The organism is Hydrogenophaga sp. ZJX-1 (assembly GCF_048590325.1).
Taxonomy (GTDB): Bacteria; Pseudomonadota; Gammaproteobacteria; order Burkholderiales; family Burkholderiaceae_C; genus Hydrogenophaga.
The window spans coordinates 567651-622731 of the sequence record NZ_JBMBRA010000003.1; the positions used below are offsets into that span (position 1 = coordinate 567651).

At 67.9% G+C, this 55081-nt stretch carries 53 protein-coding genes, 1 other RNA gene and 1 riboswitch (1 of these 55 running past the window's edge); of the genes, 23 read left to right on the top strand and 31 right to left on the bottom strand.

The window, feature by feature from the left end:
• The first annotated feature begins 33 nt into the window (after positions 1–33).
• From ACN5W5_RS11520 to ACN5W5_RS11550, 7 genes are all read left to right on the top strand, one after another.
• Positions 34–1068: an ABC transporter ATP-binding protein gene (locus tag ACN5W5_RS11520; protein ID WP_420048646.1), complete on the top strand. Its 1035-nt coding sequence runs from the start codon at positions 34–36 to the stop codon at positions 1066–1068.
• Positions 1069–1136: 68 nt separating this feature from the next.
• Positions 1137–2429, top strand: coding sequence for an ABC transporter substrate-binding protein (locus tag ACN5W5_RS11525; protein ID WP_420048647.1), 1293 nt, complete (start codon positions 1137–1139; stop codon positions 2427–2429).
• Positions 2430–2577: 148 nt separating this feature from the next.
• Positions 2578–3501 carry an ABC transporter permease gene (locus tag ACN5W5_RS11530; RefSeq protein ID WP_420048648.1) on the top strand — a complete coding sequence of 308 codons (924 nt, stop codon included), beginning with the start codon at positions 2578–2580 and terminating at the stop codon, positions 3499–3501.
• A gap of 2 nt (positions 3502–3503) precedes the next feature.
• Positions 3504–4394, top strand: coding sequence for an ABC transporter permease (locus tag ACN5W5_RS11535; protein WP_420048649.1), 891 nt, complete (start codon positions 3504–3506; stop codon positions 4392–4394).
• Complete coding sequence (locus tag ACN5W5_RS11540; protein ID WP_420048650.1) at positions 4391–5116, top strand: GntR family transcriptional regulator; 726 nt, start codon at positions 4391–4393, stop codon at positions 5114–5116. The genes ACN5W5_RS11535 and ACN5W5_RS11540 overlap by 4 nt, the downstream gene beginning before the upstream one ends.
• 2 nt (positions 5117–5118) lie before the next feature.
• Positions 5119–5865: an aspartate/glutamate racemase family protein gene (locus ACN5W5_RS11545; RefSeq protein ID WP_420048651.1), complete on the top strand. Its 747-nt coding sequence runs from the start codon at positions 5119–5121 to the stop codon at positions 5863–5865.
• Between the two features lie 53 nt (positions 5866–5918).
• A complete protein-coding gene (locus ACN5W5_RS11550) occupies positions 5919–7616 on the top strand; it encodes an MBL fold metallo-hydrolase (protein ID WP_420048652.1) in 1698 nt (565 codons plus the stop codon).
• 41 nt (positions 7617–7657) lie between these two features.
• Here the strand turns inward: ACN5W5_RS11550 and ACN5W5_RS11555 are convergent, their stop codons facing one another.
• Positions 7658–8512, bottom strand: a complete 855-nt coding sequence (locus tag ACN5W5_RS11555) for a Crp/Fnr family transcriptional regulator (protein ID WP_420048653.1) — start codon at positions 8510–8512, stop codon at positions 7658–7660.
• A 160-nt stretch (positions 8513–8672) separates the two neighbouring features.
• Here ACN5W5_RS11555 and ACN5W5_RS11560 point away from each other — a divergent pair, with 160 nt between their 5' ends.
• Positions 8673–9371 (top strand): Crp/Fnr family transcriptional regulator, encoded by a 699-nt coding sequence (locus ACN5W5_RS11560; protein ID WP_420048654.1) that lies wholly within the window; start codon positions 8673–8675, stop codon positions 9369–9371.
• Here ACN5W5_RS11560 and rnpB read toward each other — a convergent pair.
• From rnpB to ACN5W5_RS11575, 3 genes are all read right to left on the bottom strand, one after another.
• Positions 9366–9712, bottom strand: an RNA gene (rnpB, locus tag ACN5W5_RS11565) — RNase P RNA component class A. The two genes, ACN5W5_RS11560 and rnpB, sit on opposite strands and share 6 nt — an antisense overlap.
• Before the next feature lie 32 nt (positions 9713–9744).
• On the bottom strand, positions 9745–11109 hold the full coding sequence (locus ACN5W5_RS11570; protein ID WP_420048655.1) for an MATE family efflux transporter: 1365 nt from the start codon (positions 11107–11109) through the stop codon (positions 9745–9747).
• A 44-nt stretch (positions 11110–11153) separates the two neighbouring features.
• Complete coding sequence (locus tag ACN5W5_RS11575; RefSeq protein ID WP_420048656.1) at positions 11154–11759, bottom strand: DUF2239 family protein; 606 nt, start codon at positions 11757–11759, stop codon at positions 11154–11156.
• Between the two features lie 141 nt (positions 11760–11900).
• On the opposite strand from ACN5W5_RS11575, the gene ACN5W5_RS11580 reads away from it, so the two are divergent.
• Positions 11901–13736 carry an NAD(P)/FAD-dependent oxidoreductase gene (locus ACN5W5_RS11580; protein ID WP_420048657.1) on the top strand — a complete coding sequence of 612 codons (1836 nt, stop codon included), beginning with the start codon at positions 11901–11903 and terminating at the stop codon, positions 13734–13736.
• A gap of 104 nt (positions 13737–13840) precedes the next feature.
• Positions 13841–14485, top strand: coding sequence for a glycine zipper 2TM domain-containing protein (locus ACN5W5_RS11585; protein WP_420048658.1), 645 nt, complete (start codon positions 13841–13843; stop codon positions 14483–14485).
• 89 nt (positions 14486–14574) lie between these two features.
• On the opposite strand, the gene erpA is transcribed toward ACN5W5_RS11585, so the two are convergent.
• The 5 genes from erpA to rplM form a co-directional block, all read right to left on the bottom strand.
• Positions 14575–14940 (bottom strand): iron-sulfur cluster insertion protein ErpA, encoded by a 366-nt coding sequence (gene erpA, locus ACN5W5_RS11590; protein ID WP_086121452.1) that lies wholly within the window; start codon positions 14938–14940, stop codon positions 14575–14577.
• 113 nt (positions 14941–15053) lie between these two features.
• The gene (locus ACN5W5_RS11595) at positions 15054–15452 is read right to left on the bottom strand and encodes a bactofilin family protein (RefSeq protein ID WP_226464895.1); all 399 of its coding nucleotides are present in this window, start codon (positions 15450–15452) and stop codon (positions 15054–15056) included.
• Positions 15453–15476: 24 nt separating this feature from the next.
• The gene (locus ACN5W5_RS11600; RefSeq protein ID WP_420048659.1) at positions 15477–16118 is read right to left on the bottom strand and encodes a DUF6776 family protein; all 642 of its coding nucleotides are present in this window, start codon (positions 16116–16118) and stop codon (positions 15477–15479) included.
• A 175-nt stretch (positions 16119–16293) separates the two neighbouring features.
• Positions 16294–16686, bottom strand: a complete 393-nt coding sequence (gene rpsI, locus ACN5W5_RS11605; RefSeq protein WP_177132263.1) for a 30S ribosomal protein S9 — start codon at positions 16684–16686, stop codon at positions 16294–16296.
• A gap of 12 nt (positions 16687–16698) precedes the next feature.
• Positions 16699–17130: a 50S ribosomal protein L13 gene (gene rplM / locus ACN5W5_RS11610; RefSeq protein ID WP_177132266.1), complete on the bottom strand. Its 432-nt coding sequence runs from the start codon at positions 17128–17130 to the stop codon at positions 16699–16701.
• 229 nt (positions 17131–17359) lie between these two features.
• Here rplM and ACN5W5_RS11615 point away from each other — a divergent pair, with 229 nt between their 5' ends.
• Positions 17360–18274 (top strand): 23S rRNA (adenine(2030)-N(6))-methyltransferase RlmJ, encoded by a 915-nt coding sequence (locus ACN5W5_RS11615; RefSeq protein ID WP_290970227.1) that lies wholly within the window; start codon positions 17360–17362, stop codon positions 18272–18274.
• A 38-nt stretch (positions 18275–18312) separates the two neighbouring features.
• Here the strand turns inward: ACN5W5_RS11615 and ACN5W5_RS11620 are convergent, their stop codons facing one another.
• Complete coding sequence (locus ACN5W5_RS11620) at positions 18313–18792, bottom strand: CAP domain-containing protein (protein WP_420048660.1); 480 nt, start codon at positions 18790–18792, stop codon at positions 18313–18315.
• Between the two features lie 305 nt (positions 18793–19097).
• Between ACN5W5_RS11620 and paaA the strand changes: the two genes are divergently transcribed.
• Genes paaA through ACN5W5_RS11645 form a run of 5 tightly spaced genes read left to right on the top strand, consistent with a single transcriptional unit; the run spans position 19098 to position 23001 of the window.
• The gene (paaA, locus tag ACN5W5_RS11625; protein ID WP_420048661.1) at positions 19098–20120 is read left to right on the top strand and encodes a 1,2-phenylacetyl-CoA epoxidase subunit PaaA; all 1023 of its coding nucleotides are present in this window, start codon (positions 19098–19100) and stop codon (positions 20118–20120) included.
• Positions 20117–20425, top strand: a complete 309-nt coding sequence (gene paaB, locus ACN5W5_RS11630; RefSeq protein ID WP_177132272.1) for a 1,2-phenylacetyl-CoA epoxidase subunit PaaB — start codon at positions 20117–20119, stop codon at positions 20423–20425. The genes paaA and paaB overlap by 4 nt, the downstream gene beginning before the upstream one ends.
• A complete protein-coding gene (gene paaC, locus ACN5W5_RS11635; RefSeq protein WP_420048662.1) occupies positions 20425–21357 on the top strand; it encodes a 1,2-phenylacetyl-CoA epoxidase subunit PaaC in 933 nt (310 codons plus the stop codon). The genes paaB and paaC overlap by 1 nt, the downstream gene beginning before the upstream one ends.
• Positions 21358–21362: 5 nt before the next feature.
• The gene (gene paaD, locus ACN5W5_RS11640; protein WP_420048663.1) at positions 21363–21887 is read left to right on the top strand and encodes a 1,2-phenylacetyl-CoA epoxidase subunit PaaD; all 525 of its coding nucleotides are present in this window, start codon (positions 21363–21365) and stop codon (positions 21885–21887) included.
• Between the two features lie 4 nt (positions 21888–21891).
• The gene (locus tag ACN5W5_RS11645; protein ID WP_420048664.1) at positions 21892–23001 is read left to right on the top strand and encodes a 2Fe-2S iron-sulfur cluster-binding protein; all 1110 of its coding nucleotides are present in this window, start codon (positions 21892–21894) and stop codon (positions 22999–23001) included.
• Between the two features lie 18 nt (positions 23002–23019).
• Here ACN5W5_RS11645 and ACN5W5_RS11650 read toward each other — a convergent pair whose 3' ends face one another.
• Positions 23020–24582 (bottom strand): hypothetical protein, encoded by a 1563-nt coding sequence (locus tag ACN5W5_RS11650; protein WP_420048665.1) that lies wholly within the window; start codon positions 24580–24582, stop codon positions 23020–23022.
• A complete protein-coding gene (locus ACN5W5_RS11655) occupies positions 24579–25883 on the bottom strand; it encodes an SPFH domain-containing protein (RefSeq protein ID WP_420048666.1) in 1305 nt (434 codons plus the stop codon). Before ACN5W5_RS11655 ends, ACN5W5_RS11650 begins: the two co-directional genes overlap by 4 nt.
• Positions 25884–26067: 184 nt before the next feature.
• Between ACN5W5_RS11655 and ACN5W5_RS11660 the strand changes: the two genes are divergently transcribed.
• Both ACN5W5_RS11660 and ACN5W5_RS11665 read left to right on the top strand, forming a co-directional pair.
• Positions 26068–26814, top strand: coding sequence for a response regulator transcription factor (locus ACN5W5_RS11660; protein ID WP_420048667.1), 747 nt, complete (start codon positions 26068–26070; stop codon positions 26812–26814).
• Positions 26811–28982: a sensor histidine kinase gene (locus ACN5W5_RS11665; RefSeq protein WP_420048668.1), complete on the top strand. Its 2172-nt coding sequence runs from the start codon at positions 26811–26813 to the stop codon at positions 28980–28982. The genes ACN5W5_RS11660 and ACN5W5_RS11665 overlap by 4 nt, the downstream gene beginning before the upstream one ends.
• 63 nt (positions 28983–29045) lie before the next feature.
• Here the strand turns inward: ACN5W5_RS11665 and ACN5W5_RS11670 are convergent, their stop codons facing one another.
• The 7 genes from ACN5W5_RS11670 to ahcY all read right to left on the bottom strand — a co-directional run bounded on the left by ACN5W5_RS11670 (position 29046) and on the right by ahcY (position 35811).
• Positions 29046–29642 (bottom strand): OmpW/AlkL family protein, encoded by a 597-nt coding sequence (locus ACN5W5_RS11670; protein ID WP_177132286.1) that lies wholly within the window; start codon positions 29640–29642, stop codon positions 29046–29048.
• A gap of 140 nt (positions 29643–29782) precedes the next feature.
• Positions 29783–30568 carry an alpha/beta hydrolase gene (locus ACN5W5_RS11675; protein WP_420048669.1) on the bottom strand — a complete coding sequence of 262 codons (786 nt, stop codon included), beginning with the start codon at positions 30566–30568 and terminating at the stop codon, positions 29783–29785.
• 123 nt (positions 30569–30691) lie between these two features.
• A complete protein-coding gene (locus tag ACN5W5_RS11680) occupies positions 30692–31969 on the bottom strand; it encodes an O-acetylhomoserine aminocarboxypropyltransferase/cysteine synthase family protein (RefSeq protein ID WP_420048670.1) in 1278 nt (425 codons plus the stop codon).
• Between the two features lie 37 nt (positions 31970–32006).
• Entirely contained in the window at positions 32007–32552 is a 546-nt protein-coding gene (locus tag ACN5W5_RS11685; protein ID WP_420048671.1) for a septal ring lytic transglycosylase RlpA family protein, read from the bottom strand.
• A 37-nt stretch (positions 32553–32589) separates the two neighbouring features.
• Entirely contained in the window at positions 32590–33420 is an 831-nt protein-coding gene (gene metF, locus ACN5W5_RS11690) for a methylenetetrahydrofolate reductase [NAD(P)H] (RefSeq protein ID WP_420048672.1), read from the bottom strand.
• A 38-nt stretch (positions 33421–33458) separates the two neighbouring features.
• Positions 33459–34226 carry a TlyA family RNA methyltransferase gene (locus ACN5W5_RS11695; protein WP_420048673.1) on the bottom strand — a complete coding sequence of 256 codons (768 nt, stop codon included), beginning with the start codon at positions 34224–34226 and terminating at the stop codon, positions 33459–33461.
• A gap of 148 nt (positions 34227–34374) precedes the next feature.
• Complete coding sequence (gene ahcY, locus ACN5W5_RS11700; RefSeq protein WP_420048674.1) at positions 34375–35811, bottom strand: adenosylhomocysteinase; 1437 nt, start codon at positions 35809–35811, stop codon at positions 34375–34377.
• A 68-nt stretch (positions 35812–35879) separates the two neighbouring features.
• A riboswitch (S-adenosyl-L-homocysteine riboswitch) is annotated at positions 35880–35967 on the bottom strand.
• A gap of 54 nt (positions 35968–36021) precedes the next feature.
• Here ahcY and ACN5W5_RS11705 point away from each other — a divergent pair.
• A complete protein-coding gene (locus tag ACN5W5_RS11705; RefSeq protein WP_420048675.1) occupies positions 36022–36834 on the top strand; it encodes an HAD-IIB family hydrolase in 813 nt (270 codons plus the stop codon).
• Entirely contained in the window at positions 36831–38066 is a 1236-nt protein-coding gene (locus ACN5W5_RS11710) for an MFS transporter (RefSeq protein WP_420048676.1), read from the top strand. Before ACN5W5_RS11705 ends, ACN5W5_RS11710 begins: the two co-directional genes overlap by 4 nt.
• On the opposite strand, the gene ACN5W5_RS11715 is transcribed toward ACN5W5_RS11710, so the two are convergent.
• A complete protein-coding gene (locus ACN5W5_RS11715) occupies positions 38067–39203 on the bottom strand; it encodes a YeeE/YedE family protein (protein ID WP_420048677.1) in 1137 nt (378 codons plus the stop codon).
• Between the two features lie 128 nt (positions 39204–39331).
• On the opposite strand from ACN5W5_RS11715, the gene ACN5W5_RS11720 reads away from it, so the two are divergent.
• Entirely contained in the window at positions 39332–39718 is a 387-nt protein-coding gene (locus tag ACN5W5_RS11720) for a hypothetical protein (RefSeq protein ID WP_420048678.1), read from the top strand.
• Positions 39719–39748: 30 nt separating this feature from the next.
• Here ACN5W5_RS11720 and ACN5W5_RS11725 read toward each other — a convergent pair whose 3' ends face one another.
• Together ACN5W5_RS11725 and ACN5W5_RS11730 are read right to left on the bottom strand one after the other, a co-directional pair.
• A complete protein-coding gene (locus tag ACN5W5_RS11725) occupies positions 39749–40480 on the bottom strand; it encodes a class I SAM-dependent methyltransferase (protein WP_420048679.1) in 732 nt (243 codons plus the stop codon).
• A 25-nt stretch (positions 40481–40505) separates the two neighbouring features.
• A complete protein-coding gene (locus ACN5W5_RS11730) occupies positions 40506–40838 on the bottom strand; it encodes a hypothetical protein (RefSeq protein WP_420048680.1) in 333 nt (110 codons plus the stop codon).
• Positions 40839–40965: 127 nt separating this feature from the next.
• Between ACN5W5_RS11730 and ACN5W5_RS11735 the strand changes: the two genes are divergently transcribed.
• Complete coding sequence (locus ACN5W5_RS11735) at positions 40966–41868, top strand: SMP-30/gluconolactonase/LRE family protein (protein WP_420048681.1); 903 nt, start codon at positions 40966–40968, stop codon at positions 41866–41868.
• Positions 41869–41901: 33 nt separating this feature from the next.
• On the opposite strand, the gene uvrA is transcribed toward ACN5W5_RS11735, so the two are convergent.
• Positions 41902–47796 (bottom strand): excinuclease ABC subunit UvrA, encoded by a 5895-nt coding sequence (gene uvrA, locus ACN5W5_RS11740; RefSeq protein WP_420048682.1) that lies wholly within the window; start codon positions 47794–47796, stop codon positions 41902–41904.
• 130 nt (positions 47797–47926) lie between these two features.
• Between uvrA and ACN5W5_RS11745 the strand changes: the two genes are divergently transcribed.
• A complete protein-coding gene (locus ACN5W5_RS11745) occupies positions 47927–49060 on the top strand; it encodes an ABC transporter substrate-binding protein (protein WP_420048683.1) in 1134 nt (377 codons plus the stop codon).
• 58 nt (positions 49061–49118) lie between these two features.
• On the opposite strand, the gene ACN5W5_RS11750 is transcribed toward ACN5W5_RS11745, so the two are convergent.
• From ACN5W5_RS11750 to ACN5W5_RS11785, 8 genes are all read right to left on the bottom strand, one after another.
• Positions 49119–49556 (bottom strand): universal stress protein, encoded by a 438-nt coding sequence (locus tag ACN5W5_RS11750; RefSeq protein WP_226464872.1) that lies wholly within the window; start codon positions 49554–49556, stop codon positions 49119–49121.
• 135 nt (positions 49557–49691) lie between these two features.
• Positions 49692–50381 (bottom strand): 2-hydroxychromene-2-carboxylate isomerase, encoded by a 690-nt coding sequence (locus tag ACN5W5_RS11755; RefSeq protein WP_420048684.1) that lies wholly within the window; start codon positions 50379–50381, stop codon positions 49692–49694.
• Between the two features lie 14 nt (positions 50382–50395).
• A complete protein-coding gene (locus tag ACN5W5_RS11760) occupies positions 50396–50611 on the bottom strand; it encodes a DUF1289 domain-containing protein (protein WP_420048685.1) in 216 nt (71 codons plus the stop codon).
• A complete protein-coding gene (locus tag ACN5W5_RS11765; protein ID WP_420048686.1) occupies positions 50608–51135 on the bottom strand; it encodes a YbaK/EbsC family protein in 528 nt (175 codons plus the stop codon). Before ACN5W5_RS11765 ends, ACN5W5_RS11760 begins: the two co-directional genes overlap by 4 nt.
• Before the next feature lie 24 nt (positions 51136–51159).
• Positions 51160–51813, bottom strand: a complete 654-nt coding sequence (locus ACN5W5_RS11770; RefSeq protein WP_226464871.1) for a LysE family transporter — start codon at positions 51811–51813, stop codon at positions 51160–51162.
• 5 nt (positions 51814–51818) lie between these two features.
• The gene (locus ACN5W5_RS11775; RefSeq protein WP_420048687.1) at positions 51819–52727 is read right to left on the bottom strand and encodes a hydroxymethylglutaryl-CoA lyase; all 909 of its coding nucleotides are present in this window, start codon (positions 52725–52727) and stop codon (positions 51819–51821) included.
• 66 nt (positions 52728–52793) lie between these two features.
• Positions 52794–53714 carry a 2-hydroxyacid dehydrogenase gene (locus ACN5W5_RS11780; protein WP_420048688.1) on the bottom strand — a complete coding sequence of 307 codons (921 nt, stop codon included), beginning with the start codon at positions 53712–53714 and terminating at the stop codon, positions 52794–52796.
• A 128-nt stretch (positions 53715–53842) separates the two neighbouring features.
• Positions 53843–55081, bottom strand: the 3' portion of a protein-coding gene (locus ACN5W5_RS11785; RefSeq protein WP_420048689.1) for a biotin carboxylase N-terminal domain-containing protein. Its footprint extends 768 nt past the window's final position; the window shows 1239 of its 2007 coding nt (coding positions 769–2007); the start codon falls outside the window, past its right edge; its stop codon occupies positions 53843–53845.

Consider the following 55081-nt stretch of genomic DNA (forward strand, 5'->3'; position numbering starts at 1 on the left):
AGCAGCTGGCACGGTTGATGCACTACGGCTGTCATGGATGACCACACACCCCAGCCCGCCGCCATCGAACTGATTGCCCTCACCAAGCGCTACGCCCAGGGCAGCGTGGCGGTGGACAGCATCGATCTGCGCATCGCACCCAACAGCTACTGTTGCCTGCTCGGTCCCTCGGGCTGCGGCAAGAGCACCACGCTGCGCATGATCGCCGGCCACGAAAGCACCACCAGCGGCGACATCCTGCTGGAGAACCGCAACATCACCGGCCTGCCCGCCGCCGCGCGCGGCACGGCCATGATGTTCCAGAGCTTCGCGCTGTTCCCGCACCTCTCGGCGCTGGACAACGTGGCCTTCAGCCTGAAGATGAAGGGGGTGGAAAAAACCACCCGCCAGCGGCAGGCGCAGGACCTGCTGGAGCGCGTGGCCATGGGCCACCTGGCGCAACGCAAACCGGGCGAGCTTTCGGGCGGACAGCAACAACGCGTCGCACTGGCACGCGCGCTCATTACCCAGCCGCGCGTGTTGCTGCTCGACGAGCCACTCTCCGCGCTCGACCCCTTCCTGCGCATCCAGATGCGCGCCGAGCTGCGCCACTGGCAGCGTGAACTGGGCCTGACCTTCATCCACGTGACCCATTCGCAGGAAGAGGCCATGGCCCTGGCCGACACCATGGTGGTGATGAACCACGGTCGCATCGAACAGGTGGGGCCCCCGCACACCGTCTACAACCGTCCCGCCAGCGAGTTCGTGGCGCGCTTCATGGGTGGCCACAACGTGCTCAACACCACCGACGGCAAGGTGGCCGTGCGCAACGACCACATCCAGCTCGCGCCCGCCCACAGCGGCAGCGGCTGGCCGGCGACGATCAGCGACGTGGAGTACCAGGGCACCTATGTGCTGCTGGGCCTGAAGCTGAACGGCACCGACGACCGCGTCTCCGTGATGCTGCCCGAAGCCGCGTTCGTGCAACAGCCCTACGCCCCCGGCGACAGCGTGAACCTGACCTGGGCTCCCTGGCAGGCCCACACCTTCCCGCCGGTGCTCGACACGCCGGTCGCCACGGCGGCCTGAACCCGCGCGACCCTCTTCTTTTCCTCTCGTTTTCCTCCCCCGCAACCCAACCCACTGGAGCTCGACCCATGTCCGATTCGATCAAAGACACGCCCGCCAACACCGTTGCCGGGCTCTCCCGCCGCAGCCTGCTGCAAGGCACCGCCGGCATGGCCGGCATCCTGGCCAGTGGCATGGCGCCCGCCGTGCACGCGCAGGAAAAAATCACCCTGCGCTACCTGGGCACCGCGGTGAACCAGGACAAAACCATTGCCGAGAAGTTCGAGAAGGACACCGGCATCAAGATCCAGTACGTGGCCGTGACCACCGACGACGTGACCAAGCGCGCCGTCACCGCGCCCAACAGCTTCGACCTGATCGACACCGAATATTTCTCGCTGAAGAAGATCGTACCCACCGGCAACCTCAAGGGCATCGACGTCAAGAAGATCAAGAACGCCGACAAGATCACCCCGCTGTTCACCACCGGCAGCGTGGCCGGCAAGGCCGTGGGCGACCAGGGCACCGCGCCCAAGAAGGTGATCTTCCTCGAAGGCGAAAAGAGCAAGGTGTTCGCCAAGGCGCCGACGCAGTTCATGAGCCTGATCCCCACGGTCTACAACGCCGACACGCTGGGCATCCGCCCCGACCTGATCAAGCGCCCGATCAACTCCTGGGCCGAGCTGCTGAACCCCGAGTTCAAGGGCAAGGCCGCCATCCTGAACATCCCCTCGATCGGCATCATGGACGCCGCCATGGTGGTCGAAGCCATGGGCCTCTACAAGTACCCCGACAAGGGCAACATGACCAAGGCCGAGATCGACCTCACGATCAAGACCCTGATCGAAGCCAAGAAGGCCGGCCAGTTCCGCGCGCTGTGGAAGGACTTCAACGAGTCGGTCAACCTGATGGCCTCTGGCGAGGTGGTGATCCAGTCGATGTGGAGCCCGGCCGTGACCGCCGTGCGCACCAAGGGCATCGCCTGCAACTTCCAGCCGCTGAAAGAGGGCTACCGCGCCTGGGCCGCCGGCTTCGGCTTGCCTGCCACGTTGAGCGGCCGCAAGCTCGACGGCGCCTACGAGTTCATCAACTGGTTCCTCGACGGCTGGGCCGGTGCCTACCTGAACCGCCAGGGCTACTACAGCGCCGTGCTCGACACCGCCAAGGCCAAGATGGAAGCCTACGAGTGGGCCTACTGGATGGAAGGCAAGCCCGCCGCCCAAGACATCAAGAGCCCGAACGGCGACGTGCTGGCCAAGGCCGGCGCGGTGCGCGACGGCGGCAGCTACGAAGCGCGCATGGGCGGCATCGCCTGCTGGAACGCGGTGATGGATGAGAACGAGTACATGGTCAGGAAATGGAATGAATTCGTCGCGGCCTGACGGCCTCCCCCCGCGCCGCGCCTGCGGCGCGTCACCCCCCTGAGGGGGGCAACACGAGCGGCCCGGCAAAGCCGGTTCCGCCGTGTTCTGGGTTAGTGCATTTCGCACCGGCTAGCTATTTGGTTCTTTCTTCCGTTCTTTGGTCCCTATGAGCAGCACATCCACCGCCACCGCCGGTCCTGTCGCCGACAGCCCGAACCGCACGCTGCACGCCTGGTGGCAGGCGGCGCCGTTCACGCTGGTGTTCGTGCTGTTCTTCCTCATTCCGCTGGGGCTGATCGTGATGGTCAGCTTCTGGGATTTCAACGAATACGAGCTGCTGCCCGCGTTCACGCTGCGCAACTACGCCGCCATTTTTGAAGGCTGCTCCACGCTCACCGAGCACGGCGATTTCTGCGTCTCGCTCTCCACCTATCTGTCCACGCTGAAATTCAGCCTGCTGGTGTGGGTGATCACGCTGGTACTGGGTTTTGCGGTGGCGTATTTCCTGGCCTTTCACGTGCGCTCGTCGGGCATGCAGACGGCGCTGTTCGTGTTGTGCACCGTGCCGTTCTGGACCTCCAACGTGATCCGCATGATTTCGTGGGTGCCGCTGCTGGGGCGCAACGGCCTGGTGAACCAGAGCCTGCAAGGCATCGGGCTGATCGAGACGCCCATCGAGTGGCTGCTGTTCTCCGACTTCTCGGTGGTGCTGGCCTTCGTGCACCTCTACACCATGTTCATGATCGTGCCCATCTTCAACAGCATGATGCGCATCGACCGCAGCCTGCTCGAAGCGGCCAATGACGCCGGCGCCAGTGGCTGGCAGACGCTGTGGAACGTGATCGTGCCGCTGTGCAAGACCGGCATCATCATCGGCTCGATCTTCGTCATCACCATCGTCATGGGCGACTTCGTCACCATCGGCGTCATGGGCGGACAACAGATCGCCTCGGTCGGCAAGATCATCCAGGTGCAGACCAGCTACCTGCAGTTCCCGCTCGCAGCCGCCAACGCGGTGATCCTGCTGGCCGTCGTGCTGATGATCATCTGGGGCCTGACGCGCCTGGTCGACATCCGAAAGGAGCTGTGAACATGGCCCACTCCACCGAAACCCGCTCCGCAGGCTTCTGGCCGCTGGCCGCCGTCTTCGCGCTCTTCGTGCTGTTCATGTACGGCCCGATGTTCGTCATCTTCGTGCTCTCGTTCCAGGGGCCGGAGGGTGGCCTCACCTTCCCGCTGCGGGGTGTGTCGCTGCACTGGTTCCGCCAGCTCGCCGAGGGCCTCGGCACGGTGGACATCGGCGCGGCCTTCCTGCGCTCGCTCATGCTGGGCGGCGTGGTGATGCTGTTCACCGTGCTGCTCTCGGTGCTGGCGGGTCTGGCGTTCCGCAAGAAGCTGAGCGGCGGCAACGCACTGTTCTACGTGACCGTGGCCAGCCTGATCATGCCGTCCATCATCGTGTCGCTGGGCATTGGCCTGCAGTTCCGCCTGCTCGACGGCGGGCTCAAGTGGCTGCTGGAAGCGGTGGGAGCCACCACCACGCTGGAGGAATACGGCACGGCACTCGGCCTGTTCACCTCGGCGCTTGGCGCACACCTGACCTGGACACTGCCCTTCGGCCTGCTGATCATGTTCGCGGTGTTCAACCGCTTCAACCCGGCGTACGAGGAAGCCGCGCGCGACCTCGGCGCCACACCCTGGCAGACCTTCCGCCACGTGGTGCTGCCACTCATCGGCCCGTCGGTGGTGGGCATCGGCATGTTCGGCTTCACCCTGAGCTGGGACGAGATCGCCCGCACCTCGCAGGCCATCGGCGACGTCAACACGCTGCCGCTGGAACTGCAGGGCCTCACCTCCACCGTCACCACGCCGGCCATCTACGCGCTCGGCACCGTGACCACCGTGGTCTCTTTTGCGGTGATCGGCGTCACGGTGGGCGTGGCCATGCTCCTGAGCCGGCGCCAGAAGGGGAACACCGCATGAGCGCCACCCGCGTCCGCAAGACCGCTGACGAGGCGCCAGCGCCCCTGTCTGACAACGACATCTACGAGCGCATGGTCTCCGCCATCCTCGACCACCAGCTGCCGCCCGGCACCAAGCTGGTGGAAGACCGGCTGGCCGAGGCCTTCGGCGTCTCGCGCACGCGCATCCGCCCGGTGCTGGTGCGGCTCGCCAACGAACAGGTGGTCACGCTCACGCCCAACCGCGGCGCGTCCATCGCCCAGCCCAGCGAACAGGAAGCGCGGGAGGTGTTCGAGGTGCGGCGCATGATCGAGCCCACGCTGGTGGAGCGCTTCATCGCCTCGGCCACCACGGCCGACATCCAGACCCTCACCCGCTGCATCCGCGACGAAGAGGCGGCACGGGCCGCGGGCGACATGCGCCGCGCGATCCGGCTCTCGGGCGACTTCCACCTGCACATCGCCGACCACGCCGGACACGACACGCTCGGCCGCATCCTGCGCGAACTGGTTTCGCGCACCTCGCTGATCCTCATGACCTACAGCGCGCCACACCACCAGGCGCGCGAAGACGCCACAGCCTGCGGCTGCCAGGAACACCGCGCCCTGCTCTCGGCCATCAAGCTGCGCGATGCTCGCGAGGCCGCGCGCCTGATGCGCGAGCACCTGGAGCGGCTGGAGTCGCAGCTGAGCTTTCGGCCCACGCGCGAAGCCACGCCCGACCTGATGCAATTGTTTGGTTGAACATGAAACAGCTGCTGGTCATCAACCCCAACACCTCGGAGCGCGTGAGCGCGCTGCTGCAGACCCACGTGCAGGCCGCCGCCGGTCTGCACGTGACGGTGCGCACCGTGACCGCGCGTTTCGGCGCCCCCTACATCGCCGACGAAGCCAGCTACGCCGTGGCCGCCCACGCCGCGCTCGACGCCTGGGCCGCCGCACTGGCCAGCCCCGAACCCCCACCCGACGCGGTGCTGATCGGCTGCTTCGGCGACCCCGGCCTGATGGCGTTGCGCGAGTCCAGCCCCGCGCCCGTCACGGGCCTGGCCGAAGCGGCCTTCATCGAAGCCGCGCGCCACGGCCGCTACGCCATCGTCACCGGCGGTGAGCGCTGGGGCCCGATGCTGCAGCGGCTCGCGCAGGCGCTCGGCCAGGCGCAGCAGCTCGCCGGCATCCACACCGTGGTGCCCACCGGGGCACAGCTCGCCGCCGACCCGGCCGCCGCCCACCGCCTGTTGGCCCAGGCCTGCCGCGACGCGGCCCACCAGTTGGGTGTGCAGGCCGTGATCCTCGGCGGCGCAGGCCTGGCCGGCATGGCTGCCGCCATCCAGAGCGATGTGCCGGTGCCGGTGATCGACAGCGTCACCGCCGGCACCCACTGGGCGCTGCGCACACCGCCACTGCCACCGGCGCGCAGCACCCCGGGCTTCGACATCGCCTGGCAAGGCCTGTCGTCCGAAATGTGCGCACTCGCGCCGACCCCGGCGGACTGATCCAGCCCCGGGAGGCGACAGCCGGGTCGCGCCCGCTGTCGCACAATGCGCGGATGGTCCGCTCATCCCAACTGCTCCACCCTGCCCGCACGCCCGCTGCCGTGCGCCCCGCCGCCACCGTGCTGCTGCTGCGCGACTCGCCGCAGGGCATCGAAGTGCTGATGACCCGCCGCTCGATGACGGCCAGCTTCGCGCCAGGTGCCTACGTGTTCCCCGGTGGCGGCATCGACGCCGCCGACGCGCAGTCGCACGGCCAGTCCACCCGCCGCGCGACGCAGAGCGACCTGCACCTCACGCAGGCCATCGCCGCCATCCGCGAGAGTTTTGAAGAGCTGGGCATCCTGCTCGCGCGCCGCGCCGACGGCTCGCACCTGGGCACGGGCGAGATCGCCACGCTCGACCGCAAAGCCCCGTTTGCCGAGCAATGCGCAACACAGGGCCTCACGCTGTCCGGTGCCGACGTCTTCGTGCTCGCCCACTGGATCACCGACCGCGACCTGCCGCGCCGCTTCGACGTGCCTTTTCTGGTCGCGCGCATGCCCGAAGGCCAGGAACCCGTGGCCGACGAATCCGAGCAGTTCGAACCCGTCTGGGTGCGACCTGCCGACGCGCTGGCGCGCCACGCGGCTGGCGGCTTCTTCATCATCTTCCCGACCGTCCGCACGCTGGAGCGGCTGCAGGCCTACCCGAGCGTGCAGGCGGTGCTCAATGCTTGCGCGGTGAACGATGAACCCCTGTTCACCAGCTGTCCGCGCGCGGGCCTGATGAACGGCCACGAGTCGCGCCACATGGAGCACGAACCGCCCTTTGGCGAACTCGCGCTCGTCTGCCCGCATGGCCAGATCGTGCACGAGCTGGCCTGGCAGACCGAGCGCCCGGTGCCGCTGCTGAAGAACGTGCAACGGCTCACCGCGCCCAACCCCGGCTTCATGACCGGCCCGGGCACCAACAGCTACCTCGTGGGCGACCCGGTGAGCGGCCACATCGCCATCGACCCCGGTCCGGACATCCCGGAACACATTGAACGCCTGTGGCGCGCCGCGGGCGGTGACATCCGCGCCATCGTCTGCACCCACTCGCATCCCGACCACTCGCCGGGCGCGGCGCGGCTGCAGGCTTTGTGTGCCGAGAGCCCCCCCATCCTCGGCCTGCCCAGCGCTTCCACGGCGCGCGAGAACAGCCGCTTCACCCCCGAACGCGCGCTGTCGGACGGCGAGCGTCTCGTGCTCATGGGCTCGGCGGGCGATGCCATCAGCAGCCACACCCTGCAGGTGGTGCACACCCCCGGCCACGCCGCCAACCACCTGTGCCTGCTGCTCGAAGAAGACGGCCTGCTGTTCAGCGGCGACCACATCCTCAACGGCAGCACCACCGTGATCGACCCGCCCGACGGCAACATGGGTGCCTACCTCGACTCGCTCGACAAGCTGGACCGGCTGTGCGAGGCGCACGGTGTCGACTTCATCCTGCCCGCGCACGGCTACGTGCTGGGCGACCTGAAGCAGACATCCGACAACCCGAGCGCGCCAGAACACGGCGGTGCCCGCGCGGCCATTGCGCACCTGAAAGCCCACCGCCTAGCGCGCGAAGCCAAAGTGGGGCGAGCCATGCAGGCACAACCCGAAGGCACGATGGACGACTGGGTGAAGCTCGCCTACGACGATGTGCCCGAGCGGCTCTGGCCGGTGGCCAAACGCTCCCTGCTCGCGCACGTGGAACGCCTCCAGAGCCTGGGCGGTTTCAACCTCTGAAGAGAACGATCCGTTGGCCAAACACCGGCGCGCCCGCCGGATCAGGGGGTGCGTGAAAGCAGCGGGTCGGTCTGTTGTTTGACCTGCTGAAGGCAACCGCACGAACGCTGAGCCAACTGCGCACGGTCCAGCAGGGTGATGCGGCCGCTCTGCTGCTCCACAACGCCTTCGGCGGCCAATTGGCTGGTAGCCAGCGCCAAGGCCCCAGGCTCGGCACCCAGCCAGGTCCCCAACGTGGCCGGTTCGATGTGCAACACCGAACCCGGCACGCGGTCAAAAGCGTCCTGCAACCAACGGCTCAGTCGCTGGTACAGCGTGTGCTGCAAACGACAGAGCGCGGCCTGCGACATCTGTGCATCCAGTTCCTGCAGATAGCGAAGCACCACCTTCAACTGGGTTTCGTCGGGCTGCGGACCCTTGTTCAGCGCCGCTGCCGGCAACCGCCACGCGCTGCCTGGGTGCAACACCTCGGCGCGCAGGCGTTCAGTCGAGACACCCAGAAAGGGGGCCACCCCCACCAGTCCGTCGCTGCCCACCAGCGCCAGCGGCGCCTCCAGCCCATCGGGCCCGACCGCGTGCAGCAGGCCCACCAGGGCACCCTCGGGAAAGTACATGAATTCGATGGGAGCGTCGGGCGTCAGCAAGGTGTACCCCTGGCGCAGTTCGACCCGTTCCAGACTCGAAAGCCAATGCCGTCGATCCACTTGGGCCAGAGCGGCAAGAACCCGGTTGGTCGGCTGTTCGACTGACAAATTCGGAGCTCCCGCCCGGGGGCGATCAAAAGGAATCTGGGGTACCGAGGCTGCGGCGTCGGCGGTGGTCCAGTGTAGGCGCAAAGCGCCCGGACACTGTTCGATACCGTACATACCGAGCCAGGCCGCGACGAACAGGCCCACGCGGCGGTGCTTCCCGACGCGACAGACTGCAAGGGCAGCCAGCCGGGCAAGCGGGCGCAAGCCACGTACACTGCAGCGCTGCAGGCGCCTGTCTGCAGCAGAAACACGGCCCGACGGCTCTCTTCGAAGCGTTGTCTTTCAACCATGAACGGGCTCTCGATTGAACTTGTTGCACAACGGTCTGGTGGCTCAACTGCCGCCCACCGACCAGGGCCTGCTCCTGCGCCGATGTGAGCCCGTGGAGCTCAAGGCGGGCGAGATCCTTTCAGCACCGGGTGCGGCCAGCGGGCACGTCTACTTCCTCCTGAGCGGCACCAGCGTGGCGCTGGTGGTGCGCAATGGGGGCGATAGCGGGCTTGCGGTGGGACTCGCGGGCCGGGAGGGCGCAGTGGGCCTGCAGTTTGCGCTGGGACTGGGTGCTGGCCATTTCACGCTGCTGGTGCAGAGCAGCGGTGCGGCCTTTCGCGCCGACGGTGCGGTGCTGCAGCGCCTGTCAGACCGGCGCCTGGGCATGTTGCGGACCTTCGCCGGCTACCTCTGGGGCTTTTCTCAGGAAGTGGCCGAACTGGCTGCGGCGGCCCAGGTGCAGGACATCCCGGCGCGGCTGGCCCGCTGGATCCTGCTCAGCCAGGCACGAACGCACCAGACCGAACTGCAGCTCACACACGCCCACCTCGCCGACATGCTGGGGGTGCGCCGGGCGGGCGTCACGCTGGCGGCGCGAAACCTGAAAGACAGGGGTCTGGTGGACTACCGCCGCGGACGCATCCAGATCCTGAACCTCGAAGGACTGGCCACCGTGGCACACGCCCGCCAGGGCGCCCGGGGCGACCTGCTGGATGACAACGAATTAGTGTGAAGCGCGCCGATACGCCGGATTTTGTGCATGCAGAACCCTCTTGCGAAGGCCCGCATGTGACCGTCATTCATCTGGGCCGGGGGTCACCCACCCGGCTCGGTGCTACCTACCCGCCAGCTCCGCGGAACCACGTCAACGCTGGCCTATTTGGTATTGCTGCGCGTAGAGATTGCCCGTTTCACCCGCACTGAAGCGGCTCGTCTCTGTTGCTCTGATCCTCACCTTAGGGCCTTGCGGCTTGTCGGTGGAGAGGTGTTACCTCCTACGCTGTCCTGTGCAGTCCGGACGTTCCTCCAGTGCGCCCTTTCGGGCCATGCACCAGCGACGGCCTGGCGCGCTTCACCCAGCGATTATCGCCTGCCCGGACCCTGCGTCATACCAGGCGTTCGAGCTTCATGAAGCGCCACACCAGCTGGTGGTAGCCGGTCTGCAGCGCCAGCATGGCCGCGTAGGTCACGGGGAAGGCCATCCACACGCCCTCCAGTCCGAAGCGCTGGTTCAGCCCGTAGGCCACCGGCAGCTGCACCACCAGGATGCAGGCGATGGAGATCGACACCGGCACCAGCACCACGCCGCTGGCGCGCATGATGCCGCCCACCACCGACTGGAAGCCGAACAGCAGCATGCTCCACAACATGATGTGCAGCAGGTGCTCGGCCTGCGCCAGCACTTCGGGCTGCGTGATGAACAGCCCCAGCATCCCGTGCGACAGCGCGTAGCCCAGCAGCACCAGCGAGCCGGTCACGCACACGTTCATCCACAGCCCCGTGCGCAGGATCGCGCCAAGACGCCCGGCCCGGCCCGCGCCGATGGCCTGCGCGCCGAGGATGGACGCGGTGATGGCGATCGACAGCGCGGGGAACTGCACGTAGTTGACGATCTGCGTGACCGCACCGTAGGCCGCCGTGGCCTTCGAGCCGTGACCGTTGACGAGCGACAGGATCACCAGCTCCGAAATCGAGATCACCACCATCTGCAGCCCGGTGGGCAGGCCGATGCGCATCACCTGGGTCAGGATCTTGCCGTCCAGCCGAAGGGACTTGAGCAGCGCCCTGTCAGGCGCGAGCACGCTGCGCTTGCGCAGCAGGCGCCAGGCCAGGAACCCCAACGATGCCGCCTGGGACACAAAGCCCGCCAGCGCCGCGCTCTGGATACCCAAGGGCGGCAGCCCCAGCCAGCCCTTGATCAGGGCCGGGGTCAGCACCAGCCCCAGGCCGGTGGACAACAGCAGGGCCAGCAACGGCGTCACCGTGTCGCTCACGCCGCGCAGCAGCTGCGTGTAGAGGATGACCACCAGCAGCAGCGGCATGAGCAGCATCATCACCCGCGCGTAGGCGGTGGCGTCGTCGAGCACGTCCGCCGGTGTGCCCAGCAGTTGCATGCCTTCGCGCGCGAACACGCTGCCCAGAAGCGCCGCCACGATGCCGATCAAGGCGCCCAGTGCCAGCGCCGAGCCAGCGATGGCCTGGACCTTCTCGGGCTCCCGTGCGCCCCAGGCCTGGCCGATCAGCACCGAGGCGCCCGCGCCCAGGCCGATCACCAGCGAGATGAAGAAAAAGAAGATCGGAAACATGCCCGACACCGCCGCCAGCGCGTGGGTGCCAAGCATCTGGCCAATGTAGATGCCGTTGAGCGTGCCCGAGAGGCTCTGCAGGAAGTTGGACAGCACCATGGGCACAAGAAACACCAGGTAGATGCGCCAGAGGGGTTTTGCTGGGCTGGAAGGATGGGGTGGCATGGTTTGGAACGCTGAGCAATGGATGAGGTGTGGAGCGGCAGCGCTCAGGTGGTGCTGGTGACCGCGCGCGGCGTGGCGGCAAAGGCGTCGCGGGCGAGCCAGGCGAGGTGGTCCCGCACATCGGCGGGCCAGTGGGCGGTGCGGTGGGCGAACGCCCCGGCATCCTGCGCGAACAGCGCCCGCGAAGCCTCTTCGAAGCCGGGCAGACCGCCGCCGATCGCGCTCATGAAGCGGTAGACCCGCTCCTTGGCCAGGCGTTGCGCATCCTGGTCGCCCTGGCTGCGCCGCGCTTCTTCGACCAGCCGGCGCAGGGCGGCCGACGCGCCACCACGTTGCTGCGCCAGCCACGCCCAGTGGCGCGGCAACAGCGTGACCTCGCGCGCCACCACGCCGAGACGCGGCCGGCCCACGCCCGGCGCAACGGTCGCCGCTTCGGACGCGTCCGGGGGACCGCCGGCGGGCTGCGCGGCGGCATAGCCGGCTGGCCAGGGGTGGTCCACCTGGGTGCCGCTGGCGTCGTCAAACACCAGCAGGCCTCCAGCGCTCAGGTCCAGCGCGCGCAGCGCCTGGTCCACCTCGGCGTAGGAGCCGTTGGCGACGCGGCGGTGGCCGAGAAAAGCGGTGCAGGTGGGAGTGGTGACGGTGCTCATGGCGCTAATTTTATACGGGTTTTATTATTTTACCCGGATTTATTTAAAACCATCCACCGGCGGCCTCGCACACCCCAAAGCCGGTTGCGGGTTTGACGACAATAGGGGCCCCTTGCTTGATAAACACAAGCCCTCTTCACCATGATCCGACTCTCCGAACTCAAGCTCCCGCTGGCCGACGTACCGGCCGAACACCGCCGCGCGTCCGACGCGCCGTCCGAGACCGACGAGGACCGCATCCCGCCGCCGCATCCGGTCGAGGCCCTCACCCGGCTGGCTGCCCAGGTTCTCGGCATCGCGCCAGAGGTCATCGACCACCTGCACGTCTTCAAACGCAGCTTCGACGCCCGCAAGGCCGAACTGCTGGCCGTGTACATCGTGGACGTGACGCTGGCCGATCCGGCGCTGGAGCCTGGTCTGCTGGCCCGCTTTGCGAACAACCCGCACGTCCAGCCCACGCCCGACATGGCCTGGCACGCGCCTGGTCACGCGCCCACCGGCTGGCCGGCCGACGAGGCGGCTCGCCCGGTGGTGGTTGGCCTCGGTCCCTGCGGCCTGTTCACCGCGCTGGCACTGGCGCAAATGGGCCTGAAGCCCATCGTGCTGGAGCGCGGCAAGCCGGTGCGCGAGCGCACCAAGGACACCTGGGGCCTGTGGCGCAGGAAGGTGCTCAATCCGCAGAGCAATGTGCAATACGGCGAAGGCGGGGCCGGCCTCTTTTCGGACGGCAAGCTCTACAGCCAGATCAAGGACCCGCGCTTCCTCGGTCGCAAGGTGATGCAGGAGTTCGTGGACGCGGGCGCTCCGCCCGAAATCCTCTACCAGGCGCACCCGCACATCGGCACCTTCAAGCTGGTGAAGGTGGTCGAGGCCATGCGCGAGAAGATCATCGCGCTGGGCGGCGAGATCCGCTTCCAGCAGCAGGTGGTGGGCCTCGCGCTGGCACCCTCAAGCGAGGGCCAGCAGCAACTGACCGGCCTGCGCGTGTTGCAGCTGGACAGCGGGGCGATCACCGAACTGCCCGCGCGGCGCGCCGTTCTGGCGCTCGGCCACAGCTCGCGCGACACCTTCGCGCTGTTGCACGATGCCGGTGTGTTCCTCGAAGCCAAACCGTTCTCGGTCGGCTTCCGCATCGAGCATCCGCAAAGCGTGATCGACCGTGCGCGCTGGGGCCGCCACGCCGGCCATCCGCTGCTGGGTGCTGCCGACTACAAGCTCGTGCACCACGCCAAAAACGGCCGCGCGGTCTACAGCTTCTGCATGTGCCCGGGTGGCACCGTGGTGGCGGCCACCTCCGAGCCGGGCCGCGTGGTCACCAACGGCATGAGCCAGTACTCGCGCAACGAGCGCAACGCCAACGCAGGCCTGGTGGTGGGCATCGACGTGGCTGACTTCCCGCAGACATTTCCAGAAGACCTGCCGCTCTGGACCGCCGCCTTCGGTGAGGCCGATGGCGCGCGTTACGCCACGCAGGCCCAGGCACTGGCCGCACAAGGCCAGACGCACCCGCTCGCCGGCATCGTGCTGCAGCGCCAGCTGGAAGCCCGGGCCTACGAGCTCGGCGGCGGCACCTACGAAGCACCCGGTCAGCTGGTGGGCGACTTCGTGACCCAGACACCGTCCACCGCTCTCGGCACGGTGGACCCGTCGTACAAACCGGGCGTGAAGCTCGGCAACCTCGCGCCCGCCTTGCCCGATTTCGCCATCGAGGCCATGCGCGAAGCCATCCCCGTCTTCGGCCGCAAGATCAAGGGCTACGACATGGCCGATGCCGTGCTCACCGGCGTGGAAACGCGCACCTCGTCGCCGCTGCGCATCACGCGCGGGACCGACTGCCAGAGCCTGAATACCCGCGGGCTCTACCCGGCGGGCGAGGGCGCGGGCTACGCCGGCGGCATCCTCTCCGCGGGCGTGGACGGCATCAAGGTGGCCGAGGCGCTGGCCCGCGATCTGCTCGGCATGCCTGCGCAAGCTTGAAGCCGACACCAGACGTTACAAGTCTGGCCGCAGCTTTACACAGGCTGTAAAGCGGCTTGACACAAGCGCCGCACGATGGAGGCTCCTCAACCAAGGAGCTTTCCATGAAATCCCCTGACCGTTCCATCCTCCTCCCCGTCCTCACCGGTGTGATCGCCCTCGCCGGCGCCGGTGCCGTCCAGGCCCAGGATGAACGCGCCCGTGTGCTCAGCAGCAAACCCATCATCCAGCAAGTGGCCACGCCGCGCGAGGTGTGCCAGAACCAGACCGTGACCGTGCCCGGCCACAAGTCGGGCGCCGGTGCGCTGATCGGCGGCATCGCCGGTGGCGCCATGGGCAATGCCATCGGCGGTGGCAGCGGGCGCGCGGTGGCGACGGCCATCGGCCTGTTCGGTGGTGCCGTGCTCGGCAACCACATCGAAGGTCGCGGACAGCCCCGCACGCAGACCGTGCAGCAGTGCAGCACCCAGACCTTCTACGAAAACCAGACCGTGGCCTACGACGTGGTGTACGAGTACGCCGGCCGGCGCTACAACGTGCAGATGCCCGAAGAACCGGGGCGCTACGTCCATGTGAACGTGCAACCCGTCATCGCCGCACCGGCACCGCGGCAGCAGATGCAATACCGCCCGGCGCCTCCGGCGGAACCCGAAGTGGTCTACATCGGTGGAACACGCCAGTATCCTGAGGAGTACCGCGTTCATCGCCGGGATCGCGAGAACGAGCAATGGGATCGCAACTGGCGCTGAAGTCCGGATCACACCCACAAAAAAGCCCCGTCAAAATTGACGGGGCTTTTTGTTGGCCGGGAAGCGCAGTGCGCTTCGACAGCGGTCGATCAGACGCTGAAGCTGGAGCCACAACCACAGGTGGTCGAGGCATTGGGGTTCTTGATGACGAACTGGGCACCCTCCAGGTCTTCCTTGTAGTCGATCTCGGCGCCGACCAGGTACTGGTAGCTCATGGCATCGATCAACAGCGAAACGCCGTTCTTCGTCATGGTGGTGTCGTCTTCGTTGACCACTTCGTCAAAGGTGAAACCGTACTGGAAACCGGAGCAGCCGCCACCTTGCACGAACACGCGCAACTTGAGGTCCGGGTTGCCCTCTTCGGCCACCAGCTCGGCCACTTTGGCCGCGGCGCTGTCGGTGAAGACCAGCGGTGCTGGCATGTCGGTCTGGATGTTCTCTGCAACTGCGCTCATGGGGGGTCCTGACATAGGTCTTGGGCCGCTTCCGGGGGCTTCCTGAACACGGCTGGTGGACGCCATTCGTCCACATCTGATGCAATGCTATAGCAAATCGCTCGGGTTTGCGCTCAGCCGTTGTTTGCCGCCAGTTTGAGTGTGGGTTTGTCTTCGAGACCACCGGTCATGGGTTTGAGCTGACCCGAGATCGTGGCGCCCTGGTGCATCTCCAGGGCCTTGTAGGACACGTCGCCCTCGATCCGGGCCTTGGGCTGCAGTTCCAGCAGATCGAACGCCAGCACGGGGCCCTTGACGCTGCCGTTGATGATGACGTGGTCGGCATGGATCTGGCCGGTCACGGTGGCCGATTCGCTGATCACCAGGATGCTGGACTGCTCATCGCTGGCGCGGATATCGCCCACCACATCACCGTCCACCCGCAGTCCGTCGTGGAAAAACACATTGCCTTCAATGCGCGTTCCATGGGCGATCAGGCTTTTGATGGGGGGTTGCTTCTTCTTGCCAAACATGGAGTTCTCCGAAACGACAGTTGATTAAAGCTTGATGGTGTGCATGGCCTTGACCGCGCCATCCTGCAGGATTTTTGCGGTCACGGTTTTTAACACGGCCTGTTCGGGAACGTCCACCAGCCCCTCTTGGCGCAGATAGCCCTTGATCAGCACCGGTTGCGGCGACGGCGCCTGAACGACCGACCAGGGCTTGCCCTCCAGCGTGCCGGCAAAGGTCACCTCCAGCACACCCCTGAAATCGGGGGCATTCTTGGTGGCCTGGATCAGCAGCACCTGCCATTTGAGCTGGTTCTGCGCCAGGCGATCGACCTGCAGGCCGCGAATGTTCAGTGCGCCACTCCCCGACCCCGGGATCAGCCGCTCGAAGAACCCCAGGTCACCGCGCAGCACCTGGTTGTCGGCCTCCAGCTGGCGGATCTGCTGCACCAGTTGCGCCTGGGCCGCCTTCTCCGCCGTCAGCAGGCTCTCCGAGGTGTTGGAGACGGACTGCGCCCGCACCAGTTCGGCACGCAGGTCCTGCACCTCGTTGCGCAGGCGCTCCAGTTCCTGTTTGGCGTTGCGATCCAGCCCGGCGATGTCTTTGCCCACCTCGAACGCCCAGAGCGCGAGAGCCCCCGAGAAGCCAAGCACCACGGCACCCAGAAGCCAGCGAAACGGCCAAGGCATGGCACTGCGCACCGAAACCCGGGGCGCGCTGACGGTGAGCCGTCGTCGCAGGAGACGCAACCTCATTCAGACACCTTTCGATTGGAATTTGAGACCCCGGATCACACGGCCCCCAAATGCAAAAACCGCCCCAAGACAAGCTTGCAGGCGGTTTTTGCGGCAGAAGCCCGGCGCTTTAGCGCTTGCTGAACTGCTTGGCGCGGCGTGCGGAACGCAGACCGACCTTCTTGCGTTCGACTTCGCGGGCATCGCGCGTGACGAAACCGGCTTGCGACAGGCTCGGCTTGAGCGTGGCGTCGTAGTCGATCAGGGCGCGGGTGATGCCGTGGCGCACAGCGCCGGCCTGGCCGGATTCGCCGCCACCGTGCACGTTGACCATCACGTCGAAGGTTTCGGCGTGGTTGGTCAGCAGCAGCGGCTGCTTGGCGATCATGATCGAGGTTTCACGGCCGAAGTAGGACTGGATGTCCTTGCCGTTGACCACGATCTGGCCGGAGCCTTTTTTCAGAAACACACGGGCGACGCTGGATTTGCGACGGCCGGTGCCATTGTTCCATTCACCAATCATCTCAAGGCTCCTTTAGAGTTCCAGCACTTGCGGCTGTTGGGCGGTGTGGGGATGCTCAGCACCGCCGTACACCTTGAGCTTCTTGATCATGGCGTAGCCGAGCGGGCCCTTGGGCAGCATGCCCTTGACGGCCTTCTCGATCGCGCGGCCAGGGTGCTTGGCCTGCATGTCGCGGAAGTTGGTGGCGTAGATACCGCCCGGGTAACCCGAGTGACGGTAGTAAATCTTGTCGAGGGCTTTGGTGCCCGTCACGCGGATCTTGGACGCGTTGATGATGACGATGTAGTCACCGGTATCGACGTGAGGCGTGTAAATGGCCTTGTGTTTGCCGCGCAAACGGAGAGCCACTTCACTGGCAACTCGTCCGAGGACCTTGTCGGTCGCGTCAATCACAAACCACTCGTGCTTCACGTCAGCTGGTTTGGCGCTGAACGTAGTAGTCATGAGATTTCTCTTTGAAGGAGGGTTTGGCGGCTCTTTTCCACGGTCGGTTGTTCTCTGTCGGAACACTCTTAGGTGGGGGTTTGCACCCCGGTTGCCCGGTGTGCGGTCTTCGTCGCGGAGCCTTGCGTTTCGCTGCGAAGCTTTCCATTGTACGAAATATCGGTACCGATTGGCAAGTTACAGATGGGCGGCGGGTGACCGGGTCGCCAGGGGGCGCTACCATCGACCCATGTTCAGTTACCGACACGCCTTCCACGCCGGCAACCACGCCGACGTGCTCAAGCACATCACCCTCATCGCCACGCTGCGCCATCTGATGCAGAAAGAAGCGGGCATCACCCTGGTGGACACCCACGCCGGCGCCGGGCTGTACCGGCTGGACGGTGACTACACGGAGACCGGTGGTGAAGCCAAGGACGGCGTGGTCAAACTGATGGCCGCCCTGCGTCCGGCCGGCGCCGCACCCGTGGCCGCCGCGCCGGTGATCGACGACTACCTCGACCTGATCGCCAGCTACAACCCCTCGGGGCTGCTCCGCGTCTACCCGGGTTCGCCCTTTGTGCTGCATTCGCTGCTGCGCACCGAGTCGCGCGACAAGCTCAAGCTGTTCGAGCTGCACCCGACCGACAGCCGCACCCTCAACGCCAACATCGCCCAGCTCGAAGCCGGGCGCCAGATCGCCGTGGCGCTGCAGGACGGCTTTGAAGGCGTCAAGCCTTTGCTCCCGCCGCCACCTTCGGCCACCGGCTCCAAGCGCGCCGCGGTGCTGATCGACCCCAGCTACGAGATCAAGAGCGACTACGGCAAAGTGAGCGCCTGCATACAGGAACTCATCCGCCGTTTCCCGACCGGCACCTACCTGGTGTGGTACCCGATCATTCCGCGCCCGGAGGCGCACGACCTGCCCCGCCGGCTGAAGACCCTGAGCAACCAGGCGCAACGGCCCTGGCTGAACGCGACACTGGCCATCGGGCAAGACCCCACCCACGGCCCGGATGACCGGCCCGGCCTCACGGCCAGCGGCATGTTCGTCATCAACCCGCCCCACACGCTGAAAGCGGCGCTGCAGGTGGCCTTGCCCCAGTTGCTGACCCACCTCGGCCGGGGCCGCGGCAAAGGCCAGACGCTCGACACCGGCGGCTGAAGCCGCCGCACGGTGGCGCCAAGGCCCTGGCACCGGTTTCAGGGCCGGGCCAGCACCATGACCCAGTAGTGGCCAAACCGGCTGCCCGATTGCCGCACACAGCTCACGCCCACCGCCTCGAACTGTCGGCTCATGAGGTTGCTGCAATGCCCGGGGCTGGAGAGCCAGCCGGCGATGACGCTGTCCACCGTGGTTTGCCCGCCCGCCAGGTTCTCGCCCACCGATGTCCAGGGGTAGCCCTCGGCGGCGACCCGCTGGGCCAGGGAACGCCCGTCCAGGCTGGTGTGGGAGAAGTAGTTCCGGGTGGCCATGTCACGGGCATGGCGGGCCGCGGCTGAAAACAGGCGTTGATTCCACACCAGCGGACCGGCAGCCGGCATGACCGAGTTTCCGCAGGAACGGGCCACGGCCCGCGCGGCGTTGAGGCGCTGAGCCAGCGCCGCCTGAAAACCCGGCAGCCCGCAAGCGGTGCTGGCATCCAGAGCCACCCCTTCGGAAGCACGGTCCGCGACAAACACCCACTGGTCCGTTGTCCCGCCGACCGCCGCCGTTCCGCTGTGGCCCACTCCCGCTGTGAACCCCGCCAGCAACGCGACCGTGAACCGGGCGCAGCGTTGCGACCAGGGGCTGGCGCGAAAAGGAAAAGGCCTGTCAGTGGGCGACATGGATCCGACTGTACGGAAAAGGGCGCCCTGTGCGCCCTGCCCCTCCCCGGAAAAACCCTGAGTCGATCCCAGACAATTAACCAACCGATCGGTCGGTTAATTGCATATACTGCCGCTTCACCCCATTCGGCACCCGGTTCCGGGGTCAGGAGACACGCATGTACACCCAATCTTTTTCGGTCGCCGACGGCGAGTCCAAGCCCGGACTGAAGGCCGTGGCCGCACCGGCCAGCGCCGAAGATGCCGCCTTGCAAACGCATTTCGACGCCGTGATCGACGCCGACGGCAAGATCGAACCGCGGGACTGGATGCCCGACGGCTACCGCAAGACCCTGGTGCGCCAGATCAGCCAGCACGCCCACAGCGAGATCGTGGGCATGCTGCCCGAGGGCAACTGGATCAGCCGCGCGCCCAGTCTGAAGCGCAAGGCCATCCTGATCGCCAAGGTGCAGGACGAGGGCGGCCACGGCCTGTACCTCTACAGCGCCGCAGAGACGCTCGGCACCAGCCGCGACCAGATGCTCGACGGCCTGCACAGCGGCAAAGCCAAGTACAGCTCCATCTTCAACTACCCGACGCTCAACTGGGCCGACGTGGGCGTGATCGGCTGGCTGGTGGACGGCGCGGCGATCATGAACCAGATCCCGCTGTGCCGCTGCAGCTACGGGCCGTATGCACGCGCCATGATCCGCGTCTGCAAGGAAGAGAGCTTCCACCAGCGCCAGGGCTACGAAGCGCTGCTGGTGATGATGCAGGGCACGGCCGAGCAAAAGGCCATGGTGCAGGACGCCGTCAACCGCTATTGGTGGAAGTGCCTGGCCATGTTCGGCCCGCCCGACGCCGACAGCCCCAACAGCGTGCAGGGCATGCGCTGGGGCATCAAACGCATCAGCAACGACGACCTGCGCCAGAAGTTCGTCGACGCCACCGTGCCGCAGGCCGAGGTGCTGGGCGTGACCCTGCCCGACCCGGACCTGAAGTGGAACGAGGCCCGCGGCCACTGGGACTACGGCCAGATCGACTGGGACGAGTTCTGGGCCGTGGTCAACGGCAACGGCCCCTGCAACAAGGAACGCCTGGCCACCCGCGTGAAAGCCCACGAGCAAGGCGCCTGGGTGCGCGAAGCCGCCATGGCCCACGCCGCCAAACAGCAAGCCCGCAACCTGAAGGAGGCCGCATGAACGCGCCCGCATCGACACCTGCACTGAAAGAATGGCCGCTCTGGGAAGTGTTCGTCCGCAGCAAGCAGGGCCTGGAGCACAAACACTGCGGCAGCCTGCACGCCAGCGACGCACAACACGCGCTGCAGATGGCGCGCGACGTCTACACGCGCCGCCAGGAAGGCGTGAGCATCTGGGTGCTGCCGTCCAACGCCATCACAGCCAGCGAACCCGACAGCAAGGACAGCTTCTTCGATCCGGCGGCCGACAAGATCTACCGCCACCCGACCTTCTACGAAATCCCCGAAAAAGTGGGGCACATGTGATGGCTACAACCGAACCGAGCGCCGCGCAGGGCCGCCCCAAGCAAGCGAGCGCCCCCACGGGGGGCAGCGAACCACGCGAAGCGGGGAGCGTGGGGGCTCCAGTGGACTATGTATTGCACCTGGCCGACAACGCCCTGGTGCTGGGCCAGCGCAACGCCGAATGGTGCGGCCACGGCCCCGTCCTCGAAGAAGACCTGGCGCTGGCGAACAACAGCCTGGACCTGATCGGCCAGGCGCGGCTGCTCTACCAGCACGCGGCCAGCCTGATCAACGCCGACCCGGTCGAGGCCCAGCGATTCGCGCACCTGCAGGGCGCGCGCCAGAACGGCCAGATCGCCGAAGACACGCTGGCCTACTTCCGCGACACCGCCGAGTTCCGCAACCACACGCTGATGGAGCTGCCGCACCACGGCCCGCTGGTGGGCTACGCGGTGAGCGAGCGCGACTACGCCGTGACCATCGCGCGCAACTTCCTCGTCAGCGCGCTCATGGTGCTGGTGTGGGACAGCCTGCAGGCGTCGAAGGACGCGCAACTGGCTGCCATCGCGGCCAAGTCCCTGAAGGAAGTGCGTTACCACCTGCGCCACGCGTCGGACTGGCTGGTGCGCTTTGGCGACGGCACCGGCGAATCGCAGCGCCGCGCGCAGGCGGCGCTGGACCACCTGCTGCCCTATTGCGAAGCCTTCTGGCAACCTTCCCCCGCCGAACAGGCCGCCGCAGCCGACGGCAGTGGCGTGGACGTGCGAACGCTGCGCGATCACTGGAACGCCCTGGTCAACGACACCCTGGCCGAAGCCACGCTCACGCGCCATGACCAGCCGCACGCGGGCTACGTGGCCCAGGGCCATGTGGGCGTGCACTCCGAGCACCTGGGCTTCCTGCTGGCCGAGATGCAGAGCCTGGCCCGCGCGCACCCGACCGCCGTCTGGTGAACACCATGGATGCGGCCACCCACGCTTCGCTGCAGGCCATCACCGAGGCGCTGGCGCACCTGGCCGACCCGGAAATTCCGGTCATCAGCCTGCGCGAGCTGGGCATCCTGCGCGACGTGCGCGAGGGGGCCGACGGCGTGCCCGAGGTGGTCATCACGCCCACCTACAGCGGCTGCCCGGCCATGGGCCAGATCGAGGACGACATCCATGCGGCCCTGAGCGCTGCAGGACTGCCCGGTCGCGTCATCACGCAGCTCTCGCCCGCCTGGACCACCGACTGGATGAGCGAGGCCGCGCGCGAGAAGCTGCGCGCCTACGGCATCGCTCCGCCGCAATGCGGCAGCCATGCCGACACGCCCGCCGGGGTGCTGAAGTTCAGCCGGCACGCGGTCCGGCACACCGCGGTGCCCTGCCCCCAGTGCGGCTCGCACAACACCACACAAACCTCGCCCTTCGGCTCCACCGCGTGCAAAGCCTTGTACCGCTGCCTCGACTGCCTGGAACCCTTCGACTACTTCAAGCCGTACTGAAACCATGAGCCACGCCGCACCCCGCTTCCACGACCTCACCGTCTCGCACATCCACCCCGAGGCCGCCGGATCGGTGGCGGTTTCACTGCGCATTCCGCCGGAGCTGCGCGACACCTTCGCCTTCGAGCCAGGCCAGTTCCTCACGCTGCGCACCACCATCGGCGGGCAGGACGTGCGGCGCAGCTATTCCATCAGCAGCCCGCGCAGCCTGCTCACGCAACAGGGCGAACTCACGCTGGGCATCCGGCCGGTCGAAGGCGGTGTGTTCTCGAACTGGGCCGCCACCGAGCTGAAGGCCGGAGACACCTTGCGCGTGATGCCGCCCGACGGCCGCTTCACCATCCACAAACCGCGCGCGATCCACCGCGTGGGCTTTGCGGCCGGTTCGGGCATCACCCCCATCCTGTCCATCTTGGCCAGCACGCTCGAAGAATCGGCCGACAGCAAATTCACGCTCGTTTTCGGCAACCGGCGCATGGCCAGCGTGATGTTCAACGAAGCGCTGCAAGACCTGAAAGACCGCTACCCCGGCCGCCTCACGCTGATCCACGTGCTCTCGCGCCAGGCGCAGGAAGTGCCGCTGCTCGAAGGCCGCATCGACGGCGACAAGGTGCGCGCCATCATCGCCGCGCTGCTGCCGGTGGGCAGCATGGACGAGGTGTTCATCTGCGGCCCCGACGCCATGATCGAAGCCACGCAGCAGGCGCTGCTCGACGCCGGTGTGCGGCCCGACCGCGTGCACACCGAACGCTTCACCTCCCCGACGCTGGAAGCCCTGCCCGCCGATCAGCGCCAGGCCGCGGTGCTGGGCCACCCGGCGGTCCGTACCGATGGCGAAGTGGCGTTGACCGTGGTGCTCGACGGCAAGCCCCACCAGCTGCGCATGGGCAAGGACGAACACGTGCTGGATGTGGCGCTCAACGCCGGCCTCGACCTGCCCTGGTCGTGCCGCGGGGGCGTGTGCTGCACCTGCCGCGCCAAGGTGGTGGAAGGCGCCGTCACCATGGACAAGAACTTCACGCTGGAGCCCTGGGAGACCGACAAGGGCTTCGTGCTGAGCTGCCAGGCGCGCCCGACGACCGACCGGCTGGTGGTGAGCTACGACGAACGCTGAGCCACCGGCTCCCGATCCTCAACGCAGGCTCACGCTCTGCTGCTTCCACTGCGGCATCTGCCAGCGCTGGAAAGCGCCCAGCACGCTCGGGTCGCTGGCCTGTCGCTGGGGAGCGAGCGTGGCCAGGTCGAGCACTTCGTAGCGCCGCTGGTACCGGCCCTCGCCCCGGGCCTCGCGCGCCACCAGCACCTGGCGCCCGCCCGGCACCCAGCCCGCGAGCTCGGCGTAGCCGATGCCCGGCAGGGTGGGCGCCGGCGGCAGCACGCTCAGGGTCCAGCCCCCGGCCTGCTTGCGCAACAGCCAGAGTTCGCGCCACCCCGCCATCGGCTGCACCGCCAGCGCCGCGGCATTGCCTTCGCGGTTCACGCTGAACGAGGCCGGCCACACCACGCCGTGGCTGCACTGCGTCCACAGCGGCGCACTGCCCGCCGCGCCACCGTGCAGGCTCACGCAGGTCTGCCCCGCCTGCGCGCCGGGGCTGGTGCGCAGCTGCAGACCCTTGCTCTGTGCGCTGGCGGGAACCGCTGCCCAGCGCGAGGCGTTCACGCGCATCACCGCGTCGTTCATCAGGCTCGCGTCGGTGTCGGGCAGGCCCTGTGGGTCGACCCGCGCCAATGCCTCCAGCGCGCGCCAGGCGGCGGTGGCGGCCTGCGCACCGCCCGGCGCCTGGCGCGAACGTTCGAAAGCCACCGCCGACCAGACGCTGGCGCGCCGCATCTGCAAGCGGTTCTTCAGCACCGGCGGCAGGCCCAGCGCATCGGTCTGGTCCAGCAGGCTGGCGCTGTCCTCCTGGCGCTGGATGCGCTGCAGCACACCGAGCGCGGGGTCTTCACACGCCGGGTCGGTCAGGGCCAGGGCGGCGCGGGCGCGCTGCTCGGCACTGGCCGCGGGCATGGCCAGCACGCGCCTGAACAGTTCACCGTCGTAACAGATCTGCATGCGGTCCCCGCGCTCGTGGCTGTTGAAGCGGATGCCGTAGCGCCCCGCCGCGTCCAGCTGGCCCATCAGCGCTTCCTGCGCGCTGCGCGACAGGCCCGCGGCCGAAGCCCTGTGTGCCAACCGCTGCGCTGCGCCGGCCACGGCATCGAGCACCTCCGCGCCCACGGGGCCCGACAACTGCGCCGGGCTGGCCGCCTGCAGCCAGGCCGCGCCGTAGCCAAAACCCAGGCCTTCGCTGCCCGCGCTGTCCTTGACGAAGCGCAGCACCGCCAGCAGTTCGTCGGCGTGGGCCGCGTCCAGCGACAACCGGCGCAACTGGCTGGCCCGCACGTAGCCACCGCGTTCGCGCTGGTGGTCCCAGACCTGCACATACTCCAGGCGCTCGCCGCGGATCTCCACCAGCTCGCCCTGCCACAGCCGGGCCTGCTGGGCCGCGGTCTCGCGTGGCGCGGCGCGCAGCGCCACGGCGTCCTGCACGATCAGCGCCTGTGGCGGCAGCGCCGGCGACTGCCCGTCAGCGGCACGCGCCGGGGGCGCCACGAACACCAGCAGCCAGGCCGCCGCCGCGGCCAGCACGGCCGTGGCCACATATCGCAGGCAGGTCTTCACGGTCTTCTCGGGTGGGTGGGCGGGGCCGCTCATTCTTCTTCCCCTTCGTCGACGTCAGCCCCCGAGGCGAGCGCGACGGCCTTGCCCGGGTGGCCCAACAGCCCCGAACCGATGAAGCCGCCGTCGGCCCCCGGCGCGGCGATGATGACCTGCACCTTGTCGGACAGCTTGTCGGCCATGACCTTCTGGATCAGCAGCGGATGGCGGCTCAGCAGGCTGCCTTCGCGCGCCATCTGTTCGGCGTTGGCCTTGCCCACGGCCTCCAGCCGGAACGCCTCGGCCTGCGCCAGGCGCTGGCGCGCCAGCGCTTCGCCGTCGGCTTCGATGCGCCGCGCTTCGGCGTTGCCTTCGGCGGTGCGGATGCGCGACTGCTTGTCGGCCTCGGCTTCGAGCTTGCGCTGCTCCACCTGGCGCTGCTTGAAGGGCAGCACGTGTTTCATCGCCTCTTCCTGGGCCTTGGCGGCGATCACCTGCACCTTGCCGGCGGCCTCGGCCTGCAGCTCCCGCTGCACCATCTCGGCCCGGGCTTCGAGCTCGCGTTCCTTCACGCGTTTTTCTTTCAACTCCAGCGTGTAGCGCATCTTTTCGCTGGCCATTTCTTCGGCCAGCAGGGTTTCCATGCGCTCGCTGTACTGCGGCGGCAGGTCGATCTTGCCCACCTGCACGTTGCGCAGGATCAGACCCTCGGCGGCCAGCTTCGGCTTGAGCTCGGCCTCCATGGCCTGCTGGATCTCCGTGCGTCGGGTCGAGAAGATTTCACGCGCCGTGTAGCGCGCGAAGGTCTTGTAGACCACGCCCTGCAGGGCCGGGTCCACCAGCTCGGCGCCCGGGTCCCCCTGCAGCCGGCTGGCCACCAGCGCGAGCTGGGCCGGGTTGACCGCGAAGCGCACCGTCACGTCCACGCCCAGCGACAGCCCTTCCACCGATTGCACCGGCGCCGGCCCGTCGTGGCGCGCCATCTCGGCCGACTTCCAGTTCTGGTCGCGCAGCGACAGCACCCGCAGGCGGTGCAGGCCAGGCAGCACCCAGACATTGCCCGCCCCCAGCTCCTGCTGGTGACCGGTGAGCTGGTTGGTGCGCAGCGCCGCCTGGCCCGGGTTGATCGTCAGCGCGGGCGGGTGGCGCACCAGGGTGTAACCGCCCGCGACCAGCAACAGGACCCCCACCACCACCGGGGCGGTGTGCCGGGGCAGGCGCGGCAGGCGCAGCGGCGGGCGGGGCCGTGCCGGCGGCGCGCCGTCGTCGTCGAACAGCGGCGCGGTGCTGGCGTCGGGTGCCGGCCGGGCGAAGGCCTGGCGCAGGCGGGCGGTGAGTTGCTTGAGCGAAAACGACATGGTGAAGACTCCTGGGGATCGGGGGGGCAGACGCCGCTCAACCGATGAACCCGATTCTTCGCAAGGGCCCGGGAAGCTACAACGCGGGCGCCGGGCGAGAGGCTTCATGCCCCGGCGGATTGGCTTCGCCCGCGGAAGATTCCTTCCGCGCCGCGCGGGTGGGGCCATTTCATAATGGCGCACCATGTCCAGCCCCAACCCGACCCTTTGCGTGGCCCTGATCGAGGACGATCAACCCACCAGCCGACAGCTGGCCACCTGGATCCGGTCGGCGCGACCCGACATCCGGATCGACCAGTGGTTCAACCGCGACGACGCGGAAAACGCCATCAACCGCGTGCCCTACGACCTGGTGGTGCTCGACATCGAACTCGGCCACGAGCGCCATGCCGGCGTGGCCCTGATCAACGCGATCAACAAGAACCGCCAGGGCACGCCGGTGCTGGTGGTCTCGGCCATGCCCGCGGCCATCTACCGCAGCATCATGAAGGCGCTGGACGCCTGGGACTACCTGCAGAAGACCACCTTCGAAGAACACGATTTCATCGAGACCTTTCTGGACATCCTGCGCGTCTCGCGCAAGCAAGCCGCGGTGGCCGCGCCGGCGACGCCCGCCGAAGAGCTGAGCCTGGACCCGCTGTGGCAACGCACGCCGATCTGGCGCGGCCAGCGCATCAACCTGCCACTGACCGCGCAACGCATCCTGGCCACGCTGCATCAGCGGGCAGGCGAGGTGGTGTCGTACGAAGATCTGTTCGACGTGGTCAAGAGCGGGCGCAACCGCGACAACGTGCGCAAGCACGTGAGCACCATCCGTGACGCCTTCCGCGAGGTGGACCCGCAGTTCGAGGGCATCGAAAACGTCCCCATGCGGGGCTTTCGCTGGGTCCGCGCGGCCCTGGTTTCCGCGCCCGGCCGAAAGCCCGCATGAAGGTGCCGGGCCTCGACCTGCCCCGCTTTCGCATGGGCCAGCTCGGCGTGCCGCGCCTGGGGCTGGCCGGCTTTCGGCGGCGCATCTTCTTTCGCGCCGTCTTTGCGCTGCTGGTGCTGGCCACGCTGGGCCTGGCACTGACCGTGCTGCGGCACGAAAAGGAGCGCAGCTACCTCAACTACCAGAACAGCTTTCGCAAGACCCAGTCGGAGATCCTCGCGCGCCTGCGCCACCCGGCCGGTCAGCTCGCCCTGCTCAATCCGCAGCACACACCGGCCACGCCCGGCCAGGGCGTCGAGCTGTCGCCGCTGCTGCTGCCCTTTGGCGCGCTCGACTTCGACGACCCGTTCAAGGCCCAGCAGGCGCTGGAGAGCTCGGGTTGCGCCGTGTTGTTCCAGGACGGCTCCAGCGCCTGCGCGGCGATCGGCAGCAACCCCTACGCAGGCGGCTTCGTCTACCTCGCGGGCAGCTTCGTCAGCCCGCCGCTGGTGGGCCGCCAGCGGGGCCAGCTGGACTTGCAGGACGTGCACCGCGCCCGGGTGCACCTGACGCTGCGCGGCCAGACCACCCGCTGGATCGCGCCGCTGGAGCTGGTGGCCAGCGCCCGTGGCCAGCCGCAGGCGCCGCTGGTGGGGCGCTGGGCCGGCTTTCGGGCACCCGAGGCCGGCGCGGAGCCCGACACGCTGCAACGCAAGACCCGCCCGGTGCGGGACTTCCGCGGCTGGGTCTGGCAAAGCCCGGACTGCGCCGACGAAGGCCAGGCGCAGCCCGACTGCCCGCGCCGCGCCTTCTATTCCATCCGCCTGCCCTCGGACGCCCTGCGCGTGGCCCACCTGCCGCCCGCCCGGGTGGTCTGGCCGCCCGCCGATCTCGCCGACATCCGCGTGGGGCTGCAGATCGTGGGGCCCGCGTCCGCGCAACTGCTGGACACCACCGCGCCGCGCCAGGCCGAGCCCTCCGCGCTGGCCGAACTGGCGCAGTCCCTGCTGCCGGGCGAAAGCCTGCAGATCCAGCGATTGGCCAGCACCCTGGCCCCGGGCCTCACGCGTCCCCCCGCCACGCAGACCCTGCAAGGCAGCGCCGACCCGGGCGAGCGCGAATCGCCCTGGGTGCGCCACATCGTGGGCCTGCTGCCGGTGGGCGCCCAGGTGCCGCCGCTGCAGGCGGTGGACACCGTGGCCACGCCGGTGGGCCGCTTCGAGATCACGCTGACGGGCGACGTGCGCACGGTGGAGCGCCGCATCAGCATCGTCGCCACGCGCCTGCTCTGGCTGGTCGGGGCCATGCTGGGCGCGATCGTGCTGGCCTGGCTGCTGATCGAGATCGGGCTCATCCGCCGCGTGACCCAGCTCACCCGGCGCGCCGCGGCGGTGTCGTACAACGTGCACGCGCCCCTGCCGGAAAACCGGCTCGCCGACCTGGACGTGAGCGACCTGCGCGGCAGCGACGAACTCGGCATCCTGGCCGGGGGCCTGTCCGACCTGTTGCAACGGGTGAAGAACGACATCTCGCGCGAACACCAGCGCGCCCAGCAGGAGCTGGACATGTGGCACGCCGTGGGGCACGAGATCATGTCCCCGCTGCAGTCGCTGATGGTGCTGCACGGCCGGCCCGAGGACCCGAGCCACCGCTACGTGCAGCGCATGCAGCAGGCCGTCAAGGTGCTGTACGGGCACGCCTCACCGAGCGAGGCCATCGTCGCCGCCGACATGGCCAGCGAGCGGCTGGACATCCACGCCTTCCTGCGGCAGATCGCCGACAACGCGCACTTCTCCGGCATCGACGACGTGCGCTACCTGGACGCCGACAACACCGGGCTGGCGGGCCTGCAGGTGCGGGCCGATGGCTTCGCACTGGAAGACGTGGTCACGCACCTCCTGAGCAACGCCCAGCGCTGCCGCACACCGGGCACCGCCATCACGCTGTCACTGACGGCCGATCCGCAACACGCCTGGATCGCGGTGCACAACCAGGGACCGGCGATAGCCGCAGCGCTGCTGCCGCGCATTTTTGACTACGGCGTGTCCGACCTGCCGCCGACCGAAGGCCACCGAGGCCAGGGCCTGTTCGTGGTCAAGACCTACATGGCCAAGATGGGCGGCACGGTGCAGGCGCGCAACGTGGCCGATGGCGTGGTGTTCACGCTGGGGCTGGCCCGCATGGCCTGAACGCACAAAAAAAGCCCGGACGCTGGACGCGCCGGGCCTGGACTCGGGTGAAACGGTTGGGGGTCAGAACTTCCAGCCCACACCGACACCCAGCAACAGCGGGTCCACCTTCAGCTTGCCGATCTCGGTGCCTCCCGCGCTCACCTTGGTGGCGATCTGGACCTTCTTCACGTCGACGTTCAGGTACATCGTGTCGGTCAGGCGAAAGTCCATGCCCGCCTGCAGCGCCAGACCGAAGCTGTTGCGCTTGATGTCCACGCCAGCGGGCAGGTTCACCGAGCTGAAGCGGGTGTAGTTCAGGCCCGCGCCCACGTACGGCTTGAAGGCCCCCAGGTCCGTGAAGTGGTACTGCACCGTCAATGTGGGGGGCAGGTGCTTCAGGCTGCCGATGGGGGCGCCGCCCGCGGTCAGTGTGTGCTTCTGGGGCACGGTCAGGATCAGTTCGGCCGCCAGGTTCGAACTCATGAAATAGGTGAAATCAACTTCGGGCAGCCACTTGTCGTTGACGGCGAGGTCCAGGCCCGTGCTGTCCTTGTTGGCGCTGTCCAGGTGAACGGCGCGGGCACGCACCAGCAGGTTTCCTGCCTTGAAGTCCTGCGCCAGTGCGGCGCCCGATCCCAGCAAGCAGAGAGCGGCAACGGCAACGATGTGCTTCTTCATGGTCTTCCTTCAGTCCTTGACACGGGAACATTCCCGGCAGGCATTACAGAAGACCCGGCATGGGACCCATTTGCTAAAGATCAAACGGCACCGCGCACAAATACGGTGCGGCGCCGGAAATGCGGACGAATTGATTCAGATCAATCCCCAGCCAGCGCCTCCAGCAGCGCACGGTCGTAGACCGGATGGGTGCCGATGTCGTTGTGGTTGGCGCCCGCCACCACGACCGTACGCGCAACACCCGGCTTGAAATGCATGGCAAGTTGCGCCGTGCGCCCGGGCCGGATCAGCGTGTCGTGTTCGGCGACGATGAGCGTGGTGGGCGCGCTGATGCGACCGGCCACCGCCGCCGAATCGAAACGGTCCCGGATCAGCCAGCGCACCGGCAACCAGGGGTAGTGCTCGACCGCCACGTTCTCGATGCTGTCGTAGGGCGTGATCAGGGCCAGCCGGGCCACCGACCGCTCGCTCGCGAGGCGGGCGGCGACGCCGCTGCCCAGGCTGCGGCCGATCACATTGATCTCCGCGTGCTCGCGCCGCACATGCTCGTACAGCGCGAGGGCGTCTGCGTGCAGGGCGGGCTCGCCGGGTTCACCCGTGCTCTGCCCGTAGCCGCGGTAGTGCATCAGATACAGCGCATGGTCGGGAAACAGGCGCTCGAGCTGGGGCCGGGTGCCCGACACGTCCTCGGCGTTGCCACCGAAATAAAGGATCGCCGGCGCGCCGGGCCTCGACCGCAGGCTGATCTGCAGCGTGGCACCGTCCACCGGCAGCGTCAGCGAATCACCCGCCTGCCGGGCCGGCTGCGGGTGGTACAGCATCGAACGTTGCCAGGCATCCCTGTCACTGCAACCCGCCAGGTACAGCAGCGCCAGCCCGGCGGCGGCCCAGAGCCGCATCAGGCGCAGAGCCTGGAGGATTCGCATGGCAGGTTCAACTCCACCACCGGAGCGCGTGCCCCATCCCAGCGCACGCCGAAGATCCGGCTTCGCCGGTCCAAGGGCGTGGTCCCCCCTTGGGGGGGAAGCCGCGAAGCGGCGCAGGGGGGGTCACACCCTGCTCAGCGCCTGCTCCAGATCGGCGATCAGGTCGTCGATGTGTTCGATGCCGATCGACAGGCGAACCATCTCCGGGCTCACGCCGGCTTTCTTCATTTCGTCGGCGTTGAGCTGGCGGTGGGTGGTGGTGGCCGGGTGGCAGGCCAGCGACTTGGCATCGCCGATGTTCACCAGGCGCGTGAACAGCATCAGTGCGTCCTGGAAACGCGCGCCGGCCGCGATGGCGTCGGTCGACTTCAGGCCAAAGCTGATGATGCCGGACGCCTTGCCGTCCATGTATTTCTGCACCAGCGCGTGGTCTTTGTGGTCGGACAGGCCGGCGTAGTTGACCCAGTCCACCTTGGGGTGGTTTTGCAGACGCGTGGCGATCTTGACCGCGTTCTCGCAGATGCGGTCCATGCGCAACGCCAGCGTCTCGATGCCCTGCAGGATCTGGAACGCGTTCATGGGCGAGAGCGCCGCGCCCATGTTGCGCAGCGGCACCACGCGGGCGCGCCCGATGTAGGCGGCTGCGCCCAGCGCTTCGGTGTAGACCACGCCGTGGTAGCTCACGTCGGGCTCGTTCAGGCGCTTGAAGCGCGCCTTGTGCTCGGCCCAGGGGAACTTGCCGCTGTCGACGATGGCGCCGCCGATGGTGGTGCCGTGGCCGCCCAGGTATTTGGTCAGCGAGTGCACCACGATGTCGGCACCGTGTTCGAACGGGCGGCACAGGTAGGGGCTGGACACGGTGTTGTCCACGATCAGCGGCAGGCCGGCCGCGTGGGCCACGGCGGCGAGCGCGCCGATGTCGGTCACGTTGCCCAGCGGGTTGCCCACCGATTCGCAGTAGATCGCCTTGGTGCGCTCGTCGATCAGCGCGGCGAAGGCCGCCGGGTCACGCGGATCGGCGAAGCGCACCGTGATGCCCTGCTGCGGGAAGGTGTGGGCGAACAGGTTGTAGGTGCCACCGTAGAGCGTGGAGGCCGAAACGATGTTGTCGCCGGTTTCGGCGATGGTCTGGATCGCCGCCGTGATGGCCGCCATGCCCGAGGCCATGGAGAGTGCGCCCACGCCGCCTTCGAGCGCCGCCAGGCGCGCTTCGAGCACGCCGTTGGTGGGGTTCATGATGCGGCTGTAGATGTTGCCCGCGACCTTGAGGTCGAACAGGTCGGCACCGTGCTGCGTGTCGTCGAACGCGTAGGCCACGGTCTGGTAGATCGGCACCGCCACCGCCTTGGTGGTGGGATCGGGGGTGTAGCCGCCGTGCACGGCGATGGTTTCGATTCTCATGCGGTCTCCAGGAGGTTGTTGTTGGGCGGACGGGGGATCATTCTCTCAGCAGCTCCACCATGGTCACGCCGCGGTGGCGCACACCCAGGGCGGTGATCGCGGCCTGGCTCAGATCGATGATGCGGCGGTGTTTGTAGGGACCACGGTCGTTGATGCGCACCACCACTTCCTTGCCGGTTTGCACGCTGCGCACCCGCACCTTGGTGCCGAAGGGCAGGGTCTTGTGCGCGGCGGTGAAATCGTGCATGTCGTAGCGTTCACCGCTGGCCGTGCGCCGGCCGTGAAAACGGTTGCCGTACCAGGACGCCAGTCCTTTGTCGATCAGCGGCGCCGAACTGGACGGTACGGCCAGCGGGTCGTCGTCCCGAGGAGGCGCTTCGGCGGCGGTCGGGTCGGGCACCGCAACCTCACCGGAAGGCACCGGCTGCGATGGGGACGGGTCCGCGGGCGCTGCACGGACCGCCGTGTCGATGGGCGCATCCACCCGCACGGGCGTGGGCACGGCGCACGCGGTCAGCAGCGCAGCCAGCAGGACCGGCGCCAGACGCAGGCGACCGGTGGGGTGTTTCCAGGTGCGGGGCATGGCGTTTCCTCTCTGCATTCCGGGCCAGCCCCCGACCTTAACCCAGCCCAAGACGCTTCACGATCTCCAGCGTCGCCACGCTCTGGTTCATGGTGTAGAAGTGCAAAGCAGGCACACCGGCGTTGCGCAGCTGGTCACACAGGTCGGTGACCACGTCAAGGCCGAAGGCCTTGATGGAAGCGATGTCGTCGCCATAGGCCTGCAGGCGCAGGCGGATCCAGCGCGGGATCTCGGCGCCACACGCGTCGGAAAAGCGCATCAGCTGGGTGGAACTGGTGATCGGCATGATGCCCGGCACCACCGGCGCGTCGACACCGAGCTTGCGCGCCTCATCGACGAAGCGGAAGTAGGCATCGCTGTTGTAGAAGTACTGCGTGATGGCCGAGTCGGCGCCGGCGCGCACCTTGGTGGCGAAGGCCTGCAGGTCCGACTCGGGCGATTTCGCCTGCGGGTGCACCTCGGGATAGGCGGCCACCTCGATGTGGAAGTCGCGCCCGGTCTCGGCGCGGATGAAGGCCACGAGGTCGCTCGCGTAGTGGAACTCGCCGCCGATGCCGTAGCCGCTGGGCAGGTCGCCGCGCAAGGCCACCAGGCGCTTGACACCCATGGCCTTGAGCGTGGTCAGCTGCTCACGCACGCTGGCCTTGGTGGCGCCGATGCACGAGAAGTGTGAGGCCGCGTCCACGCCCTCGGCGAGGATGGCGCCCACGGTGTCGAAGGTGCCCTGCTGCGTGGAGCCTCCCGCGCCGTAGGTGACCGAGCAGAACTCGGGCTTCTGCCCATACAGCTGCTGCCGAACGGCACGCAGTTTCTCGGCGCCTTCGGGCGTCTTGGGCGGGAAGAATTCAAAACTCACTGGCAACGCCATGGTGATTCCTTGTCGAGCGTCGGGCCTGCTAGGCGGCTTCAAGCAGCCCGCTTCGCCCAGACGAAAAATTCGCGGTTGCCGTCACCACCGGTGATGGCACTTTCAAAATAGTCCTGCAGCGCCAGGCCGTTGTCCAGGCAGGCCCGTGCAATGCGCTCGCGCACCAGCACATAGCTCGCCGCGTCCTTCACCAGGCCTCCCTTGCCGATCTGGCCCGGTTGCAGTTCGAACTGCGGCTTGACGAGCATCAGCAGGCTGCCTTGTGGTTTGAGCAGCGGCACGATGGCCGGCCAGACCAGCGTCTGCGAGATGAACGACAGGTCGCCCACGACCAGGTCGAACGGTGCGGCGGCATTTTCGCCGGCCGCATCCACCAGCTGCTGCGCCGTCAACTCGCGCGCGTTGCATTTTTCAATACAGACCACACGTTCGTCGACCCGCAGCTTCGGGTGCAACTGGCTCTGGCCCACGTCCACGCCCACCACCTGGGCGGCACCGCGCTGCAGCAGGCAGTCGGTAAAACCACCGCTGCTCTGCCCCACGTCGAGGCAGCGTTGACCGGTCACGTCCAGACCGCAATGCGTGAGCGCGCCGTCGAGCTTGAGCCCGCCGCGCGACACGAAACGCGACTCCGCCGTGTCCAGCAGCTCCAGCTCCACCGTCTCACGCAGCTCGTCGCCGTTTTTGCTCACTGCTTTCCAGTCGCCGCCAGGCAGACGCCAGCGCACCCCCGCAGCGATCAGCCGCTGGGCCTGCGAGCGCGAAGCGGCGAGGCCTCGCTCGACAATCAACTGATCAGCACGCATGGGTGGCACAGAGCAACGAATAGAGCAACCTCGTCGGAGCGAAACGAGCGGTCCGAAGGCCGCGAGCCCCAGGGCGCCGTGGAACTGGCTTTGCCGGGCCGCCAGCGCCGCCCCCTGGGGGGTGACGCCGAAGGCGGCGCGGGGGGGATCAATACCGATACGTGTCCGGCTTGTACGGGCCTTGTTTCGGCACGCCGATATAGGCCGCCTGCTCGTCGCTCAGTTCGCTCAGCATCGCGCCGACCTTCTTCAGGTGCAGGCGCGCGACCTTCTCGTCCAGGTGCTTGGGCAACACATAGACCTTGCCGTTTTCGTAGTAGTCGCTGTGCGTGAACAGCTCGATCTGCGCAATGGTCTGGTTGGCAAACGAAGACGACATCACGAAACTGGGGTGGCCGGTGCCGCAGCCCAGGTTCACCAGGCGGCCTTTGGCCAGCAGGATGATCTTCTTGCCGTCCGGGAAGATCACGTGGTCCACCTGGGGCTTGATCTCTTCCCACTGGCATTTCTCTTCCAGCTTGGCGACCTGGATCTCGTTGTCGAAGTGGCCGATGTTGCAGACGATGGCCTGGTCCTTCATGGCGGCCATGTGTTCGAAGGTGATCACATCGCGGTTGCCGGTGGTGGTCACGAAGATGTCGGCCTTGTCGGCGGCGTATTCCATCGTGACGACCCTGTAGCCTTCCATCGCGGCCTGCAGCGCGTTGATGGGGTCGATCTCGGTCACCCAGACCTGGGCGCTCAGGGCGCGCAGGGCCTGGGCCGAGCCCTTGCCCACGTCGCCGTAACCGGCCACGCAGGCAACCTTGCCGGCGATCATCACGTCGGTGGCGCGCTTGATGCCGTCCACCAGCGATTCGCGGCAGCCGTAGAGGTTGTCGAACTTGCTCTTGGTCACCGAGTCATTGACGTTGATCGCGCGGAACATCAGGCTGCCCTTGGCCGACATTTCCTTCAGGCGGTGCACGCCCGTGGTGGTCTCTTCGGTCACGCCGATGATCTCAGCGCTCTTGCGGCTGTACCAGGTGCTGTCAACGGCGAGCTTGGCCTTGATGGCCGCAAACAGGATGCGCTCTTCTTCGCTGCCGGGGTTGGCCAGCACGCTCTGGTCCTTCTCGGCCTGCTTGCCCAGGTGCATCAGCAGCGTGGCGTCGCCGCCATCGTCCAGGATCATGTTCGGGCCTTCGCCTTCGCTGCCCTTGGGGCCGAAGTCGAAGATGCGGTGGGTGTAGTCCCAGTAGTCGGTCAGGGTTTCGCCCTTGACGGCGAACACCGGCGTGCCGGCGGCGGCGATCGCGGCGGCGGCGTGGTCCTGCGTCGAGAAGATGTTGCAGGAAGCCCAACGCACTTCGGCGCCCAGCGCTTGCAGGGTCTCGATCAGCACGGCCGTCTGGATGGTCATGTGCAGCGAGCCGGTGATGCGCGCGCCCTTGAGCGCCTGCTTGGGTGCGAACTCTTCGCGGATGGCCATCAGGCCGGGCATCTCGGTCTCGGCGATGCGGATTTCCTTGCGGCCCCAATCGGCCAGGCCGATGTCGGTGATGACGCAGTCGGCGTTGACGGCGTTGGGAATGCGTGCGTTCATGGTTCGCTCCAGTTGAGGTTGGCAAAAACCACTGGACGCGGGGGCAAAAAAAAGCCCATCGCACGTTCAGTGGATGAGCGTCGTTGCATGGATTTCCGAGCCTCACGCCCCGCGCTGACCGGTGGTCAGGGGTGCGCTGCAACGCTCCTCGGATCGCAAGATTCTACCGCAGACGGGTTTTTTTGACATCTGCGAAACTGTTCAACCTTTATGCCTCATCTCTCGCTTTCAGACTGGCCGGCGGCCGCGCGCAGCCACATCCACGGTGTGCTCACCGACATCGACGACACCCTCACCAGCGGAGGGGCGATCACGCCCGACGCGCTGGCCGCCCTGCACGCGCTGCGCGCCGCGGGCCTGCCGGTGTTCGCCATCACCGGCAGGCCCGCGGGCTGGAGCGAAGCCTTTGCGCTGGACTGGCCGGTCAACGCCATCGTGGCCGAAAACGGTGCCGTGGCGCTGTCGCGCGGCGCGGACGGCGGGCTGCACAAGACCTACCTGCAGGACACCGCCACACGGCAAACAAACTTCGCGCGCCTGCAGGCGGTGGCGCAGCGCATCCTGGCCGAGCTGCCGCAGACCCGCCTGTCGCAGGACAGTCCCGGGCGCGAGACCGACATCGCCATCGACCACAGCGAGTTCACCCAGCTGGACGGCGCAACCATCGCGCAGGTGGTGCGCCTGATGCAGGCGGGCGGCCTGAATGCCACCGTGAGCTCCATCCACGTCAACGGCTGGATCGGCCAGCACGACAAGCTGGCGGGCGCGCGCTGGGTCGTGCACGAACAACTCGGCCGGGATCTGGACGCCGAGCTCGACCACTGGGTCTACGTCGGCGACTCGACCAACGACGCGGTCATGTTCGGCCACTTCCCGCACAGCGTGGGCGTGGCCAACGTGGCGCGGTTCTGGGACCGGCTCACGCACCGGCCGCGCTATGTGACAGCGGGCGAACGTGGTGTCGGCTTTGCCGAGGTGGTGCGGGCCCTGCTGGACGGCCGCGGGACGAAGGCCGCGGCATGAGCGAACACCCGCTGCCTCCGGTCCACAGCGGCACCACCCTCCCGACGGTGGCGCCGACCCACGCACGGCTGGGCCTGGTGGCCATCTTCGGCTCCACGTTCTTCGAGCTGGTGGGCTACTTCATGCTCATGCCGCTGTTGCTGTTGCGCCTCAAGGGCGACGGTGTGTCCAACGCGCTGGCGGGCCTGCTGGCGGCCACAGGCTGGGTGGGCGTGTTCGCCATCACGTCGTTTGCTTCGGCCATCACGCAGCGGCTGGGGCGCAGGCCCACGCTGTGGCTGGCGGCGCTGGTGCCGGTGCTCAGCACGACCGGCTTCCTGTTCACCAGCTGGCTGCCCGCCTGGTTTGTGTTCGAGTTTGTGGCCGGCGCTGCGTCAGGCCTGCGCTGGGTGCTGGCCGAAGCGGTGGTGGCCGAGTTCGCGTCACCCCGCCAGCGCGGGCGCATGGTGGGCCTGTTCGAAACCATGGTCGGCACCACCTTCGTGATAGGCCCCGCGCTGCTGGCGGCCGTGGGTGCGCAGAGCGCGCTGGCGTTGTGGCTGGTGCTCGCCAGCATGAGCATCGGCCTGGTGTGGAGCCTGCTGATCCCGCCGCTGCCTCGCGCCCACGATGCCCACAGCGCGCGCGTCGGTCTGCACGGCGTGTGGCACGCGCTGCGCGCGCACCCGCTGATCATGACGGTGGGTTTTGTCGGTGGGTTTTTTGAGAGCGGGCTCACGTCCATCCTGCCGCTGTACGGCCTGGCCCTGGGCCTGGGTGCCACGGCGGCGGCCCTGCTGGTCTCGGCCAGCGGTCTGGGCAGCGCGCTCATGATGCTGCCCGCCGGGTTGCTGGCCGACCGGCTGAGCGCACACCCGCGCTGGGGCAGCGCAGGTCGCGCACGGCTGGCGATCATGCACGCCTGCGCATTGGTCACACTGGCGGCCACGGCGCTGATTCCTTTCGTGGCCGGCACGCCCTGGCTGGCGGCGGCGGTGGCCTTCCTGTGGGGTGGCGCCGGCGGCAGCCTCTACACGCTGGCGATGATCGACATCGGCTCGCGCGAACAGGGCATCACCCTGGTCAACAGCACGGCGGTGCTGGTGCTCTCGTACACCCTGGGCGGCGTGCTGGCGCCCGCGCTGGGGGCCGCCATGCTGGACTGGGCGCCGGTGCTCGGCTTTCCTTCGCTGCTGCTGGCCGTGGCCGGACCCGGCTGGTGGCTGCTGCGCCGCGCCAACCGCGCCGGTTGATCAGGGTGCTGCGGTCGGAGCGCTGGCCGCCAGCGGGGTTGGCATCGACGAAGGGGCTGGCGCAGGCGCTGGCTTGTGGGCACCGTCAAACACCCGGTCGGCCACGCCGCCACCGATCCACATGCCCACCAGCGTCACCCAGGCCGTGACGGCGAAGATGGCACCGCCGGTCATGCCGGCACCCACGGCGCAGCCGCCGGCCAGCATGGAGCCAAAACCCATGAAGATGGCACCGATGATGTAGCGCGGCATGGTGTAACCACCGCCAAAACCTTCCAGCTTCCAGTCCCGGCCGACCAGGGCGCCGATCAGCGAACCCAGGAACACGCCGGGCATGAGGCCGAGGTCAAAATTCCAGGGCTCGCCAGGGTTGCTCAACACCCGCATCAGCCATTCGGCCGAAGGGCCGCTGAAGGTCATGCCCTGGATCTGCACCGGCTCGAACGAATGCGCCAGCACCTGGTAGGTGGCCAGCCAGGCCAGTGCCACGGCCAGCCCGGTGCCGATGCCCCCGGCCCACTTCCAGAATCCCCAGCCGCTGTAGTAGGCAAAGAAGCCCGCCGTCACCAGCCACACCGCGGCGAATGCCAGCCCGTCCATCGGGCCGACGCCCACCACCGCCAGCAGGCTGCGCGCGGGGCCACCGTCCACCGTCCACCAGCCGGCGATGGTTTCGCGCCAGGGCGCCAGCACGCCACTGAGCGAAGCCTGCGCCGTCACGGCAAAGATCAGCCCCGAGAGCAGCGCCCGCAGGTTGCCGTTGGCCGAGAGCACCAGCAGGCGGCTCGCGCAGCCGCGCGTCATGACCATGCCCACGCCGAAGATCAGACCACCGATCAGCGCACCCGAGAGGCTGCCACGGGAAGACAGCTGGCGTGCGGTGCTCACGTCGAGCAGCCCCGAGACCACGAACAGCTGCACCGCCACCACGGCGGTGGAAAAGGCCAGCAGCCAGACCGCGAGCTTCTCGCCGAACTTGCCGTGCCAGAACTCGATCACCGCCGCGCGCAGGCAGAACCTGGAGCGTTGTGCAAAAAAGCCGAACGCCAGCCCGGTGAGCAGGCCACAGACCGCCAGCACACCCGGTTCACCAAAACGCTCGATCCAGCCCGTCCAGTCCATGGCCACTCCGTTCATGAAAATATGCGCAAGTTGGCATGTTACGCCCCGCTGCGGCGTGGGACTTGATGCGGCGCAACATCTGGCGCCGTGGTGATAGCGGGTAAGCTCAAACCACCCTGCCCACTGTCCCTGAAAGGAACCCCATGGCCATCCCCTGGCTGGTTGCCCTGAAAGTCATTCCCTGGGGCGACGTGATCGAACATGCGCCCAAGGTGCTCAACGCCGCGCGCAAGTTGCTGGAACGGCAGCGCGCTCCGGCGCCGCCCCCCGAAGCGCCGAAAGAAGTGATCGACGCACCGGGCGCCACCGAGCCCGGCCTGGCCGCACTCAACGCCCGCCTGCTCAGTGCGCAACAGGAGATCACCCAGTTGACGCAGACCCAGACCCAGCTCACCCAGACGGTGACCGAGCTCGCCGAACAGAACGCCCGGCTGGTCGGTGCGGTGGAAGTGCTGCGGGTGCGCACGCGCCTGCTGCTCTGGGGCGTGGCCGTGCTGTTGCTGGGCGTGGCCTGGCTGGCCTGGCGCTGATCCGGCACCAGCGAAGGCGGTGACGGCAGCTCAACGCCGCTGAAACGGGGCCTGGTAGAGCCACACCGGTTTGCCGTCCACGTTCTGCAACCGTGCGCGGTGCGCCCAGCCGACCGCTTCGAACTCCAGACTGACCAGCCAGCTCCCGGGCCGCAGCTCCCTGGCCGCCTTGTCCATCGCGCGCGGCATGCTCTCCGGACGCTGGAACAGATAGACCAGGTCGTAGCCCGACCAGTCTGCGGCCCAGATATCGGCCCGGCGCACCTGGGCAAACCGGCAGCGCAAGGCGCACAGGGCGGTCAGCGGCCAGCTCCATTCGAGGCCCTGGATGCGCGCCTGGGGGTATTCACCGTGCAGCGCCTTCAGACCGGCCCCGAGCCCGCAGCCCGCGTCCACCACCTGCGCACCGTCGGGCAGCGGTGCCTTCAAGGCCAGGCCCTTCAGCGCCAGAGCCGGGGTAGGAAACAGCGGCGCGTCGCGCCAGGTGTTGAGCGGGTACAGCGCCAGCAGCAGCGTCAGCGGCAGCAGCCATATCCAGCCCGGCAGCGCACCGGCCGCCCCCGTGGCCAGCAAGGAGAGCGGAAAGCCCCCGAGCATGAACGCCCGGCGCCAGGGGGTTCGGCCGGTCCAGGCCGGCGCGCCCGAGACCAGCAGCGCCAGCACGAACGCCGCCACGGCCCCCAGCCCCGCCGCGCGCAACCCCACGAAGACCACCCAGGCGAGCGCCCAGGTCAGCAGTGCGGGGAGTGGCCAGATCAGCATGGTGCGGCATTGTCGCCGCTGCGGGTCAGGTATCTTGTTCGGACGGCACGGTCTGCAGCGTCGCGTCGCAGCCCACGCCGGCGGCGATCCAGCGCCGCGCCAGCCGGCGCAGCAGCGGCGCAGCCCAGCGCCAGTGCGGACCGAGCACGCCTTCGGCATCGCTGATGGCACCGCAACGGTACAGCGCCTCGGCGTCGCTCCAGCGCAGCGCGTCACAGGCGCCATGCCGCTTGCGCGAAATCACCTGACCCAGCGGGCAGGGTTCGGCCAGGCAACACACGCCGCAACCATTGCAGGGCGCGCCCGACAAGGGCTTGAGGGGCGCTGCCGGGTGGATGTGAATGACCTGATGTGCCATCGGCGCAGCGTACCGCACGGGCTTCGCGGAGCGCCGCGTCGCGCAGGTGATTGGTTCCGCTTGCGACCGGCCAGCGTCGTGCCCTAAGGTGGAGCCGTTCCCACCCCCAAAACATTCAGGAGACACCATGACCATCCCCGCGCCGTTTTCGCCGTTCATCTCGGGCTACACCTTCTTTGAAAGTCCGCGCTGGCACGACGGGCAACTCTGGCTGTCGGACTTCTACACCCAGCAGATCGTGCGGGTGACCCTGCAGGGCGAGGTGACGCCGGTGGCCGAGGTTCCCGAGCAACCCTCGGGCATGGGCTGGCTGCCCGACGGTCGCCTGTTGGTGGTGTCAATGCGTGACCGCCGCATCCTGCGACAGGAAGCCGACGGCCACCTCGTCACCCACGCCGACCTCTCGTCGGTGGCGCTCGGACACCTCAACGACATGGTGGTCGATGCCCAGGGCCGCGCCTATGTCGGCAACTTCGGCTTCGACCTGATGGGCGGCGGCACGCCGCAAACAGCCACCCTGGCGCGGGTGGATCCCGACGGTTCGGTCCAGGTGGTGGCCACCGACCTCTATTTCCCCAACGGCAGCATGATCACGCCCGATGGCCAGACCCTGATCGTGGGCGAAACCATGGGCAACCGCATTTCGGCCTTTGACATCCAGGCCAATGGTGCCCTGGGTCCCCGCCGCGACTGGGCCCGCTTCGGTGAACTGCCGGCACTGACCGACATGGCCTCGGTGCTGGGCAGCCTGGCCGCCGCGCCCGACGGCGCCACACTCGACGCCGACGGCGCGGTCTGGTTTGCCGATGCGGTCGGTCACCGCGTGGTGCGCATGGCCCCCGGCGGCGAAGTCCTCGAAAGCCGTTCCACGGGCGAACAGGGTGCCTTCGCCTGCACGCTGGGCGGCCCGGACGGGTGCACCCTGTTTGTTTGTGTCGCCCCGGACTTCAATGAACACGCCCGCCGGGCGGCACGCGAGGCCGCGGTCTGGACCACAACGGTCAGCGTGCCGGGCGCCGGGCGCCCCTGAACGGCTTCGACCGGCTCGGTCCGAACAGATATCTCAGGTCCGCGCGAGCACCGGCCCGAGCACGCGCCCGGTGTGCGTGTCCAGCCGCACCACCTCGTCGGGAGGGGCTTCGGCCACCACGCGGCCACCGCCACCGCCGCCCTCCGGCCCGAGGTCGATGATCCAGTCGGCTTCGGCCATCACGTCCAGGTCGTGCTCGATCACGATCACGCTGTGGCCACCGTCCACCAGGCGGTGCAGCACTCGGATGAGTTTTTCCACGTCGGCCATGTGCAGGCCCACCGTGGGCTCGTCCAGCACGTAGAGCGTGTGCGGGGCCTTCTGGCCGCGGCGCGTGACGTCGTCGCGCACCTTGCTGAGTTCGGTCACGAGCTTGATGCGCTGCGCTTCCCCGCCGCTCAGCGTGGGCGATGGCTGACCCAGCGTGAGGTAGCCCAGGCCCACGTCTTTCAGCAGCTGCAGCGGATGGCTGATGTTGGGCATGCTGGCGAAGAACTCGACCGCCTCGTCCACCTCCATCTGCAGCACGTCGCCAATGCTCTTCCCTTTCCAGGTGACGGCCAGCGTCTCGGGGTTGAAGCGCGCGCCATGGCAGACCTCGCAGGGCACTTTCACGTCGGGCAGGAAGCTCATCTCGATGGTGCGCATCCCTTGACCCTCGCAGCCCGGGCAGCGGCCTTCGCCGGTGTTGAAGCTGAAGCGGCCCGGGCCGTAACCGCGCGCCTTGGCCTCGAGGGTGTCGGCGAAGAGCTTGCGCACCGTGTCCCAGAAACCGATGTAGGTCGCCGGGCAGCTGCGCGGCGTTTTGCCGATGGGCGTCTGGTCGACTTCGAGCACACGGTCCACCACTTCGGAGCCCAGCAGTTTGTCGCAGCCGGTCCAGTTGGGGCGCTCGCCCGCGTCCCAGCTGGTGCGGCCGGCGAAGGTGCTGCGCTGGGACACGGCGGCCGCGGCGTTGGTGAGCAGCACGTCGCGCGCGAAGGTGGACTTTCCGGAGCCGCTGACGCCGGTGACCACGACCAGGCGCTGCAGGGGAACGGCGACGGTGAGGTTGTCGAGGTTGTGCAGCTTGGCGCCGCGGACTTCGAGTGCAGGAGCCGCCCCATCCACGGCTCGCCGCGGCTGCAGCGGGTGCCTCATCGCATGCAGCAGGTAGCGCCCGGTGACGGACTCAGCGTTGGCAGACAGATCGGCCACCGACCCTTGCGCCACCACACGACCACCGCGCTTGCCGGCACTGGGCCCGATGTCGATGATGTGGTCGGCGCGGCGGATGGTGTCTTCGTCGTGCTCCACCACCACCAGCGTGTTGCCCATCTCGCCGAGCTTGTGCAGCGCGTTGAGCAGGATGGCGTTGTCGCGTGCGTGCAGGCCGATGGTCGGCTCGTCGAGCACGTAGCACACGCCCTGCAGATTGCTGCCGAGCTGCGCCGCGAGGCGGATGCGCTGCGCTTCGCCACCGCTGAGCGTGGGCGCGCCACGGTCGAGCGTGAGGTAGTTCAGACCCACTTCTTCGAGGAAGGCCAGGCGGCTTTCAATCTCCGGCAACAGGTCGCGCGCGATGTCGGCTTCGCGGCTCGTCAGCACGGCCACTTTCAGCAAGCCCTGCACCCAAGAGCGGACTTCGTTCACCGACAAGCGTGCCACGTCGGAGATGCCCACACCGCCGAACTTCACCGCGCGGGCCTGGGCATTCAATCGTGTGCCTTCGCAAGCCGGGCAAGGCCGGTCGGCCAGGTCTTCCACCTCGGGTTCGGCGAAGCTCTGCTCGCGGCCGCGCTCGTTGTCGTCGCGCACCGAATCGTCCAGCGCCTTGCGCTGCTCGCGCGAGAGCGCCAGGCCCGTGCCCACGCAGTCGGGGCACCAGCCGTGTTTGCTGTTGTACGAAAACAGGCGCGGATCCAGCTCGGGGTAGCTGGTGGCGCAGACAGGGCAGGCGCGGTTGGTGGAAAAGACTTCCAGCTGGCCCAGGCCCACGGTTGTCACACCCTCGGCCATGGCATGCGCCAGGCCCTGCATCTGGTGCAGCACATGCACCTGCCCTTTGCCGATCTCCAGCGCCTTGCTGAGCTGGCTGCGCAGCCAGGCCTCGTTGGCCGGATCCACCACGCCGTCGGCCACCGGCAGTTCGATGGTGTGTTCCTTGAAGCGGTCGATGCGCGGGAAGCCGCTCGTGGGCAGGAACTCGCCGTCCACACGCAGGTGGGTGTGGCCGCGCGGGCGTGCCCAGTCGGCCAGCTCGGTGTAGACGCCTTTGCGGTTGACCACCAGCGGCGCGAGCAGGCCGATGTGCTGGCCGGCGTAGCGCGTGAGGATGGCGGCGGCGATGCTCTCGGGGCTCTGCGGCATCACGGCCGCGCCGTCGTGCACGCAGTGCTGTGTCCCCAGCTTCACATAGAGCAGGCGCAGGAAGTGCCAGACCTCGGTGGTGGTGCCCACCGTGCTCTTGCGGCCGCCGCGGCTGAGCCGCTGCTCGATCGCCACCGTGGGCGGGATGCCGTAGACCGCGTCCACCTCGGGCCGGCCCGCGGGCTGCACGATGCTGCGCGCGTAGGCATTGAGCGATTCGAGGTAGCGCCGCTGGCCTTCGTTGAACAGGATGTCGAAGGCCAATGTCGATTTTCCCGAACCACTCACGCCGGAGATCACGTTGAACTGCCCACGCGGGATGTCCACGCTCAGGTTCTTGAGGTTGTGTTCCTTGGCGTTGACGATGCGGATGGCGTTGCTGTGGCCCGAGGTGCGCGCGATCGAGGCCCGCTGGCGCTGCGGCTGCTTCAGGTAATCGATCAAGCGGCCTTCGCGCACCGCGTGCACCTCGCCCATGGACTCGGCGTAGTCGCGCAAGGCTTTGGCGGTGTGGCTGGCGGGGTGCTGTCGCACGTCTTCGGGCGGCCCCTCGGCCACCACCAGACCACCGCCCGTGCCGCCCTCGGGACCAAGATCGATCAGCCAGTCGGCGGCGCGGATCACGTCGAGGTTGTGTTCGATCACGACCAGCGAATGCCCGGCTTCGAGCAGCTTGCGCAGGCTGCGCATGAGCTTGGCGATGTCGTCGAAGTGCAGGCCGGTGGTGGGCTCGTCGAACAGGAACAGCGTGCCCTTGCGCGAGACCGGCTGGCGGCTCGCGCTGGCGCTCTTGGCGGCTTCGGCCAGGAAACCCGCGAGCTTCAGGCGCTGCGCCTCGCCGCCCGACAGGGTCGGCACCGGCTGGCCCAGTTTCACGTACTCCAGCCCCACGTCCACGATGGGCTGCAGCGCACGGATGACCTCGCGGTCGTTGACGAACAAGGCAGCGGCTTCGCTCACGGTGAGGTCGAGCACGTCGGCCACGCTGAACCAGCGGGCCCCGCGTTCAAGCTTCACTTCCAGAATCTCGGGCCGGTAGCGTCTGCCGTCGCAGTCGGGGCAGCGCAGGTACACGTCGCTCAGGAACTGCATTTCCACATGCTCGAAGCCGGAACCGCCACAGGTGGGGCAGCGCCCGTCGCCGCTGTTGAAGCTGAACTTGCTGGCGGTGTAGCTGCGCTGGCGCGACAGCGGCGCGTCGGCGAACAGCGCGCGCACGGCGTCCCAGGCGCCCACATAGCTCACCGGGTTGGAGCGCGCGGTCTTGCCGATGGGCGACTGGTCGACGAAAACGACCTCGCTCAGGAAGTCGGCGCCGAGCAGGCGGTCGTGTGCGCCCGGCGAGTCGGTGGACTTGCCGAAGTGGCGCAGCAGCGCGGGCGCGAGCACGTCCTGGATCAGGCTCGACTTGCCCGAGCCCGACACGCCGGTGACGACCACCAGCCGCTGCAGCGGGAACTCGACACTCACGTTCTGCAGGTTGTGCTCGCGCGCGCCTTCCAGGATCAGCCGCGGTGTGCTGTCGGTCACCATGCGCTTGAAGCCCATGCCCACGGTCTTGCGCGCGCCGAGGTAGGCGCCGGTCAGTGTGTCGGCGCTGCGGATCTGCTCGGGCGTGCCGTCGAACACGATCTGGCCGCCGCGCTCGCCCGGGCCGGGGCCCATGTCGATCAGGCGGTCGGCCGCCAGCATCACGGCCGGGTCGTGCTCGACCACCACGAGCGTGTTGCCCGCGTCGCGCAGGCGCAGCATGGCGTCGTTGATGCGCGCCATGTCGCGCGGGTGCAAGCCGATGCTGGGTTCGTCGAGCACGAAGAGCGTGTTCACCAGCGAGGTGCCGAGCGCGGTGGTGAGGTTGATGCGCTGCACCTCGCCACCGCTGAGCGTGCGGCTCTGGCGGTCCAGCGTGAGGTAACCAATGCCGACTTCGCACAGGTAGCGGATGCGGGTGTTGATCTCTTCGAACAGCAGGCGCACCGCCTGGGCCTGGCCGGCGCCCGCAAGGTCCGAGCCCGCCGGGACCAGGGTCCGGTCCAGCGCGGCGAAGAACACCCGCAACTTGTCCAGCGGCAGCAGCATCAGGTCGTGCAGACACAGGCCGGGCAAAGCCTCCAGCTGCGCACGCGACCACTTCACGCCCTTCGGCAGGTACCGGTTCTCGGGCGGCAGCACCGCGTCAGCCTGGGCCTTGGTGCCGATGCGCCACAACAGGCTGTCGGTCTTCAGGCGCGCGCCGCCGCAACTCGGGCATTCGGTGTAGCTGCGGTACTTGGACAAGAGCACGCGGATGTGCATCTTGTAGGCCTTGCTCTCCAGGTACTCGAAGAAACGCGCGATGCCGAACCAGTGCTGGTTCCACTTGCCGTTCCAGTTCGGCGAACCGGCCTTGACCCAGTGCTGCTGCTCGGGCGTGAGCTTGTTCCAGGGCGTGTCGCGCGGGATGCCCGCGCTTTCAGCGTGGCGCATCAGGTCGTCCTGGGCCTCTTTCCAGGCGGGGGTCTGGAAGATCTTGATCGCGCCGTTGCGCAGCGTGAGCTTGTCGTTCGGGATCACGAGGCCATAGTCCACCCCGATCACCCGGCCAAAACCACGGCAGGCCTCACAGGCGCCCACGGCCGAGTTGAACGAAAACATCGACGGCGTGGGGTCGGTGTAGCGGATGTCGCTTTCGGGGCAATGCAATCCGGTCGAGAACCGCCAGATCACGGGCTCGGCGCCCTCCTCGCCCAGCACATAGACCATCAGCTTGCCACTGCCACGCTTGAGGCCGGCTTCGATGGCCTCCATCACACGCACCTGCTCGGCGGTACCGATGCGGAAGCGGTCGGCCACCACGTCGAGCACTTTCACAGCTTCGCTGGCCGCGGCGCTCTTGGTGGCTTTGACCTTGGTGGTTTTCGCCGTTTTCGCATCGGGCGCCGGTGCGGCGCGCTGCACGATGCGCTCGGCCTGCACCCGCGTGTAACCGCTGGCCGAGAGCCATTGTTCGATTTCTTCGGGTGTGGTGCTGGCCGGCAGTTCCACGGGGAAAGTGACCACCAGCCTGGGATCGTTCAACGCAGCACAACGCTTCTGCAGCTCGGCGTAGATCGACTCCGGCGAATCGTGCCGCACCGGCAGCGCGGTCTCGCGGTCAAACAGGTCGGCGCCGCGAGCGAACAGGAGCTTCAGGTGGTCGTTCAGCTCGGTCATCGTGCCCACGGTCGAGCGCGAGCTGCGCACCGGGTTGGTCTGGTCGATGGCGATGGCGGGCGGCACGCCGTCCACCCGGTCCACCGCAGGTTTGTCCATGCGGTCGAGGAACTGGCGCGCGTAGGCGCTGAAGGTCTCGACGTAGCGGCGCTGGCCCTCGGCGAACAGCGTGTCGAACACCAGGCTGGACTTGCCCGAACCGCTGGGCCCGGTGACCACCGTGAGCTCACCGGTGCGGATGTCGAGGTCGATGTTCTTGAGGTTGTGCTGGCGCGCGCCGCGGATGCGGATCAGCCCGGTCTCGGTGTGCGCCGGTCTGTCTGCCGGCGCAGCATCCGCGGGTTCGGACGGGGACGAGGGGTTCAGGAGCGGGTGCGCATCAGACATGAGGGGGTTTCCGGTGGGGAGGCAAACATTCTAGGAGCGCAAGGACCCGCACCGTGCGCGGCTACGTCATTTCCACAATTTCGCGGAACGGCGCCGCGCCTAGACTGGCGCCATCGCTGGAGACAAACACATGACACACACCCGCCCAGGACATCGCCTGGCCCTGGTCACCGCCTGCCTGGCGGCCCTCACCACCCTCGCCATGCCCGCCTGGGCCCAGCTGCGCATCGGCCAACCCTCGGGCTTCACCGGTTCGGTGTCGGCCGGCGTGAAAGAGAACACCGAAGGCGCCAAGCTCTACCTCAACGCGGTCAACGCGCGCGGCGGCGTGAACGGCCAGAAGATCGAACTGATCTCGGTGGACGACCAGTTCGACCCCAAGCGCACGGTCGAGGTGGCCGGCGAGCTGATCACCCAACAGAAGGTGCTCGCGCTGTTCCTGAACCGCGGCACACCGCACGCGCAGGCCCTGTTGCCGCTGCTGGCGGAGCACAAGCTGCCGCTGGTGGGCCCCAGCACGGGCGCCATGGCGCTGCACACCCCCGTCAATCCCTGGGTGTTCAACGTGCGCGCCACCTACCAGCGCGAAGCGGCCAAGGCCATCGAACACCTGGCCAGCATCGGCATGACGCGCATCGCGGTGCTGCAGACCGACGATTCGTTTGGTGCGGATTCGGCCACCGGGGCGCAGAAGGGTTTTGAGAAGGTCGGGCAGAAACCGCTGCTGCTGGAGAAGTTTCCACGCGACAAACCCGAATTTGCCGCGCTGGCCCAGCAAGTGACCCAGCAGAAAGCCCAGGCCGTGATGGTGATCGGCTCGGCCGGCAACACCGCCAACGCGGTCAAGGCGATCCGCGCCGCCGGCTCCCGGGCGCAGATCGTCACCCTGTCCAACAACGCGTCGGAGGGTTTCATCAAGCTGCTGGGTGAACACGCACACGGCGTGATCGTGACCCAGGTCTTCCCGAACGAGCGCTCGCTGACCTACCCCCTGATCCGCGAGGCGCAGACACTGGCCAAGGCCAAGGGCATGGAGGGCGTGTCACCCGCGATGATCGAAGGCTTTGCGGCGGCCAAGGTGCTGGTCGAAGGCCTGCGCCGCGCCGGGCCCAACCCGACATCCGAAGGCCTGCGCGACGCGCTGGAGGGCCTGCAGAACTTCAACATCGGCGGCCTGAGCGTCAGCTACGGACCGGACAACCACACCGGCCTCGATTTCGCCGACCTGTCGATCGTGGACGCCTCCGGCAGATTCCGGAGGTAACCCCCTGCGTCGCCGCCCCCTTGAGGGGGTCGCGCGAAGCGCTGCGGGGGTGTTTCCTTCAGCCCTTGACGATCATCACCGGCACACGGGCGTGCGTGAGCACCTTCTGCGCCACGCTGCCCAGGATCAGGGCCTTGACGCCCTGGCGGCCGTGCGACGCCATGACGATCAGGTCGCAACCTTCGGCCTGCGCGGTCTCGATCACGCCCTCGTAGACCACGTTGCGCTCGATCGTGTCACCGGCGAAGGGCACGCCTTCGTCTTTGCAGACCTTGCCCAGGGCCTCCAGCGCTTGTCCGGCGGCGCTGCGGGCTTCGGCCATGTAGGCCTGCAAACCGACGGCGGATGCATCACCGATGCCGATATAGGGAAACGGGTCGATCACATACACACCCACGACCTGCGCACCCTGGCTCTTGGCGAGCTGGGCGGCGATGGTGGCTGCGCTCTGCGCCAGGGTCGAGCCATCGGTAGGGACCAGAATTTTTTTGAACATGCCATATCTCCTTGTGGGTGAAAGTGTTTCAGTTCCAGCCCGAGGCCCGTCTGAGGGTCCCGGCCGCGACGGGGACACACCATCTTAGCCGTCGCCGCGCGCACCCCGACTTGAGGCTTGTCAACGACAAGGGCGTCAGCCCCCGCGGCGCACGCCCACGGGCAGCGCCGCCGCGGCGTCCCAGGCACCGGAATCGAACCAGGGATCACCCTCCAGCAGGGCCCGCAGCATGGGCAGCGCATCCTGCCCCCAGAACACACGGCCACGGGTCTCCAGTGCCGGCACGCCGAACAGGCCGAGCGCCAGCGCTTCGTCGGTGTTGCTGCGCAGGCGCTGTTTCACCAGCTCGCTGCCGGGCGCGTGCCAGGGCTTCTCGCGCTGGGCCATGTGGTCCTGCAGCAGCGTCTGCAGCGCGGCCAGGCGATCGGGCGCCACCGCATCGCCGCCGCCGTGCCAGACGTGGTGGAACAGCTGCTCGGTCACGTAGCGGTTGGTCTCGCCAGGTGCATCGTCCGTGGCGGTGCAGAGGCCCAGGCGCAGCAGCGCCAGCGGGTTGAACGGGTGGGCGGCCGGCAGGTCGAGTGGCACGCCGTGCCGGTGCGCCAGCCAGCCCACCTGGCGGTAGGTCCAGTCGCGCTTGGACGGAATCTCCGCCGGCCCGAGCTGGCCGTTGGCTTTGAGCAAGGCGGCGAACAGCACCGGCTTGTAGCGCACGCGCACGCTCAGCCCCATGAGCGCTTCGGGCAGACGCTCGAACGCGAGGTAGGCGTAGGGCGAGATCGGGTCGTACCAGAACGTGATGTCGTGCAGGGAGTCAACGCTCATGGAGTCCTCTCGGGTCAGGCGCTCTGGCGCGCCTCGATACGTTCCCAGATCACCAGCTTTTCCGCATCCGCCAGTGCGCTCCAGGTGGCGATTTCGGGCAGCGTGCGATAGCAGCCCTTGCAGCTGCTGCTGCGCTCATCCAGTTCGCAGATGGACACGCAGGGCGAGGGCACGCCGGGGCCGGGGTGGCGTTCGCGCGCGTCGCGCAGGTTGATCAGCGGTTCGTTCATGGGGAGGGATTCAGCGGCGCGGTGACGTCGTGCACCGGCGCGTCGGTCAGGCTTTGCAGTTCGTGCGGGCTGAGGCGGAACACACCGTGCGGGTGGCCCGCCGCGGCCCAGATTTCGGCAAAGCGGAACAGCTGGTCGTCGATCAGCGTCACCGGCGGCGTGGCGTGCGCCAGCGGCGACACGCCGCCGATGGAAAAACCGGTCTTGCTCTTGACGAAATCGGCGTCGGCACGGCCGAGCTTGCCGCCCTCGGCGCAGACGATGGCCTGCACCTTTTTTTCATCCACGCGCAGGTCGCCCGAGGTGATGACGAGCACGGCTGCGTCGTCGCTCTTGCGGCGGAAGATGATGCTCTTGGCGATCTGGCCCAGCGCCACGCCGAGTGCGTCGGCGGCCTGCTGCGCGGTGCGCGCGGCGTCGTCGAGCATCACGGGCGTGTGGGGGTGGCCGCGTTCGGCCAGCGCGGCCATGACACGCTGCACGCCGGGCGGCAGCTCCACAGGATTCAAGGTGTCGTCAGTCATGGTCGGGAATGGTACCTGCCACCATCAGGCGGCCCGTTTCACCAGCATCAGGCTCGCGCCCATGGCCACCAGCACGCCGCCGAACACGCGGTTCTGCGCACGGCGCGCCTTCGCGGTGGCCAGCCAGCGCTGCGCGCGCGATGCCAGGAAAGCGTAGCCGTGCATCACCACCAGATCGACCGAGATCGAGGTCACCAGCAGGATCAGCAGCTGCAGCCACAGCGGGCGCAACGGGTCGATGAACTGCGGCAGCACCGCCACCATGAACACGATGCCCTTGGGGTTGGTCACGTTGGTCATGAAGCCGGTCAGCACCCGCTGGCGCACCGTGGGCAGCCCGGGCTTCAGGCCCGCCACGCCGTCTGCGGCCTGCTGGTGGGCATGGGCCGCATGCACCGGCGAGCGCCACTGCTTCACACCCAGCCAGATCAGGTAGCCCGCGCCCAGCACCTTGACCACGGTGAACGCGGTGGCCGACGCGAGCAGCAGCGCGCCCACGCCCACCCCGGCGATCAGCAGGATCACCGACAGCCCCAGCTGCAGGCCCGCGATGGTGGCGCTGGTGTGGCGCACGCCGTAGGCCAGACCATGGCTCATGGACAGCACCGCGCCCGAGCCCGGTGAAATCGCGATCACCCAGGAGGCGGCGAAGAAGGCAAGCCAGATGTTGAGATCCATGGTGTTCAGCCTTGCCGCTTCGTCAGCAACGCGCGCGCCACGCGCGAGCCGCTCGGGCGGTTCAGGTGTTCGCTGATGAACTGGCCGGCGTCCACCAGCTTGTCCAGATCGATGCCGGTCTGAATGCCCATGCCGTGCAGCAGGTAGACCACGTCTTCCGTGGCCACGTTGCCGGTCGCGCCCTTGGCATACGGGCAACCGCCAAGACCGGCCACGGAGGACTGGAAGTTCCAGACGCCCATCTGCAGTGCCGCCAAGGTGTTGGACAAGGCCTGGCCATAGGTGTCGTGGAAATGCCCGGACACCTGATCGATGGAAAAGTGCCTGAGCGTTGCTTCGATGGCGGCCTGGACCTTGCGCGGCGTGCCCACGCCGATGGTGTCGGCCACGTCCACACGCTCGACGCCGACGCCCTTCATCAGCCCCGCCAGGTAGTCCACGCGCTCGGGAGCGATCTCGCCTTCGTACGGACAGCCCACGGTGCAGCTCATGGCGCCGCGCACGGCGATGCCTGCAGCCTGGGCCGCGGCGACCACGGGCGCGAAGCGTTCGATGCTCTCGGCGATGGAGCAGTTGATGTTCTTCTGGCTGAAGGCCTCGCTGGCGGCACCGAACACCACGATCTCATCGGGTCGGTCGAGCAGCGCGGCCTCGAAACCCTTGAGGTTGGGCGTGAGCACCGAATAGCGCACGCCGGCCTGACGCGTGATGCCGCTCATGACCTCGTGGTTGTCGGCCATCTGCGGCACCCATTTCGGGCTCACGTAGCTCGTGACCTCGATCTCCTTCAGACCCGCGGCCTGCAGGCGGTGCACCAGCTCGATCTTCACCGCCGCCGGCACTGGCTGCTTTTCGTTCTGCAGGCCGTCGCGCGGGCCGACGTCGATGAGGTGGACTTTGGATGGGATGTTCATGAATGTCTCCGAAAGGCTTGACCCCCTCTCCCGCTCAGCGGGAGAGGGTTGGGGTGAGGGCTGAATTCAATAACCCCTGACAGGATCGACCACACCCGCAACAGGCTGACCCGCTTCCAGCGCGCGGATCTTGCCCGCGATCTGGGCGATGCTTTCATCGCGCAAGGTGCGTGCGGATGTGTGCGGGGTGACGGTGATCTTCGGGTGGGTCCAGAACGGATGTTCGGCCGGCAGCGGTTCGGTGCGGAACACGTCCAGCATGGCGCCGGCCATCTGGCCGCTCTCCAGCAGGGCGAGCAGGTCGGCCTCGACCAGGTGCGCGCCACGCGCCACGTTGATCAGGTAAGCGCCGGGCTTCAACCGTCCGAGTGTGTCGCGGTTGAGGATGTCCCGCGTGTCGGGCGTGAGCGGCAGCAGGTTGACCAGCACCCGGCAGTCTGAGAGGAAGGTATCGAACCCGGCCTCTCCGCTGTGCGTGACCACGCCCTCGATGGCCTTGGGCGTGCGGCTCCAGCCAAGCACCGGAAAGTCGAACACCCGCAGCGCCCGGGCCACGCGCTCACCGAGCACGCCCAGGCCCATCACACCGATGGAAAAGTCCTGGCGATCCCGCGGCTTGCGGTACGACCACTTGCCCGCCTTCACGTCGGCCTCGTAGCCATCGAATTCGCGGAAGTGGCGGATCACGGCGTGGCACACGTATTCGGCCATCTGCACCGACATGCCCGCGTCGTCAAGACGCACGACTTTCACGCCGGGCGGCAGGCGCAGCTTGAGCAGCGCGTCCACACCCGCACCGATGTTGAACAGGCCCTTGAGCGCCTGCTGCTCGTCGAGAAACTGTTGCGGCGGCGCCCAGACCACGGCGTGGTCGGCCTGTGGCGCACCGGATTCCCAGACCTCGACGGACGCGTCGGGAAAGGCCGCGCGCAGGCCGTCCAGCCAGGGTTGTGCCTTGGTGTCGGTGCAGCAGAAAGTGATGTTCATGCGGCGAGCTTATGGCAAGACGAAAAGCCTGCTGGCTGGGAGGCCCGTTCGCGCCGGGCCCATCGACAGGCCCGGGCCAACGGTGAATGCGAATCCGCACCGCCGTGATACTGCGGCCCGTTGGGAGATCAGGCGGTCTGGATTTTCAGCAGCTCCGCGCCCTCGGCCACCTGGTCGCCCGGCGCGTACAGCAGCTCGGCCACCGTGCCGTCGGCCGGCGCGGCGATGGTGTGTTCCATCTTCATGGCCTCCATCACCGCGAGCGGCTGGCCCTTCTTCACCGCGTCGCCGGCCTTCACGGCGAACGACACCACCTTGCCCGGCATGGGCGCGGTGAGGCGCCCCACGTCGTGCGCCGCTTCGCCGGCGTGGGCGAGTGCGTCGAGCTCGGTGATCTGGGTGGCGCCCAGGGCACAGAAGATGTGCACGATCTCTTCGCGCTGCCAGGTCTGCACCGTCTGGCGCTGGCCCATGAAGCGCAGGTCCATCAACGTGCCGTTCTCCGCCGGCAGCGCATCAAACCCAAGCAGGCCGCTGGTTTCATGGAACGCCAGTTGCAGCGCGCCGTCGTGCAGGTAGGTCAGGCTGGCCTGCATCGCCTCGCCCAGGTATTCGAAGTCGAAGCGGCGCACGGTCAGGCCGTGCGGGCGCCAGCCGTCGCGGCGCGAGAACGGGTCTTTGCCTTCGCTCGCCCGCTCGGCCAGCAGGGTCTGCGCCACGGCGGCGGCCACCGCGAGGTTCAGACCCACCTTGTCCTGGTTGAACAGCACGCCCGCTTCGCGCGGGATCAGCGCCGTGTCCAGGTTGGCCTGCGCGAACGAGGGGCTGGCGACCACGTGGCGCAGGAACTGCACGTTGGTCGACAGGCCGACGATGCGCGTTTCGGCCAGCGCGGCGTCGAGCCGGGCCAGCGCCTCGGCGCGGGTGCGGCCGTGCACGATCAGCTTGGCGACCATGGAGTCGTAGAAGGGGCTGATGGCGTCGCCCTCGCGCACGCCGTCGTCCACGCGCACCGAGCCGCGTTCGAAGCTGGTGCAGGCGGGCTTGCGGTAGACGTCGAGCCGGCCGGTGGCGGGCAGGAACTGGTTGTCCGGCGTTTCGGCGCAGATGCGGGCTTCGATGGCGTGGCCGTCGATGTGCAGTTGCTCCTGTGTCAGCGGCAGCGGCTCGCCGCTGGCCACGCGCAACTGCCACTCGACCAGGTCCAGGCCGGTGATGGCCTCGGTCACCGGGTGCTCGACCTGCAGGCGGGTGTTCATCTCCATGAAATAAAAGCGCATGCCGCCTTCGGGCGGCTGCTCGACGATGAACTCCACCGTGCCGGCACCCACGTAGTTCACGGCGCGCGCCGCGGCCACGGCGGCCAG

Bases quoted from the DNA above. Each gene is read 5' to 3' on its own strand.
- ACN5W5_RS11520 (WP_420048646.1), top strand. From the start codon at position 34: ATGGATGACCACACACCCCAGCCCGCCGCCATCGAACTGATTGCCCTC.
- ACN5W5_RS11715 (WP_420048677.1), bottom strand. From the start codon at position 39,203: ATGAACGGAGTGGCCATGGACTGGACGGGCTGGATCGAGCGTTTTGGT.
- metF (WP_420048672.1), bottom strand. From the start codon at position 33,420: ATGGCGTTGCCAGTGAGTTTTGAATTCTTCCCGCCCAAGACGCCCGAA.
- paaC (WP_420048662.1), top strand. From the start codon at position 20,425: ATGGCTACAACCGAACCGAGCGCCGCGCAGGGCCGCCCCAAGCAAGCG.
- ACN5W5_RS11660 (WP_420048667.1), top strand. From the start codon at position 26,068: ATGTCCAGCCCCAACCCGACCCTTTGCGTGGCCCTGATCGAGGACGAT.
- ACN5W5_RS11770 (WP_226464871.1), bottom strand. From the start codon at position 51,813: ATGGATCTCAACATCTGGCTTGCCTTCTTCGCCGCCTCCTGGGTGATC.
- ACN5W5_RS11730 (WP_420048680.1), bottom strand. From the start codon at position 40,838: ATGGCACATCAGGTCATTCACATCCACCCGGCAGCGCCCCTCAAGCCC.
- ACN5W5_RS11680 (WP_420048670.1), bottom strand. From the start codon at position 31,969: ATGAGAATCGAAACCATCGCCGTGCACGGCGGCTACACCCCCGATCCC.
- ACN5W5_RS11580 (WP_420048657.1), top strand. From the start codon at position 11,901: ATGATCCGACTCTCCGAACTCAAGCTCCCGCTGGCCGACGTACCGGCC.
- ACN5W5_RS11725 (WP_420048679.1), bottom strand. From the start codon at position 40,480: ATGCTGATCTGGCCACTCCCCGCACTGCTGACCTGGGCGCTCGCCTGG.
- rpsI (WP_177132263.1), bottom strand. From the start codon at position 16,686: ATGATTGGTGAATGGAACAATGGCACCGGCCGTCGCAAATCCAGCGTC.
- ACN5W5_RS11615 (WP_290970227.1), top strand. From the start codon at position 17,360: ATGTTCAGTTACCGACACGCCTTCCACGCCGGCAACCACGCCGACGTG.
- erpA (WP_086121452.1), bottom strand. From the start codon at position 14,940: ATGAGCGCAGTTGCAGAGAACATCCAGACCGACATGCCAGCACCGCTG.
- ACN5W5_RS11685 (WP_420048671.1), bottom strand. From the start codon at position 32,552: ATGCCCCGCACCTGGAAACACCCCACCGGTCGCCTGCGTCTGGCGCCG.
- ACN5W5_RS11575 (WP_420048656.1), bottom strand. From the start codon at position 11,759: ATGAGCACCGTCACCACTCCCACCTGCACCGCTTTTCTCGGCCACCGC.
- ACN5W5_RS11670 (WP_177132286.1), bottom strand. From the start codon at position 29,642: ATGAAGAAGCACATCGTTGCCGTTGCCGCTCTCTGCTTGCTGGGATCG.
- ACN5W5_RS11540 (WP_420048650.1), top strand. From the start codon at position 4,391: ATGAGCGCCACCCGCGTCCGCAAGACCGCTGACGAGGCGCCAGCGCCC.
- ACN5W5_RS11535 (WP_420048649.1), top strand. From the start codon at position 3,504: ATGGCCCACTCCACCGAAACCCGCTCCGCAGGCTTCTGGCCGCTGGCC.
- rplM (WP_177132266.1), bottom strand. From the start codon at position 17,130: ATGACTACTACGTTCAGCGCCAAACCAGCTGACGTGAAGCACGAGTGG.
- ACN5W5_RS11545 (WP_420048651.1), top strand. From the start codon at position 5,119: ATGAAACAGCTGCTGGTCATCAACCCCAACACCTCGGAGCGCGTGAGC.
- ACN5W5_RS11570 (WP_420048655.1), bottom strand. From the start codon at position 11,109: ATGCCACCCCATCCTTCCAGCCCAGCAAAACCCCTCTGGCGCATCTAC.
- ACN5W5_RS11780 (WP_420048688.1), bottom strand. From the start codon at position 53,714: ATGAACATCACTTTCTGCTGCACCGACACCAAGGCACAACCCTGGCTG.
- ACN5W5_RS11645 (WP_420048664.1), top strand. From the start codon at position 21,892: ATGAGCCACGCCGCACCCCGCTTCCACGACCTCACCGTCTCGCACATC.
- ACN5W5_RS11695 (WP_420048673.1), bottom strand. From the start codon at position 34,226: ATGCGTGCTGATCAGTTGATTGTCGAGCGAGGCCTCGCCGCTTCGCGC.
- ACN5W5_RS11595 (WP_226464895.1), bottom strand. From the start codon at position 15,452: ATGTTTGGCAAGAAGAAGCAACCCCCCATCAAAAGCCTGATCGCCCAT.
- ACN5W5_RS11675 (WP_420048669.1), bottom strand. From the start codon at position 30,568: ATGCGAATCCTCCAGGCTCTGCGCCTGATGCGGCTCTGGGCCGCCGCC.
- ACN5W5_RS11735 (WP_420048681.1), top strand. From the start codon at position 40,966: ATGACCATCCCCGCGCCGTTTTCGCCGTTCATCTCGGGCTACACCTTC.
- ACN5W5_RS11745 (WP_420048683.1), top strand. From the start codon at position 47,927: ATGACACACACCCGCCCAGGACATCGCCTGGCCCTGGTCACCGCCTGC.
- paaB (WP_177132272.1), top strand. From the start codon at position 20,117: ATGAACGCGCCCGCATCGACACCTGCACTGAAAGAATGGCCGCTCTGG.
- ACN5W5_RS11775 (WP_420048687.1), bottom strand. From the start codon at position 52,727: ATGAACATCCCATCCAAAGTCCACCTCATCGACGTCGGCCCGCGCGAC.
- paaA (WP_420048661.1), top strand. From the start codon at position 19,098: ATGTACACCCAATCTTTTTCGGTCGCCGACGGCGAGTCCAAGCCCGGA.
- ACN5W5_RS11525 (WP_420048647.1), top strand. From the start codon at position 1,137: ATGTCCGATTCGATCAAAGACACGCCCGCCAACACCGTTGCCGGGCTC.
- ACN5W5_RS11720 (WP_420048678.1), top strand. From the start codon at position 39,332: ATGGCCATCCCCTGGCTGGTTGCCCTGAAAGTCATTCCCTGGGGCGAC.
- ACN5W5_RS11585 (WP_420048658.1), top strand. From the start codon at position 13,841: ATGAAATCCCCTGACCGTTCCATCCTCCTCCCCGTCCTCACCGGTGTG.
- ACN5W5_RS11705 (WP_420048675.1), top strand. From the start codon at position 36,022: ATGCCTCATCTCTCGCTTTCAGACTGGCCGGCGGCCGCGCGCAGCCAC.
- ACN5W5_RS11760 (WP_420048685.1), bottom strand. From the start codon at position 50,611: ATGAACGAACCGCTGATCAACCTGCGCGACGCGCGCGAACGCCACCCC.
- uvrA (WP_420048682.1), bottom strand. From the start codon at position 47,796: ATGTCTGATGCGCACCCGCTCCTGAACCCCTCGTCCCCGTCCGAACCC.
- ACN5W5_RS11750 (WP_226464872.1), bottom strand. From the start codon at position 49,556: ATGTTCAAAAAAATTCTGGTCCCTACCGATGGCTCGACCCTGGCGCAG.
- ACN5W5_RS11530 (WP_420048648.1), top strand. From the start codon at position 2,578: ATGAGCAGCACATCCACCGCCACCGCCGGTCCTGTCGCCGACAGCCCG.
- ACN5W5_RS11765 (WP_420048686.1), bottom strand. From the start codon at position 51,135: ATGACTGACGACACCTTGAATCCTGTGGAGCTGCCGCCCGGCGTGCAG.
- ACN5W5_RS11550 (WP_420048652.1), top strand. From the start codon at position 5,919: ATGGTCCGCTCATCCCAACTGCTCCACCCTGCCCGCACGCCCGCTGCC.
- paaD (WP_420048663.1), top strand. From the start codon at position 21,363: ATGGATGCGGCCACCCACGCTTCGCTGCAGGCCATCACCGAGGCGCTG.
- ahcY (WP_420048674.1), bottom strand. From the start codon at position 35,811: ATGAACGCACGCATTCCCAACGCCGTCAACGCCGACTGCGTCATCACC.
- ACN5W5_RS11710 (WP_420048676.1), top strand. From the start codon at position 36,831: ATGAGCGAACACCCGCTGCCTCCGGTCCACAGCGGCACCACCCTCCCG.
- ACN5W5_RS11655 (WP_420048666.1), bottom strand. From the start codon at position 25,883: ATGTCGTTTTCGCTCAAGCAACTCACCGCCCGCCTGCGCCAGGCCTTC.
- ACN5W5_RS11600 (WP_420048659.1), bottom strand. From the start codon at position 16,118: ATGCCTTGGCCGTTTCGCTGGCTTCTGGGTGCCGTGGTGCTTGGCTTC.
- ACN5W5_RS11755 (WP_420048684.1), bottom strand. From the start codon at position 50,381: ATGAGCGTTGACTCCCTGCACGACATCACGTTCTGGTACGACCCGATC.
- ACN5W5_RS11650 (WP_420048665.1), bottom strand. From the start codon at position 24,582: ATGAGCGGCCCCGCCCACCCACCCGAGAAGACCGTGAAGACCTGCCTG.
- ACN5W5_RS11665 (WP_420048668.1), top strand. From the start codon at position 26,811: ATGAAGGTGCCGGGCCTCGACCTGCCCCGCTTTCGCATGGGCCAGCTC.